Here is a 40,453-nt window from a genome sequence, read left to right on the forward strand (position 1 = left end):
CAACCCGCACAGCGTGTTCGGCCGTCAGGGCAACGACCTGACGCTGACGGCGCCGATGACGTTCTCCGAGCTCGCGCTCGGGGCGACGTTGACCGTGCCGACGCTGGACGGCAAGGTGACCTTGAAGGTGCCCGCGGGCACCGCCTCCGGGCGAGTGCTGAGGGCACGGGGCAAGGGGATCACGAAGCGGGACGGGACCGCGGGAGATCTCCTGATCACCCTGGAGGTCGCGGTGCCGAACAACCTCTCGTCCGAGGCCCGCAAGGCCCTCGAGGCGTACGCCGGCGTGACGACGGACCACGACCCGCGCGGTGATCTGAACGCACTCCTTGAAGGGCGGTGAGTTCGGTGGGTTTTCCGTTCCCTCCCGGGACTGATGAAGACACGCCGTTCTTCGTGATCTCGGTGGCGGCCCAGCTGTCGGGCCTGCACGCCCAGACCCTGCGGTCCTACGACCGGCTGGGCCTGGTCTCGCCGGGCCGCACCAACGGCGGCGGCCGCCGCTACTCCATGCGCGACATCGTGCTGCTGCGCGAGGTCCAGCGCCTGTCGCAGGACGAGGGCGTGAACCTCGCCGGCATCAAGCGCATCATCGACCTGGAAAACCAGGTGGACGCTCTGCAGTCGCGGGTTGTAGAACTCCAGCAGGAACTCGCACAGGCCTTGGCGGCGGCCGATTCCACGGCCGCCGCGGTGCACGCTTCCTACCGTCGTGATCTCGTGCCGATCCGGCAGGAGACCGCCCTCGTCGTCTGGAAACCGAAGCCCCGCAAATGATCGAGCGCCTGTACGACGTCTTCGCGATGCCGCGTCCGCGAGTGGTCGAGTTCTGCGACCACTGCGTCACCCCGCAGGACGTGGCGCCGTTCACGACCGTTCCGCTGCGCGAGCTGACGGCTGAAGACGTCGAGAGGTTCTGGCTCAAGTCGGGGACGATCGGCGACGAGAACTTCGTGCGCTACCTGCTTCCGCGCGTGATGGAGCTGATCACGTCGGGCGAGCTGGAAGCGGACTTCTACTGGCTGCGCCTGATCGACGAGACCCGCGGCAGGAGCGACCAGCGCGAGCAACGGGTGATCGACGACTGGCTGCGCGAGCAGGGCTTGCCCTGACTCACCGCTGCTCGAAGTAGAACCCGGTCTCCAGGTCCTCCAGGAGGCCGGGTTCCTTCGGCTCCCAGCCCAGCAACGCCTTCGTGCGCGCGGCGGACGTCGGAGCGTCCCGCGAGACCATGAACGCGAGCGGGCCGAAGTGCTCCTGCGCGCGCTCCGCCGGGATGCTCTCGACCGGCACGTCCAGCTTCCGCCCGATCACCTCGGCGATCTCCCGCATCGTGACGGCCTCCTCGGCGACCGCGTGCAGCACCGAACCCGCGGGCGCCTTCTCGGCAGCCAGCCGGTAGAGCCGTGCCGCGTCCAGCGTGTGCCCGGCGGACCAGCGGTTCGCGCCGTCGCCGGGGTAGCCGGAAACGCCTGTGGCACGGGCGGTCCTGACGAGGATCGGGATGAACCCGGCCGTGTCCAGTGCACTGTGGACGGTCGGCGGCAGCACCACGACCGAGCCGCGGACGTCCTGGGCGTCGAGGATCTCGTTGCGCGCGGCGCCACGCGGGCCCTCGCTCGGGATCCGCTCCTCCTCCGTGGCGGTGCGGCCGAGGCCCGAGTAGGCCAGCGTGCCCGCGGTGCCGATCAGCGCCTTGCCGGTGCCGGACAGTTCGCCCAGGAACGCGCGCACCACGGCGAGGTCGGCGTCCGACGCGCCCTGGTAGTCGCCCGCGTACATCTCCTCGTGCTTGAACGCCAGGTGGATCACGGCGTCCGCCTCGGCCGCGCCCTTGCGCAGCCCGTCCAGGTCGTCGAGGTCGCCGCGCCGGACGGCGGCCCCCTGGGCTTCGAGCTTGGCGGCGGACGCGTCGGAGCGGGCGAGCCCGACGACCTCGTGGCCCGCGCGCAGCAGTTCCGGGACCAGGGCCGAGCCGACGTGGCCGCTGGCACCCGTGACGAAGACCTTCATGGCACTTCCTTCAAGTGATGGGACTTGGTCTCATCACCGTAGCAGAGTGATGGGACCAAGTCGCATCACTTAGGATGGAGGCATGGGTCGATGGGAGCCGGACGCGCGGGAGCGGTTGGTGCGCGCCGCACTCGACCTGTTCGGCGAGCAGGGGTACGAGAACACCGCGGTCGCGCAGATCGCCGAGCGCGCCGGACTCACGAAGAGCACGTTCTTCCGGCACTTCCGGGACAAGCGCGAGGTGCTGTTCGGCGGGCAGGACGTGCTGGCCGGGCTGATGGTCGGCGCGATCGCCGCAACGCCCGCGGAGGCGGGTCCGCTGGTGGCGGTCGAGGCGGCGCTGGTGGCGACGGCGGAGACGTTCACGGACGAGCGCCGGGCGCACGGGCCGCAGCGGCTGGCGGTGATCGCGAGCAACGACGAGCTGCGCGAGCGGTCCGCGCTGAAGATGGTCGGGTTCGCCGTCGCGATGACGGACGCGCTGAAGCGGCGCGGGGTGCCGGAGCTGGAGGCCGCCGTGGCCGCGGAACTCGGCGTGCTGGCGTTCAACCACGGCTACGAGCAGTGGCTGGAGGCCGGCGGGGACTTCGGTGAGATCGCCCGCCGGACGCTCCGTGACGTGCGGGAAGCCGTCAGGTCACTCGACGGAGCCGAGTAGCTCCTCGACCTCGGCGGCGATGCGGTCCAGCGCCTCGCCGTCGTCGTGGGCGGCGATCGCGCGGTCCATCCAGCCGGCGATCAACGGCATGTGCTCCGGCTTGAGGCCGCGCGTGGTGACGCCGGGGGTGCCGAGCCGGATGCCGGACGGGTCGAACGGCTTGCGGCTGTCGAACGGGACGGCGTTGTAGTTCAGCTCGATGCCCGCCCGGTCGAGCGCCTGCGCGGCCGGCTTGCCGCCGATCAGCTTCGACGTCAGGTCGATCAGCACCAGGTGGTTGTCCGTGCCGCCGGACACCAGGTCGAACCCGCGTTCGGTCAACGCCTCCGCGAGCGCCTGCGCGTTCTTCACGATCAGGTGCGCGTACTCGCGGAACTCCGGCTGGGCCGCTTCCTTCAGCGCCACCGCGATCGCGGCGGTGGTGTGGTTGTGCGGGCCGCCCTGCAGACCGGGGAAGATCGCCCGGTCGACCGCCTTCGCGTGCTCGGCGTCGGTGAGGATCATGGCGCCGCGCGGGCCGCGCAGCGTCTTGTGCGTGGTCGTGGTGATCACCGGCGCGTGCCCGACCGGCGACGGGTGCGAGCCGCCAGCGACGAGACCCGCGATGTGCGCGATGTCGGCGACCAGGAGCGCGCCGACCTCGTTCGCGATCTCGGCGAACGCCGGGAAGTCGATGGTGCGCGGGATCGCCGTGCCGCCGCAGAAGATCACCTTCGGGCGTTGCGCCAGCGCGAGCGTGCGGACGTCGTCCATGTCGACGCGTCCGGTGTCCTTGCGGACCTCGTACTGGACGCTGCGGAACCACTTGCCGGTCGCCGAGACGCTCCAGCCGTGCGTGAGGTGCCCGCCCATCGGCAGGGACATGCCCATCACGGTGTCGCCCGGCTGCAGGAACGCCAGGTAGACGGCGAGGTTCGCCGGGGAGCCCGAGTACGGCTGGACGTTCGCGTGGTCGACGCCGAAGAGCGCCTTCGCGCGGTCCTGCGCCAGCAGTTCGACCTGGTCGATGACCTGCTGGCCCTCGTAGTACCGCTTGCCGGGGTAGCCCTCGGAGTACTTGTTCGTCAGCACCGAGCCTGTTGCCTCAAGCACGGCCGCCGACACGTCGTTCTCCGACGCGATCATGCGCAGCTTGCGGGCCTGACGACGTTCCTCGGCCTGGATCAGGGTGGCGATCTCGGGATCGACTTCGCGCAGCACGGCATCACTCCGTGCCGGGCACCCAGGCGTTCGGTGCGCTCGGCCGTCGCTTCCCGGTGGTCAGTTCCACCCTCGGCACGCCAGTCGCTTACGACGTGCCGAGTTTAGTCCAGCGTGAACGGGTCGTACTTGATCCGGTCGAGCGGAGTTCCGGCGACGAGCATGCGGGACACCGTCGACCTGATCATGGCGGGACTGCCGCAGACCAGGACGTCGCGGTCCTCCCAGGCTCCGTAGCGCGTGACCACGTCGGCGAGGCTGCCCTGCTCGACACCCCGGACGCCGGGATCGGACTCCAGCACCGGCACGACCGTGAGCCACGGGTTCGTGGTCGCGATGCGCTGCAGGTTGTCCAGGTCGTAGAGGTCCTCGCGGGTTCGGCCGCCGTAGAACAGGTGCACGCGCGGGTTCTCGCCGTACTGCGCCATCTCGTCGATCATGGCGTGCATCGGCGCGACACCCGTGCCACCGGCCACCATCAGGATGTCGGTCCCGGACGTGCGGTCGACCGAGAGACGTCCCATGGGCGGTCCGATGCGCCACGTGTCACCGGCCTGCGTGTGGCCGACCACCGAGCGCGACACCCAGCCGCCGTCCACGGACCGGATGTGAAACTCGATGACGCCGTCCTCGCGCGGGGCGTTCGCCGGCGAGTAGTACCGCCACAGGCGCTTGCGCTGCGGCGTCTCCACGCTGACGTACTGACCGGCCTTGTAGCTGACCGGGTGGTCCGGCTGCAGGCGCACGACGGCCAGGTCCCACGAGACGCGCTGGTGCTCCAGCACCGTCGCGTGCCAGTAGGCGGGCCCGTTGTCGGCGTCGGCCGCCTCCTGCATCGCCCTGGCCATGAGGGTGTAGGCCTCGGCCCACGCCATCTCGACCTTCGGCGTCCAGGCGGCACCGGAGAACTTCTTCACCGCGGACAGCAGTGCGGTCCCGACCGCCTCGTAGTGGACGTTGATGACACCGAACTTCCGGTGGTCACGACCCAGCTGACGCAGGAAGGGGATGAGGTCGTCCGGGCGGTCGACCATCTGCACCACGTGCACGAGGGCGCGCAGCAGACGGCTGCGTTGCACCTCCATGTTCGCGGGGAACATCTCGCGTGTGGCAGGCGAGAGCGAGAAGAGCATTCCGTAGAAGAACTTCGCCACTTCTTCGGAGTGCGGCTCCACCACCGCGAAGCTCTCCCGGATCATCCGCACCATCGCGGTGACGCCGGGGGGTGGCTCTCGGTGAGGCGGGGTAGGGATGGGGCTCAGCACAGCGTTCGCAGTCATGGTCCGCGCGCAGTCTCCACGTTCTCATCGGCGTTCTCAGTGGTGCCCGGCAAGGCACCGTACGTCCTCGTCAAGCATCCGTCCCCCGACAGGGTGGACAGTAACCCCTGTTCGAGCTGTTTGACCCCTTGATGCCACCTTCGAGCGAAGCATGGTCACTCTAGGTGAGTAGTTGTTACCGCAACAGTGTGAATGTGAGGGTCCGTCTGTACCGGCTTGCGCGCTTGCGTGCTTGGGTTGGCCGCGTGTCCCTGCCTGAACTGACTGAAACCACCTCACCCGACCGTGTCGAACTTCCTGGCTCACGGGGTGAGCACTTCCTCCAATGTGCCCTGGAGACGTCCGATCGCGCTACACGCTTCTACTCGGACCAGGTTCTGGATCATCTGAATCCGGCGATGGCGGAGTTCGTTGGTCGGATGGAGATGGCGTTCATCTCGACTGCTGATGCTGACGGGGAGTGCGACTCGTCGTTGCGGGCTGGGGCGGCTGGGTTCATCCGGGTGGTCGACTCGCGGACCGTTGTGTATCCGGAGTACCGGGGGAACGGGGTGATGGCGTCCCTCGGGAACATCATGGAGAACCCGCACGTCGGGATGTTGATGGTGGACTTTGCGGAGGATCTGATCGGGTTGCACGTGAACGGGCGGGCTCGGATTGCTCCGGTGGAGGAGTTCGCTGAGCTTGCCGGTGATGGGGATGAAGGGGCTGGGGAGCCTGGGGGGAAGAAGGTTGAGCGGTGGGTGGTGGTGGAGGTGCAGGAGGCCTACATCCACTGTCGGAAGCACATCCCGCGGATGGTGCCGGTGGATCGGGTTCGGCACTGGGGGACGGATGATGCGAAGAGGAAGGGTGGGGACTTCTTCGGGGTGAAGGCGGACAAGATGAGTCCGGCTGAGGGCTGACGTGGTCGTGTTCGCGTTGTCGCGGGTGGGTCGCCTTGCGGGCGGCCCGTTGCGTTGAGTGCTTCCTCTGGGGGCTCTGCCCCCAGACCCCCGGCAATCTGATCGGGGGGTAGCGCCGTGAGCAGGTTGATGGCACGCCTGTTGCGTTGGGCGGCTGCGCGTTGAGTTCGTGGTTGCGTTGGCGGTGGGGTCCCGTCACAAGCCGCACCAGGAGCTGGCCACATGCAGGTAGGGGTGTCAACTCGACAAAAAGCGCGTCGAGTTGACACCCCTACCTGCATGCAGCAAGAGCTGTGGCGCGACTCGTGACGGGACCCCACCGCCCAAGCCGTTTGCTAAGGACGGCTCGCCTTCGGCTTCGCGTGCGATCTGGGCTCTAGTGGGCGGCGTGACTCTGGTGTGACGTATCAGCCACCGATTTAGTTGGCCTAGCTAACTATCTCCAGATATAGTTGTATGACATCAACTAATTACTGGAGGTGTGCCGGTTTGAGTCGGCCCTCGTCGCATCGGGAGATCCTCGAAGCGCTGTCAGGCATCTGGGTAGCGCTGCTGGTTGCCATTCTGAGTTCCACCATCGTCTCGAACGCTCTCCCGACGATCCTGGCCGACCTGAAGGGCACGCAGACCCAGTACACGTGGGTCATCACGTCCATGTTGCTGGCGTCCACGGCCAGCACGCCCCTGTGGGGCAAGTTGGCGGACCTGTTCGACAAGAAGAAGTTGCTGCAGGCGGCGATCGTGTTGTTCGTCGTCGGGTCTGTGGCGGCCGGGTTCAGTCAGAACATGGAGCAGCTCATCGGGTTCCGGGTCGTGCAGGGGCTCGGGATGGGTGGTGTGCAGGCGCTGGGGCAGGTGGTCGTCGGTGCGCTGCTGAGTCCTCGTGAGCGTGGGCGGTACAGCGGGTACACCGGGATGGTGATCTCCGCCGGGACCGTGGGCGGGCCGTTGGTCGGTGGGTTCCTGGTGGACTGGCCGGGGTGGCGGTGGTGTTTCTTCGTCTGCGTGCCGTTGGCGCTGGTGGCGCTGGGCGTGTTGCACAAGACGTTGCACCTGCCGGTCAAGAAGCAGCACGTGAAGATCGACTACCTCGGGGCCACGTTGATCACCGGTGGTGTGAGCCTGGTGCTGATGTGGGTGTCGTTCGCGGGCAAGGACTTCGCCTGGGTCAGCGGGGAGAGCGCGCTGTTCGTCGGTGGGGCGGTGCTGGCGATCGTGGGGGCCTACTTCGTCGAGCGGCGGGCGTCCGCGCCGATCATTCCGCTGCACCTGTTCAAGAATCGGACCGTGGTGCTGGCGATGCTCGGGGGTGTTGCCGTTGGTACGGCGATGTTCGGGGCGTCGGTGTTCATGGGGCAGTACTTTCAGATCGCGCGGGGGTTCTCGCCCACCAAGGCCGGGTTGTTGACGGTGCCGTTGGTGTTGGGGCTGAGCATCTCGTCGACGGTCAGCGGGCAGTTGATCGCCAAGAGCGGCAGGTGGAAGAGCTACCTGGTGTGGGGGGCGTTCTCGCTGGTCGTGGGGTTGACGTTGCTCGGGACGATCGACCACGGGACGAACCTGGTGTTGATGGGGGCCTACCTGGCGCTGGTCGGTGTCGGGCTGGGGCTCACCATGCAGAACCTGGTGCTGGCCGTGCAGAACGGTGTGGGGATGGCCGATCTCGGAGCGGCCAGTTCCACGGCCACGTTCCTGCGGTCGCTGGGTGGGACGGCCGGCGTCTCGGTGCTCGGGGCCGTGCTGGCGGCCCAGGTGAGCACGAAGACGCTCGACCCGGGGTCCCTCTCCCCCGCGGTGCGGAACTCCTACGGGGACGCGATGGGTGAGTTGTTCCTCATCGCCGCCGGTCTCGCGGTGTTCACGGTGATCGCGGTGCTGCTGATCAAGGAGCAGCCGTTGCGGGACTCGGTGGACGACGAGGTTGTCACTCCAACGGGTTCTGGTGCACGGACGGTCGCGACTGAGCTGCACTCTCCTGTGGATACTGACCTGCGGATTGTGGACAACTCAGGGACCGTTGTGGACAAGCCGTTGGTGCTTTCGAGTGACAGTGGTCAGGAGGTCGCGGCGCGTTCGGCTGCGCTGCGTTCCACGCAGAACTCGTTGCCCTCCGGGTCGCGCAGGGTGACCCAGCCGGTGCCGTCCGGCCTGCGCTGATCGTCGAAGACCGTCGCGCCGATGCCCACCAGGCGTTCCACCTCCTCGTCGCGGGTGGCGTCGGTGGGCTGCAGGTCGAGGTGCAGGCGGTTCTTGAGGTCCTTGCCCTCGGGCACGTTGATGAACAGGTAGCGGATGCCGTTCGGCATCTCGATGAGGGACTCCGGGTCGCCGGGGTTGTCGTCGGGGTGCAACGGCAGGCCCAGGACCTTGCTCCACCACGAGGCGATCTCGTAGGAGTCGCGCGTGTCGACGGTGATGCTGTGGATGATGGACGTCATGAGCTGATCTTCGCCTAGTCGGCGTGTGATCTGGACCGATTTCAAGGTTGAGCGGAACACGCTCAACTTTTCTGACGTTGTGCTGCATGATGGTCCATGCTGGAGGCTGACCACGAGGTGGAGGAATGGACGCTTTCAACCCGACGACCAAGACGCAGCAGGCCGTTTCCGCGGCGGTGCAGGCCGCGACGCTCAACGGGAACCCGGACGTGGGTTCCGTGCACCTGCTCAGTGCGCTGCTGGCGCAGACGGACGGGTTGACCGCGCCGTTGCTCGAAGCGGTCGGCGCTGACGCGACGCAGGTGCGCAAGGAGCTCGAGCAGCTCTCCCGGTCGCTGCCGAGCGCTTCCGGTTCCACCGTGTCCGCCCCGCAGCTGTCGCGCGACGCCGTGCGGGTGATCGGCAAGGCGCAGGAGCTCGCGACCGAGATGGGCGACGAGTACGTGTCGACCGAGCACCTGCTGGTCGGGCTCGCGCAGCACGGTGGCCAGGTGGCCGACCTGCTGCGGCGCCACGGTGCCACGCCCGACGCGCTGACCGAGGCGTTCGCCAAGGTGCGCGGGTCGGCGCGGGTGACGTCGGCCGATCCCGAGGGCACCTACAAGGCGCTGGAGAAGTACGGCGTCGACCTGACCGAACGTGCGCGCAAGGGCGAGCTCGACCCCGTGATCGGCCGTGACGCCGAGATCCGGCGGGTCGTGCAGGTGCTGTCGCGGCGCACCAAGAACAACCCGGTGCTGATCGGCGAGCCCGGTGTCGGCAAGACGGCGATCGTCGAGGGCCTGGCGCAGCGCGTCGTGGCCGGTGACGTGCCGGAGTCGTTGCGCGGCAAGAAGGTCGTGTCCCTGGACCTCGGCTCGATGGTCGCGGGCGCCAAGTACCGCGGTGAGTTCGAGGAGCGGCTCAAGGCCGTTCTCAAGGAGATCACCGACTCGGCCGGGCAGGTCATCACGTTCATCGACGAGCTGCACACGATCGTCGGTGCCGGCGCGACCGGGGAGTCGGCGATGGACGCCGGCAACATGATCAAGCCGATGCTCGCCCGCGGTGAGTTGCGCATGGTCGGTGCCACGACCCTGGACGAGTACCGCGAGCACATCGAGAAGGACGCCGCCCTGGAGCGCCGCTTCCAGCAGGTGCTGGTCGGCGAGCCGTCGGTGGAGGACACGGTCGGCATCCTGCGCGGGCTCAAGGAGCGTTACGAGGTGCACCACGGTGTGCGCATCACGGACGCCGCGCTCGTCGCCGCCTCCACGCTTTCGGACCGCTACATCACCGCGCGCTTCCTGCCGGACAAGGCCATCGACCTCGTCGACGAGGCCGCGTCCCGGCTGCGCATGGAGATCGACTCCCGTCCCGTCGAGATCGACACCGTCGAACGCGCCGTGCGCCGCCTCGAGATCGAGGAGATGGCGCTCGCGAAGGAGTCCGACGCGGCGTCGGTCGAACGGCTGCACGCGCTGCGCGCCGAGCTCGCGGAGAAGCGCGAGGAACTGGCAGGCCTCACCGCCCGCTGGCAGAACGAGAAGGGCTCCATCGACCGCGTGCGCGGCCTGAAGGAGCAGCTGGAGTCGTTGCGCGGCGAGTCCGAACGCGCTGAGCGCGACGGCGACCTCGGCCGTGCCGCCGAACTGCGCTACGGCCGGATTCCCGAGCTGGAGAAGGAACTCGCGGTCGCCGCCGAGTCCACTCAGGACGCCGCGATGCTCAAGGAGGAGGTCGGCCCGGACGACGTCGCGGACGTGGTGGCGGCGTGGACCGGCATCCCCGCGGGCCGGTTGCTGGAAGGCGAGACCGCCAAGCTGCTCCGCATGGAGGACGAGCTCGGCCGCCGCGTCGTGGGCCAGGCCGAGGCCGTGCGCGTCGTGTCGGACGCGGTGCGCAGGACGCGCGCCGGAGTCGCCGACCCGGACCGCCCGACGGGCTCGTTCCTGTTCCTCGGCCCCACCGGCGTCGGCAAGACGGAGCTCGCGAAGGCGCTGGCGTCGTTCCTGTTCGACGACGAGCGGGCGATGATCCGCATCGACATGAGCGAGTACTCCGAGAAGCACTCGGTGGCCCGCCTGGTCGGTGCGCCTCCCGGCTACGTCGGCTACGACCAGGGCGGCCAGCTCACCGAGTCGGTCCGCCGCCGCCCGTACTCCGTCGTGCTGCTGGACGAGGTCGAGAAGGCGCACCCGGACGTGTTCGACGTCCTGCTGCAGGTTCTCGACGACGGCCGGCTCACGGACGGACAGGGCCGCACGGTCGACTTCCGCAACACGATCCTGGTGCTCACGTCGAACCTGGGCTCGCAGACCATCGTGAACCCGTCGCTCACCGACCGGGAGCGCCGCGACGCGGTGATGGCCGTGGTGCAGCGGCACTTCAAGCCGGAGTTCCTGAACCGGCTGGACGACGTCGTGGTGTTCCACGCGCTCGCCACCGAGGAGCTGACGTCCATCGTGGACATCCAGATCGCCAGGCTGGCGGACCGCCTCGCGGCCCGGCGCCTGACGCTGGACGTCACGGCGTCCGCCCGCGACTGGCTGGCGCTCAACGGCTTCGACCCGATCTACGGCGCCCGGCCGCTGCGGCGGCTCGTGCAGTCGGCGATCGGCGACCAGCTGGCCAAGGAGCTGCTGGCCGGTGAGGTGCGGGACGGCGACACGGTCCGGGTCGACGTGCTGGACGACAACAGCGGCCTGATCGTGGGCCGCACCGCGTGACGTCGGGATCCCCCGCGAGACCTGTAGGTTCGGGTCTCGTGGGGGATCTTCGCTATGTCAGGTACCAGGCGGTCGAGGCCAACTCCAGAGGCGGCTTCTCCGGGATCTTCGGGCTGGCCAACGGCTTGCGCCGCGGTGGCCGGCTCACCGGCGAACAAGAAGCGTTCATGCGTGCCGGCAACGCCTGGTACGACGCCGCCTACACCGACCCGTCGACGGTCGACCCGACGGTCTACGACCGCGAGGTCAACCCCGGTGCCGTCGCCTGGTTCAAGGTGGAGGCGGCGCACCTGCTGGAGCGCGTCCCCGGCTACCTGGCCCTGCTCGACGCCCACGGCGTGCGCTGGGAGCGGCTGGAGAGCGACGACCCCGGCCGGATCGTCTACGAGGACGCCGACCAGGTCGTCGTGGTGCCGCACGCGTAGTCAGCGGCTCTCGACCTTCAAATCGCCCGACATCACCGCGCGGATGTGGTCACCGGTGAGCATGTCGTGCGGGTAACCGAGCTCGATCGCGCTCACCGCGTCGAGCCGCGCCACCTGTTCGTCCGTCAGCGAGACCTCCAGCGCGCCCAGGTTCCCCTGCAGCTGCTCAGGTGTGCGAGCACCGATCACGGGCGCCGTCACGCCGGGCTGCCGGAGGTTCCACGCCAGCGCGACCTGGGCGGGCGTGCGCTCCACCTCCACGGCCACCTCCCGCACGGCGTCGGCGATCGCCAGCGTGCGCTCGGTGACCATGCCCAGCCCGGCGTTGAAGCTCCTGCGGGTGCTGCCGGTGTCCGCGGCGGGCGAGGAGTACTTGCCGGACAGCACGCCGCCGCCCAGCGGTGAGAACGGCGACACGCCCAGTCCCAGCGCCCGCGCCATCGGGATCAGGTCGCGTTCCCCGCCGCGGTTGATGAGGCTGTACTCGATCTGCAGCGCCACCAGCGATGACCAGCCGCGCAGGTCGGCGACCGCCTGCATGCGGGAGATCTCCCAGGCCGGGGTGTTGGACATGCCCACGTACAGGACCTTGCCCTGCCGGACCAGGTCGTCCAGGCCGCGCAGCACCTCGTCGAACGGCGTCGACGCGTCCCAGACGTGCACGTACAGCAGGTCCACGTGGTCCGTGCCCAGGCGGCGCAGGCTGGTCTCCACGGACGCGAACAGGTTCTTGCGGTGGGAGCCGCCGGAGTTCGGGTCGCCGGGGGTGCGCAGGGTCGAGTACTTCGTCGCCAGCACGAGGCCGGGACGACGGCCCCGCACGAGCTCGCCCAGCATCTCCTCCGAACCGCCGTAGGAGGCTGCGGTGTCGATGAAGTTGCCGCCGCGCTCCACGTAGATCTCGAACAGCCTGCGCGCGTCGTCCGGCGAGGAGCCCCAGCCCCACTCGTTGCCGAAGGTCGCCGTGCCCAGGGCCAGCGGTGAGACCCGCAGTCCGGAACGGCCCAGCAGCCGGTAGGTGTCCAGCACGGTGTTCCTCCCCTTGAAGTGGTGTGCCACCAGCCTGCGATCGCCGCACGACGGGGGTAAGGGAAGGAACTTCCTGGGAACACGGGTCCTACCCGGACTGTTGAACGGGCCATGGTCACCGACGTGGCGCAAGAGCTGGCCTCGTTCCTCAGGAGCAGGCGCGAACGGTTGGATCCGGCCCAGCTCGGCCTGCCTGTGCGCCGGCAACGACGCACTCCTGGGCTGCGCCGGGAGGAGGTCGCGGAGCTGGCGGGCGTCAGCGTCGACTACGTCGTGCGGCTCGAGCAGGCCCGCGGGCTGCGGCCGTCGGCGGACGTCGTGGAGGCGCTGGCCGGTGCGTTGCGCCTCGACAGCGACGAACGCGCCTACTTCTTCGGCCTGGCCCGGCAACGGCCTCGCGTGGAGGCGAAGGCCGCCACGGAGGCGGCGCCGTCGCTGGTCCAGCTCGTCGCGGACCTGTCACCGCGACCGGCCATGGTGATGAACCACCGCTTCGACCTCCTCGCGTGGAACGACGAGATGGTCGAGGTGCTGCTCGACTTCGACACGCTGCCGCCCTCGCACCGCAACGCCATCTGGCTGTGCCTGCTGCACCCGGAGATCCGCGAGCTCTACGTCGACCGCGAGCGCGTCGTGCGTGAAGGGGTCGCCCACCTGCGCACCGCGTGGGCCGCGCACCCGGACGACCGGGTGCTGGCGGACCTCATCGCCGAATGTGCCACCGGTGACGAGGAATTCGCCAGGTTGTGGTCCACAGGGGACGTGAGGCACAACGGTCGTGGCCACAAGGTGATGCGTCATCCACGCGCAGGTGAGATCACCCTGCGGTTCGAGACGCTCACGCCGACGCAGGACCCGGACCAGTTGCTGGTGGTCTACCGCCCGGCGGACGACGCGAGCCGGGCGGCCATGGACCTCTTGACCTGAGGAAAGGCACGGCCGGGTCACGACGCGCGGAAGTGATCTTCGTTCCACGCCCCCGACCCACTAGGCTTCAGCTGTGGGCATACCGGCGTGGGTCTGGTTCACCGTCGCCGCGGTGGCGGGTGTGGCGGGGTTCGCCCTGCTCGCGACCGACCGGGCGCAACGAACCGCACGAAATCGTGAACGGCGCCGTTGGGCTGCCCTGCGCGGCTGGCAGTTCGAGGAGACAGACCACGTGCTGCCGACCCGGTGGGAAGCCGGGGCCATCGCGTACTACGGCACGGGCCTCGCCCGTGACGTCGTCGCGGGCTCCACCTTCACCGCGGACGGCCGCAGGCAGGTCTACGTCCTCGACCACGAGACCGGCGGCAAGGTCAACTCGGTGCTGGTCGGCGTGCGCTGCCGCAGGGCGCTGTCGGTGGTGATCGAGCTGTGGCTGTCGACCGTGCCGTTCCAGCGCGACAACGACAAGATGCCGATGCCCGACCTGCTCGGGCCGGTGGGGTCGCGGTACGCGTTCGTCACGGACGTGCCGGCCGCCCGCAAGGTCATCACCCCGGACCTGATCGACGCAGCCGAGGAGATCGGCGGCGACGTCACGGTCGTCTGGATGGAGAACGACTGGGTGCTGGCCGCCGCGCCGCCCAACTCGTCGCCCGCGCGCCTCGAACGGCTGCTGCGCGACGTCGGTGAGCTCGCGGACGTCATCGACCCGTTCGACCCGGACCCCTCCGAGCGCGAGGAGGAGCCGGTGGCGGAGGAAGACGAGGGCGGCGAGGTCTACCGCCCGTCGTTCGGCCGCAAGCAGCCCTAGGGCCTGTGCCCTAGGAGCCGTATCGCTTTCCGGTTACCGTTCGGTATGCCAACCGCACTGGTGACCGGATCGACCGTCGGGATCGGAGCCGCGTTCGCGCGCAGGCTCGCGGCGGAGGGGTACGACCTCGTTCTGGTCGCGCGCACCGCGCCCGCGCTCGAGGAACTCGCGAAGAAGCTGCACGACCGCCACGGCGTGAACGTCGACGTCCTGCCGGCCGACCTGAGCGACCCGCAGGACCGCCTGAAGGTCGAGCAGCGGCTGGCGGAGTCGGCCGTGGACCTGCTGGTCAACAACGCGGGCTTCGCGAACACCGGTGAGTTCTTCGACGCGGACGTCGAGAAGCTGCAGGCCCAGCTCGACGTCAACGTCGCCACGGTGCTGCGCCTGACCAGGGCCGCGCTCCCGGCGATGATCGCGCGCGGCAAGGGCGACGTGATCAACGTGTCCAGCGTCGCCAGCTTCCTGCCCGGCCGCGGCACCAGCTACAGCGCCGACAAGGCGTGGGTGACGGCGTTCTCCGAGGGCATCGCGCTCGCGGCGGAGGGCACCGGCGTGCGGGTCATGGCGCTCGCCCCCGGTTTCGTGCGGACCGAGTTCCACAAGCGCGCGAAGATCGACATGTCGAAGACGCCGAACTGGCTCTACGTCGACGCCGACAAGCTCGTGCACGAGGGTCTGCGCGACCTGCGCCGCGGCAAGCCGCTGTCGATCCCCGGCGCGCAGTACAAGGCGATCGTGACCGTCTCGAGGCTGCTGCCGCGGGCGCTCGTGCGCAGGATGGCGTCGCGGTTCGCGGGTGGCCGTGGGCGCACCTGAGCGGCGTGTGCGAGGCTGACGACCCGTGCGAACTGAAGTGGTCTTGGACGCGAACGCTAAGTCGGAACTCGCTCGCCTCGTGAGCGAATTGGCCGTGGTGCACGGCAAGGTGACCCTGTCGAGCGGCAAGGAAGCCGACTACTACGTCGACCTGCGGCGGGCGACGCTGCACCACGCGGCGGCGCCGTTGATCGGCAAGCTGCTGCGGCAGCTCACGTCGGACTGGGACTTCGTCGCCGTCGGCGGTCTCACGCTCGGTGCGGACCCCGTCGCCTACGCGATGATGCACTCCGCCGGGGCTGACGGTGACGTGCTCGACGCGTTCGTCGTGCGCAAGGCGAACAAGGCGCACGGCATGCAGCGGCAGATCGAGGGCATCGACGTGCGCGGCCAGCGCGTGCTCGCGGTCGAGGACACCTCCACCACGGGTGGTTCGGTCCTCACGGCTGTCGCGGCGCTGCGCGAGCACGGTGCCGACGTCATCGGCGTGGCCACGGTCGTCGACCGCGGCACGGGCGCCAAGGAGGCCATCGAGGCCGAGGGTCTGCAGTACCGCTACCTGCTCGACCTGAACGACCTCGGACTCGCCTGAGGTTTTATCCAGAGCGCTTCGAGCCACCCCGTCCTAGTCTGGAGGACGGGGTGGTGCGAATGGCTGGATTCTTCGCCGAGGCGGTCGTGGCGCTGCACTTCACGGTGCTGGCGTTCCTGCTCGCGGGTGGTTTCCTCGCGTGGCGCTGGCGGTGGGTCATCTACCCGCACCTGGCGATGGGCGCGTGGGCCGTGCTGAGCATCGTCACGCCGACCGTGTGCCCGCTCACGGTGTGGGAGAACGACCTGCGGGCCATGGCCGGGATGCCGGTGCTCGAGACCGGGTTCATCGACCACTACATCGACGGCGTCTGGTACCCGGAGAGCGCGTCGATGCTGGTCCAGCTGGTGCTGGGGACGATCGTGATCGTCTCGTGGATCGGCTTCTATGCTGGTCACCGTGCTGCTCGAAGGCTTTCACGCTGTTAAGCACGCTTTGCGCTTCGGCGCCGGCGTGCACCCGCTGATCACGACGGACCTCGCCGCCGCGATCAGCCTCGCCGAGACGCACGCACCTGATCTGCGCGAGCGGTTCGAGGCCGCCACCGAGGTGGACCAGAACCACTTCAAGCTCCGGGTCGGCCGCACGCACCCGACGGGCGTGGCCGGGTTCGCGGAGCAGCCCGACCTGCCGTTCGACCGCGGCGCGCCGGTCGTCCTGCTCGACAACCCGCGCAACCTGGGCAACTTCGGTGCCGCGATCCGAGTGGCCGCCGGCCTCGACGCAGGTGGCGTGATCTCGACCGGTGACGTCGACCCGTGGCACCCCAACGTGCTGCGCGGATCTGCCGGCCTGCACTTCGCGCTGCCGGTCGCCAAGGTCACGAGCCTCGACTTCGCCGGTGAGCTCATCGCGTTCGACGCGGACGGTGACCTGCTGAAGGGCCCGATCCCCGACGACGCCGTGCTGGCGTTCGGCTCGGAGCGCCACGGGCTCTCCGACGAGGTCCGGCGCAAGGCGACCAGGATCGTCCGGCTGCCCATGCGCGAGAAGGTCAGCAGTTACAACCTGACAACTTCTGTGGCCATGGGCCTGTACCACTGGGCGATTCACCGAGCTTCTTGACCGGTCAAGCACGCACCATGATCTGGTGGCGATCGCGAAACTGCTGGCAGCGCGCGCGGGTGTCGCAGAGCGCGCCGTGTACTCCAGGCACCTCCGTCGGGTCTGGGGTGTGCCGGGCACGCTCCTGGGTGCGAGGGCGTGGCCCCCGCTGTTTAAGGACAAGATCCACACGAGCTTCAACTACTGGTGGCAGGCGCACCTGCTCGACTGCCTGGTCGACGGTTACCTGCGCTCGCCCAGCGAGCTGCGCAAGGCCGCCGTGGCCAAGGTCGTGCGGGGCATCCGGGTCCGCAACGTCCTGGGCTGGACCAACGACTTCTACGACGACGTCGCCTGGCTCGGCCTCGCCCTGCAACGCGCCCAGAACGACGTCGGCATCGCGAAGCCCAAGGCGCTGAACGCGATCGCCGAACGGCTGCGCGACGGCTGGACCGATCACGCCGGCGGTGGCATCTGGTGGAAGCGCAACGACGACTTCAAGAACGTCCCCGCGAACGGCCCGGCGGCGATCTTCCTGGCCCGCCAGGACGAACGCACCGACCTCGCCCGCGCGCGGTCCATCGTGGACTGGGTCGAGGACAACCTGATCGACCCCGGCAACGGTCTCGCGTGGGACGGTCTGCACGTCCACCCCAACGGCGAGATCCGCGAGTACGAGAAGAACATCTACACGTACTGCCAAGGCGTTCTCATCGGCGCGTGCGTCGAACTGGCGAAGCACGGCCAGGCCGAGAAGTGGCTCGACAAGGCCGCCCGCACGATCACCGCGGTGCACGACGACCTGGCGACCAACGGCGTGATCAAGGGCCAGGGCGGTGGCGACGGCGGCCTGTTCGCGGGAATCCTGACGCGCTACCTCGCCCAGGCCGCGCTGACCATCCCCGACCTCGACCCCGACCGGGCCGTGACGGCGGACCTCGCCAGGGAACTCGTGGTGCAGTCGGCGGAAGCGGCGTGGACCAACCGCGTGATGGCCGTCAGCGGGCCGTTGTTCGGTCCGGAGTGGACCGTGCCGGCCGACGAGGGCGAGGGCCGCGACCTGTCCGTCCAGCTCGGTGGCTGGATGTGCCTGGAGGCGGCCGCCCTGCTCGAACGGCACGGCCTGGACGTCGCTACTGCCTGATCCAGCCCAGCAACGCCTTGGCGTCCTCGCGGAACCGCTCCGGCGAGTCGTCGAGCACGAACTCCAGCAGCGCGTTGCGCTCGATCCCGTCGCGCGCGAGCTCCGTGAGCACCGGCTTCCACAGGTCACGGCGCTCGGCGAGGGGCAAGCGGTCCTGGAAGCCGCCGGGGCCCCACGAGAAGACGTGGGCCGTCACCGGTTCCAGCGTCCGCACCTCGTGCACGGCCGAGAACACGTCCTGGCCGCCGCTGGGCTGCCAGTACGACACCACGCCGTCGACCTCGTCGAGCAGCTGCACCGTCGAGTCGAGCGTGTCGGTCAGCGTGTTCCGGTGGTACTCCAGTGCGATCTTCGTGCCCATCGCCTCGGCGTGTTCGACGGCGTGCCGCAACGCCTCGACCACCGGCCCGCGGTCGGGGCACTCCTGCGACCCGGCCGTGCCCGCCCAGACCCGCACGAACGGCGCGTCCAGTTCGGCCGCCGTCTCGAGGATCGGCGCCAGGTCGGCCCGGTCGGACACGCCGGCGCGGTAGTACGACCCGTACGCGGCGACCTTCAGGCCGGTGTCGAGCGCCCTGCGCGCCGCCGCGAAGTCACCGGGCGGCACGTGCACGTCGCCGCCCCACTCGACGGCCTGCAGCCCGCACTCCGTCGCGAGCTCACCGATCTCCTCGACCGTGAGCTGACGGAACGTCACCGAGACGAGCCCGGGGATCAGCATCCGCAGGACTGCCTGTGCATGAGGGAGGGCGAGAGCCGGATGGTCTCCGGAGCCCTGTCCGGGTCCGCGATCCGGGAGAGCAGCAGCTTCACCGCGGTCCGCCCGATCTCCTCGACCGGCTGGGCCAGGGTGGTGAGCGGCGGTTCGATCAACGTGGCCCACTCGACCTCGTCGTAGGCGACGACCGCCAGGTCCGTGCCGAGCTTGAGACCGCGGGCGCGCAGTTCGTGCAGCATGCCGACGGTGACGAGGTGGTCCGCCGCGACGACGGCCGTCGCCGGGTCGTCCTGGTCGAGCAGCGGCGCGAGCCAGCCGCTCTGCGAGACCAGCGCCTCGTCCCACTTCAGGCCAGCGCGGCCGAGGCCGAGGCGGTAGCCGAGGATGCGCTCCTCGGTCGTCGCCACGCCCGCCTTGCCGCAGACGATGCCGATCCGCCGGTGACCGAGTTCAGCCAGGTGCCTGACCAGGCCCGACGTGGCCTGCACGTTCTCCGGCCCGACCTGGTCGATGTCCTTGGCGACGGTCAGCCGGTCGACGAGCACGGTCGGGATGTTGAGTCTCTTGAGCTCCGGCAGCACGAGGCTCCCGCCGCCGGCCGAGGGTGTGAGCAGCAACCCGTCGACTCTTCGCGAGCGCAGCATTCTGACCGCTGTCTGCTCGGACTCGGGGGTGTCCCTCGTGTCGATCAGCACGAGCGAATAGCCGCTGCGAGTCGCCTCGGACTCGATGGCGGCGATCAGCTCGGCGAAGTACGGGTGGGAGACCAGCGACACGGCGAGGCCCAGCGACTTGGTGCCGCCCATGACCAGCGAACGCGCGATGGCGTCCCCCGTGTACCCGGTCTCGTCGATCGCCTTCTGGACGCGCTCGCGCGTGTCCCCGGCGACCGGCCTCGTCTCGTTGATCACGTGTGACACCGTGGTGATGGAGACCCCCGCGAGAGCCGCGACATCCCGCATGGTGACCATGACCAGGGACCATACCCGTTTGGAGGAAGCCCTGATGGCAGCCGTGCTGTGTGTCGGGCTCACAACTCTCGACGTGACCCAGCGGGTGGACGAGTTCCCCGACGCCGGGCAGAAGATCCGTTCGCTCGGCGCGGTGCTGTCGCCCGGCGGTCCCGCCGCCAACGCGGCCCGCGCCGTCGCCGCATTGGGTGGAAGGGCCTCGTTGCTCACCGCTCTGGGTGCTGACGCACTGGGTGATTTCGTGCGCGCTTCCTTGGATCCGGTCCAAGTGACCGCCGTTGCGGGCACGACGCCCGTGAGCATGGTCGTCGTCAGAGACGCTGATGGGGAGCGCACGGTCGTGTCCCGCAACGCGTCGGTGCCGGTGATCGCGCCCGATTTGACCGAACTCCTCGCCGCCGCGGACGTGCTGCTCTTGGACGGACATCACGACGGCCTGGCATTGCCCGCCGCCCAACAGGCGAAAGCTCTCGGATTGCCTGTGGTGCTCGACGCCGGGAGCTGGAAACCTGTCCTCGATCACCTGTTGCCGCTGGTGGACGTGGCCGCCTGCTCCGCCGGGTTCGAGCGGTCCGAGGCCGAGGTGCACTCGTACGGGGTGCCGCTGGTCATTCGCACGCAGGGTGCGAAGCCGGTCACCTGGTCGCGGAACGGCTCTGCCGGAGAGCTGCCCGTGCCCGCGGTGGAGGTGAAGGACACGAACGGGGCCGGTGACGTCTGGCACGGCGCGTACGCCTACGCGCTCGCGTCGGGGGCGGACCCGGTGGACGCCATCGGCTTCGCGTCGGAGGCGGCCGCCGTTCGCGTCGGTGCGGTCGGGGACTGGGTTGAGAGGCTGGCAGGGTGGCAGGACAGCAGGTCAGGTTCGACGAGCTGCTAGAGCGGGCTCGCGTGCTCACCGATCAGGGTGAGCGCAAGATTCTCGGCATCAGCGGTGCACCCGGTTCCGGCAAGTCGACACTCGCGCGGCGGCTCGTCGAGGCGCTCGACGGCCAGGCCGTGCTGGTCGGGATGGACGGCTTCCACCTCGCGCAGAGCGAGCTCGAACGGCTGCGGCTGGTCGAGCGCAAGGGCGCGCCCGACACGTTCGACATCCCCGGTTACGTGGATCTGCTCGGCCGGATCAAGGCGTGCGGGCCGGACATGATCTACGCACCGGAGTTCCGCCGCGAGATCGAGGAACCGATCGCGTGCGCCGTGCCGGTGCACCCGGACGTCCCGCTCGTCGTCACCGAGGGCAACTACCTGCTGCTCAACTACGACAAGTGGAAGCGCGTCCGGATCATCCTGGACGAGGCGTGGTTCCTGTTCATCGACGAGGACGTGCGCGTGCAACGCCTGATCGACCGCCATCTGCGGTACGGGCGCACCCTGTCCGAGGCCGAGGAACGGGTGCTGCACGGCACCGACCACGTCAACGCGCTGATGGTGAACTCGTCGAAAGCGTCCGCCGACCTGCTCATCACCGAGGTGCTCTAGACAACCGCTTCGGCGGCGTGCGCGCGATCTCTCCTGGGGGATGAGAGTGGACTCTGCGCTGGGCTTGTTGTTGCGCCGGCACCGGATCGCCGCCGGTCTGACCCAGGAGGCGCTGGCCGAGAAGGCCGGCCTCAGCGGTCAGGCCGTCGGTGCCCTGGAACGCGGCGACCGCCGTCATCCGCACCGCGAGACGGTGCTCAGGCTCGCCGGCGCGCTCGGTCTGGGCGCGGACGACCGGGCCGAGTTCGCCGCGGCCGCCGCCCGCACGCCCCGGCCCCGCTGCGAGGCGTCCGCACCGGTCCGGCAGCTTCCCGCCGCGCCCGTGCGGTTCGCCGGACGCGAGGCCGAGGTCGCCGAGCTGACGGGCCTGCTGGAGCGGTCGGGGGTGGTGGTCGTCGCCGGCATGCCGGGAGTCGGCAAGACCTCGCTCGCGTTGCACGTCGCCCACCGGCTGGCGGAGCGCTTCCCCGACGGCCAGCTCTACCTGGACCTGCGCGGGAGCGTGTCGCCGGAGGACGCGCTGGGCCGGCTGTTGCGCGCGTTGGACCGGCCTGACCACGGCGGCACGCTCGCCGAGACCTCCGCGCGGCTGCGGTCCGCGCTGGCCGGCCGGCGGGTGCTGCTCGTGCTCGACGACGCGGCGACCGCCGCCCAGGTCGAGCCGTTGCTGCCCGGCACCGTCGGCAGCGCTGCGGTCGTGACCAGCCGCCGGGCCATGGACACCCTGCCGCAGGCCCACCACCTGCGGCTCGACGTGCTGCCCGAACGCGAGGCGCTCGACCTGCTCGCGGCCTACGCGGGACCCGAACGGACCGCCGACGCCTCCGCTGCCGAGCAGGTCGTGGAGCTGTGCGGACGGCTGCCGCTCGCCGTCCACCTCGCCGGAGCGCGGCTCGCGTCCAGGCCCGCCTGGCCGCTCGCGCACCTCGCCCGGCGCCTCGCCGTGCGCAGGCTCGACGAGCTGGACCGCGACGACGCGGGCATCCGGGCGAGCTTCGCCGTGTCCGTCGACCAGCTCGACCCGGACGACCAGACCGCCTTCACGCTGTTCGGCGTCTTCGAGGACGTCTCGCTGCCGGTCGCCGCCCGCCTGCTCGACGTGGACTCCCTCTCCGCCGAGCTGGTGCTGGAACGGCTGACCGACCTGCACCTGCTGCAGGCGACGACGCCCGGCCGGTACCGGATGCACGACCTCGTCCGGACCTACGCCCGCGAGCAGCGCGCGGACCCCGAGGCGCTCGGCAGGGTCGCCGACCTGTTCGTCGCGGTGGCGTGGCGGTCGGTGGCGCTGGCCGTGCCGCACAGCCTCCGCGGGACCTGGGCCGACCCGGCGTGGGCCGCGGGAGCACCGGACTTCACGACGGCCGCGGCGGCGTTCGCGTGGCTCGACGAGCACCGTGCGCACCTGTCCGACCTCTGCCGCACACCGGGTGTGCCGGCTCCCGTGCTGGTCAGGCTCGCCATCGGGCTGTTCCCGTACTACCTGAGCCGGGGTCACCGCGAGGACTGGGCCGAGATGTGCGGGCTGGCGTTGCTGCTGGCGAGCGACCCGCGGGCCCGGGCCATCGTCGAGATGGACCTGGGGGTCGCGCTGCGGGACGCGGGCCACCTGCGCCGCAGCCTGGCCCAGTTCCGGGCGCTGGGCGACACCGACGGCGTGGCGGTCTGCCTCACCAACCTCAGCGAGGTGCTGGAGACCGTCGAGACCGGTGAGGAGAGCCTCGCTCTCGCTCGCGAGCTGGGGCTGAGGTGCGTGGAGGCCGCGGTCCTGGAACAGCTGGGCAACGCCTACGGCAAGACGGGCGACCACGCGCGCGAGCTCCGTTGCTACGAGGACAGCCTGCGGCTCAGTTCTCTCGAGGGCGACGATCGGGCGTGTGCGGGCGTGCTGCACCGGATCGGCGCCCTGCACCGGCGGTCAGGCCGGACCGGGGACGCCGCGACGGCGTTGGGGCGGAGCCTGCACCTGTTCCGCGAGGGTGGCGACCCGGCGGGTGAGGTGGCGTGCCTGGAGGAGCTGGGACTGGTGCACCTGCTGCGCCGGGACCGGGTGGCCGCGGCCGAGACGTTGCGCCGCGGGCTCGGCATCGCCGAACGGCACGGCGACCTCGGGAGGCAGGCGAGCCTGCGGCAGCACCTCGCGAAATGTGGAGGTGCTTCGTAGAGGTTGTCGCTGTTGGGGTCCTTGCTTTCTCGCAACCATCAACGACATGAACAAGTTCACGAAGAAAGTCCTGGCCGGGGCGATCGCCGCCGTGGCCGTCCTGGTCGCCACGCCCGCCGCCTCGGCCGCGGCGCGTGACGGCGTGTGCAACACCAACGAGTTCTGCCTGTACTGGGCCCCCGAAAGCCTCGGTTCGCTGTCGGACTTCACGACGTCGATCGGGAACTACGGCACCTCGCAGCCGACGTGCTACGAGTTCAGGACGCCCGGCCTGCTCGGCTACGGGGAGTGCATCAAGAACAACGCGGCGTCGGCGTGCAACAAGCGTTCCAAGGCCGTGCGCGTCTACTTCAACAGCTACCACGAAGGCGTGTACGACACGATCCCCGCGAACGCCTGCAGGGAACTGTCCAAGACCTTGTTCGACAACGCGTCACACCTGTTCCTCTGACACGTCAGCCGGCCTGGGGGTGGCTGACGTGTTCCAGGTCCTCGCTCGACTCGTCGATCGGCTTCGCCATCTCCTGGCGGTAGCGCCAGATGCCCCAGCCGGTGCCGCCCAGGAAGAAGGCGATGCTGACGACGATCGCGGCGGTCTCGAGCCAGGGGAGCTGTTGCAGGATGCCGGCGCCGTAGTAACCGGCCAGCACCAGCGTCGGGACCCACGCGATGGCGCCGATGGTCGTGGCGAGCGTGAACCTCCGGAGGTCCATCCGGGCCGCGCCCGCGATCATCGGTGCCAGGGTCCGGATCCACGGGATCCAGCGGGCCAGCACGACCGCCCAGAACCCGCGGCGGTCGAGGAAGTCGCCGGCGCGTTTCAGGTTCTGCCTGTTCAGGACCTTGCCGCCCTTGCGGGCCAGCACGCGCGTGCCGGTGCCGCGGCCGATGAAGTACCCGACCTGGTTGCCGACCACGGCGACGATCAGAGCCGCGAGGGACAGCAGCCACGCCGACAGCTCGCTGTTGTGCGTCGCCAGCACCACGCCGGCGGCGAACAGCAGCGAGTCACCGGGCAGGAACAGCCCGAAGATGAAAGCGCACTCGACGAAGATGAAGCTCAGCACGATGAGCCAAACGGCCACCGGGCCCGCGGTCTCCAGCGAGGCGAATGCGTGCGCCACGGTGAACCACCCTACGTCGTGCCGTGCGGATGGCAGGGCGACATCGGGCCAACGGGTGGGCGAAATCTGGATTGAGCACGCCGGGTCACGGCGTGAACACCTCTACGCGGAATTCACCATCGAGTCGACCAGGCGTTTCCCGCTAGCGTGGCCAGCATGGAGACCTTGCTCGCCGAACTCCGCGCCGCAGTGGGTGACTCCGGCGTCCTGACCGACGCCGACGTCACCGCGAGCTACCAACGCGACATGATGCCGTTGGCACCGCACGGCAGTCCGTTGGCAGTGGTGTTCCCGCTGAACACCGAGCAGGTCCAGGCGGTGGTCAGAGCATGTGCGAGCCACCGCGTCCCGATCGTCCCGCGCGGAGCCGGCAGCGGCCTGTCCGGCGCCGCGAACGCGATCGAGGGCTCCGTCGTCCTGGTCACGACCAAGATGAACGCGATCGTCGAGATCGACACCGACAACCGCCTCGCCGTCGTCGAGCCCGGCGTGGTCAACCTCGACCTGCGCGGTGCCGTCGAGAAGCACGGCCTGTTCTACCCGCCGGACCCGAGCAGCTACGACTGGTGCACGATCGGCGGCAACCTCTCCACCAACGCGGGCGGCCTGTGCTGCGTGAAGTACGGCGTGACCACCGACTCGGTGCTCGGCCTGGAGGTCGTGCTGGCCGACGGCGAGGTGCTGCGGACCGGCCGTCGCACGGTCAAGGGCGTCGCGGGCTACGACCTGACCAAGCTCTTCATCGGCTCCGAGGGCACGCTGGGTGTGATCACCAAGGCCACCCTGGCGTTGCGCCCGCTGCCGCAGGCCCCGGCCACGCTGGTCGCCGCGTTCGGCACCACGGCCCTGGCGGGTGCCGCGGTCAGCCGGATCGTCCGCGAGGGCCTGGTGCCGTCGCTGATGGAGATCATGGACCGCACCTCGATCGAGGCCGTCGAGGCCTATCTGAAGACCGAGATCGGCGCCGGTCCCGGCTGCGCGGCGTTGCTGATCTGCCAGTCCGACGCCGGTGGCGAGCAGGCGCGCAACGAGCTGGCCAAGATCGAGGAGATCTGCCTGGAGGCCGACCTCGTCTACTCGACGCACGACGTCAACGAGGGCCGCGACCTGCTGACCGCGCGCCGTGCCGTGCTCACGGCGTTGGAGATCTACGGCTCGTGGCTGACCGACGACGTGTGCGTGCCCCGCACCCGCATCGCCGAGCTCATCCAGGGCTGCGAGGACATCTCGGAGGAGGTCGGCCTCAAGATCGCCGTCGTCGGCCACGCGGGCGACGGCAACATGCACCCGACGATCGTCTACGACCCCGCGGACGCCGACCAGTTCGCGCGCGCCCAGAAGGCGTTCGACGACATCCTCGCGCTGGGGCTGTCGCTCGGCGGCACGGTGACCGGCGAGCACGGCATCGGCAAGATCAAGCGCGAGTGGCTGGCCGAGGAGATCGGGCCGGTCGGCCTCCGGGTCCACCGCGAGATCAAGGGCGCGCTGGACCCGGAGAACCTGTTCAACCCCGGTTCGATGTTCAGCCTCTAACAACAGGCCCGCTGGGGCGTGGGGAACGGCTCCTGAGCCGCCTTCTCCACGTCCGCCAGCATCTTCCGCCGTTCGGCCGGCCCGAGGACCCTTCCGCGGGTCAGCACGGTGTGGATGCGTTGCGTGTTGCGGATGTCCTTGAGCGGGTTGCCTTCCAGCACGACGAGGTCCGCCTTCTCACCGGGCCGCACGGTGGCGTTGCGGGTGCCCGCGTCCAGCGCGGCCTTCGGCGACAGGCCCGCCTCGACCAGCAGCCGCAGCTCGTCGTGCACGGAGAAGCCCGAGAACGAGTACGGGTTGCCCGCGTCCGTTCCGACCAAGACCTCGACGCCGTGGCCGTGCATCTCCGCCACCTGCTCTTGGCGGTGGCGGAAGAACTCGGCCTGCTGCCGGATCTCCCGCTCGGTCACGGGGGCCCAGCTCTTCAGCTGCTCGAGCCACAGGTCGCGGTAGAACACCGGCATGTACTTCATCCGCGGGTCGTTCGCGAACCGGTCGGCCGGGCTGGAGTAGACCTGCATCGCGACCATCGTCGGGCAGAGTGCGGAGTTGTTGCGCCGCAACCGTTTCGCCAGGCGGACGGCCTTGCTCCCGCTGTGCGACAGGGCGGCTTGGCGTTCGAACTCCAGCACCTGCTTGAACCACGCGAACGAGTTCGCCGGGTCGAGTGGCAGCGTCGCGATCGCTTGGCGCAGCTGGGTTTCTCTTGTGCTCGTTGCCAGGGACAGCCCGTACATGTGCTCGAAGGTGCGCTGTCCCAGGTCGCTCGCGTCGCCCAGTGGTACGTGGTTCGAGCAGTGTCCGGCGAAGGTGATGGTTTGCTTTTCGCACTCGTCCGCGATGGCGGTGAGCGTGGGGCGGTCCAGGTAGGAGTAGACCTTCACGAAGTCGGCGCCCTGTGTTTTGGCGTCCCGCACTGCCTGTCTGCCCTCTTCTGGAGTGCTGACGATCAGTGCGCCGGGCAGGGTCGAGTGCGGGCCGTCGATGATCGTGCTGCCGACTGTCAGCCGCGGACCTGACACCTCGCCGCGGTCGATCCGGTCGCGGAGGTCGTAGATCGGTGGGAAGCCCCACATCTCGCGGATGCCCGTGATGCCGTTGGCCAGGCAGAGCGGCAGCGTGATCCGGTCCAGGAAGGCGCCGTGCACGTGCATGTCTGTTAGGCCGGGGATGATGAACTTGCCGGTGGCGTTCAGGATCGTCGAGCCGCGTGGGAGGGGCAGGTTGTGGCCCACGGCTTGGATTTTGCCGTTCGCCAGGACGATGGTCGTGTTCGGCCGTGCCCCGGACGAGTCGATCAGTGTTGCGCCTCGTACTGCGGTGATGGGTGTGGAGGCGTTGGCCTGGTTCGGGATCAGGGTGATGGCGGCTGTTGTTGCCAGTAGTCCCAGCACTTCGCGTCTGGTGGTCATGTTGGTCAACCAACACCTTGACGTTGCGTGAGACTCAAATCTTTTCTAGTGGTTCGCGTGCGTCGGAGGCCTATGGGGGGCTGGGCCTCCCGTGGTCTGGACCACTGGGAACTTAGGGTGGAGTCTGGGTGGGGGCTCATGCCGGGACTTTGGGTTTGAGGGTCGGGTTGCGTTGGTTGTTGCCGGTTCCAGCGGGGTTGGTTGCGTTCCCTGGGAGTTGGTTGCGTTGCGTTGGTGGTTGCGCGGGTCGGGACGAATCACGGGGTGGCGATTGGGGCTTGACCTTGAGCCTCTGGCGGGGTGCTTGACGGCCGGAAAAGCCGGGCTGAAAAGCGCCCGGCCGTGCCCGATGAGGGGTAGCACCCCGCCCCTCAAGGTCAAGCCCCAATCGCAGGAGCGGGGTGCACCGCTGCCCAGTCGTTAGAGTTCGGACGGCTCGCTTCGCGTCGCCCCTGCTTGGCGGTTCCGATCTGTTGGCTCGCACGGCTCGCTTCGCTTCGCGGTTGGTGGGGGCCTCGCCTTCGGCGTCGCTGTTCGCATGCGAAGGCCTCACCTTCTGGCACGGCATGCCACCAGCCCACCTGATGCCTGTGGGCGGGGCCTCGGCGTTGCTGTACGCGTGCGAAAGCCCATCCCGCCTGCGTGGGCATGGCTTTGGCGTCGCTGCGCGCATGCGAAGGCCCCTCCCACCTGTGGGAGGGGCCTTCGGTGTGCTGGTGTGGGTTCTGGTGCTGCGGTCAGCGTTCGACGCGCGGGATGATCTGCGTCGAGTCGTCCTGGATCTGCGCCTGCATGACCTGGGTGATGTCGTCCGCCTCGGCCTCCACCAGCGTCTTCTTCTCGCGGCGCGCCTTGATCACCTCGATGATGATCGGCACGATCGACAGGAAGACGATGGCGAGCAGGGTGATCTCGAGGTTGTCCCTGATGAAGGAGACCTGGCCGAGGAAGTAGCCCAGGACCGTCAGGCCTGCCGCCCACGCGACGCCGCCGATGGCGGAGTACGTGAAGTACTTCTTCGGGTCCATCCGGCCGACGCCTGCCATGGCCGTGATGAAGGTGCGGACGATCGGCACGAACCTGGCCATGACGATGGCGCGGGCGCCGTACTTGTCGAAGAACTCCTGCGTCTTGTCGACGTACTCCTTCTTGAAGATCTTCGACTCCGGCTTGCTGAACAGCGCCGGGCCGGCCTTCTTGCCGATGTAGTAGCCGACGACGTTGCCGACGAAGGCGCACACGGTGAGGAGTACGCAGACGAGCCAGAGCGGGGTGTCGATCGTGCCCGCCGCGACGAAGAGACCTGCTGTGAACAGCAGGGAGTCGCCCGGCAGGAAGAAGCCGACGAGGAGCCCGCACTCCGCGAAGATGATGAGGCACAACCCGATGAGCATGTACGGGCCGAGCCCGTTCAGCAGAACGGTGGGGTCCAGCCAGTCAGGGCCCAATGCAATCGTCACGGCGACAACGGTACAGGTCAGCTCAGGGTGATCACTGCCGCCACCGTGCCCGCTGCCAGGCCCAACAGCAGGGCGAGGCCCAGCACCCACCACGTGGACATGGGTGCCGGGGGTTCCTCGGTGATTGGGACAGGTGCGACAAATCCGGCATTCGTGCTGGTCGCCTGCGCTCGCAGCGCGTCGGTCACCAGTCGCTCCGGATCGTCTGCCATCCACCTAGTCCTTGACCCACTCGCCCCTGACCATCACGTCCCTCGGCTTCAATTCTGCATCGAGGACGACGATGTCCGCAGCGAGCCCGGCTTCGAGCTTGCCCGTGTCGAGGCCGAGGAGTTCGGCGCCGCGGGTCGAGGCGGCGTGGGTGGCCTCCACGAGTGACAGTCCGCACGAGTTGACGGCGTTGCGGAACGCCATGTCCATCGTGAGGGTGCTGCCGGCCAGGGAAGCGCCTCCTGCCAACGTTGGCACCCCGTCGACGACGCGCACTTCCAGGCCGCCGATGTCGTACACGCCGTCGCCCACGCTCGCCGCCGCGATGGCGTCGGTGATGAGGACGGTGCGCTGCAGGCCCGCGTGGCGCGCGGCGAGGCGGACGGCGGTCGGGTGCAGGTGCACGAGGTCGCAGATGAGTTCGACGGTGACGCGTTCGTCGTCCAGCAGGGCGCCGATCGGGCCCGGCTCGCGGTGGTGCAGCGGGCGCATGCCGTTGAACAGGTGGGTTGCCACGGATGCGCCGGCGTCGACGGCGGGGCGGACCTGTGCCTCGGTGGCGTCGGTGTGGCCGATGGCGGCGAGGACGTTGTTGTCCACGAGCTGGCGCACGGCGTGCACGGCGCCTTCTAGTTCGGGCGCGATGGTGATCATGCGGACGGTGCCCTTGCCGGCGTCGAGCAGCTTCGTCACCGAGGTCTGCTCCGGCGGGCACAGGATCGCCGGGTCGTGCGCGCCGCAGCGGGCGGCGGACAGGAACGGGCCCTCGAGGTGGATGCCCGCGACGACGCCCTCCTGGACCATTTCGGCCAGTGCGGAGACCTGGTCGGCCAGTTCCGGCACCGGGCGCGTCACCAGCGACGCCAGCAGCGTGGTGGTGCCGTGCTTGCGGTGTGCGGCCGCGGCCTTGCGGACCTTCTCGGGGTCGCTGCTGGTGAACGCGGCCCCGCCACCGCCGTGGCAGTGGATGTCGACGAAGCCGGGCACGATCGTGCCGCCGGCGACGTCGGTCGTCGGGCCGTCGGGCGCGGCGCCCTCACCGACCGCGGCGATCCGCCCGTCGCGGACGCTCACCCACCCGTTCTCGAGCACCCCTCCCGGCGTGACGACCCGACCACCGGTCAGGGTCACGTCGACTGGTCCACCCCACGTGCTCATCACGCCTCCAGCGTGTCGATGGCCAGCAGCGCCGCGCCGAGGAAGCCCGCCTCGTCGCCGAGCGCCGCGAGCCGAAGCTCCGGTCGGCGCTGGAAGGCGATCAGGCCGTCCAGCCTTTCCCTCAGGGGCTCCACCAGCAGATCTCCTGCGAGTGCGAGCCCACCGCCGAGCACCACGGCCTCCGGTCCGAGCAGCGTCGCCAGCACCAGGATCCCCCTGGCGAGCGCGTCCACGGCCTCGTGCCACACGGCGACGGCGTCCGGCTCCCCGTCGGCGACCCTGCGTGCGACTTCAGCGGCGCCGTTGACGGGGGTGCCGGTACGTGCGGTGTACCGGCGGGCGATCGCCGCGGAGGACGCCACTGTCTCCACGCAGCCGATCTGGCCACAAGCGCAGGGCACGCCGTGGCCGACGTTCACATGTCCGATCTCACCCGCGTAGCCCTCGCCGCTGTAGATCTTCCCGTCCAGCAGCAGTGCGCCGGCGATCCCGGTGCCGATGGGCATGATCACCGCGTTGCGCAGGTCCCTGGCGGCACCCATGCGGCATTCGGCCAGGCCCGCGGCGCGCACGTCGTGACCGAACGCGACCGGGATGCCCAGCCGTTCGGTCATGACGGTGCTGAACGGGAACTGGCTCCACGGCAGGTTGGTCGTGTACACGCCGACGCCGTTCGCCTCGTCCACGATGCCCGGCGCCACGATCCCCACGGCGTCGACCTCGTGCTCGGAGGCGGTGCGGAGCTCGTCGACGAGCTCCGAGATGACGGCGAGGAGGGGCTCCAGCTCACCGGGCGTCGCCCGGCGCGCGTGCTTCTCCGCCGCCACGAACTCCGGAGTGCCGGAGACCAGCGCCGCCTTGGTTTCGGTGCCACCGATGTCAACGGCGACCACGTGTCTGCGTGCCACGGGGACTGATCCTGCGGCATGGGAGGCCTATTGGTCTATACCAAGTACCGATTTGGGCGCGTGGTCTTACGAGCTGAAACCGCCCGGATCGGTCAAAACGGCGTCAGCTGGGGAAACGGGAAAGTTTACTTACTTCTGAAACGGCCGCGTGGCTGTGCGCACGTGCCGGTGCCTCTCGGCGGGGAGCAGGAGGTCCAGGACGTACCCGCACTTGACCGCCACCCGGCACGACGAGTCGTTGCCGGCCGCGTGCAACAGGTCCAGCCGGGTCACGGCGTGGACGTCGAACGCCCACTGCGACACGGCGTTCACGGCACTGACGGCGATGCCCCGGCCGCGGGCGTGAGCGGCGGTCCAGTAGCCGACCTCGGACGTGCCGTCCGGCCCCACCTTGACTACCACGTGGCCCGCCGGGGCGTCGTCGGCGATCACGGCGAAGCTGAACCGGGTCGCGGCAGCCCAGCCGTCGGCCTGCGCGTCGAGCCACCGTCCGGCGTCGGCCTCGTCGGTCAGCGAGGTGGCCAGCCAGCGGCGCAGCAGCGGATCGCGGTGCGCGGCGAGCAGCGCCGCGAGGTCGTCGGAACGCCACGGGCGCAGCAGCAGAGCCGGTGCCGCCCCGGCGGGCGGCACGGACAGGATGACCGTCACGGAGCCGGGCTAGCCCGCCATGATCTTCTGCAGGGCGTCCAGCGCACGGGAGGCCGTCGACTTCACGGTGCCCTTCGAGATGCCGGTGGCCTCGGCGATCTCCGCTTCCGACAGGTCGCCGTAGTAGCGCAGCACGAGCACCTCGCGCTGCCGCGGCGGCAGCTGCTGCAACGCCTTGACCACGGCCTGGTGCTCCGCGGTCAGCATCGCGAGCGACTCGGCCGAGCGCGCGTTCGCCACGTGCGGAGGCGTGTAGTCGCGGGCCGTCTTGCGGCGGCGCAACACACTGCGGGATCCGTTTACGACGGCCGTGCGGAGGTAACCCACGGCTGCCTGGGAGTCGCGCAGGCCCTTCCAGTTGCGGTGCAGGCCGGTGAACGCCTCCTGGACGACGTCCTCGGCGGTCGACGGCTCGTCCACGAGCAGCAGCGCGAGCCTCACGAGGCGCATGCGGTGCTGCTTGTACAGGTCTTCGAGCGTGAGGGGCCCTGCGGGAGGTCCTGCGACGCCGTCCTTGATCCGCAGGTTGGTCAGGGTGTCCTGCACGGTGCGCGGGGTGTCTTCGCCAACCACAAGGTAGGACGGTACCGGTCAGCTTCACTACGGTGGAGGCATGGCCCGCTTTGCAGTCGAATTGGTGTTCGGTCCCGACAGCGAGAAGCGTCTCGCGGTGCGCCCCGAACACCGCGAGTACCTCGCCTCCCTCGTCGAGAAGGGCGTGGTCGTCGCCTCAGGTCCGTACGCGGACGACACCGGCGCGTTGATCATCTACGAGGCCGCGGACGAAGCGGCGGTGAAGGCGATCATCGCCGCCGACCCCTACACGCCCGCGGGTGTCGCGGAGTGGACCGTCCGCGAGTGGAACGTCCTGATGGGGGCCTGGGTCACCGGGTAGCGGCCTGCCCGCCGGGCCCCACCAGGCCCGACGTGTCCGACTTCGCCATCTCGAGGTCGGCTGCCTTGATCTCCTCGACCGCCTGGCGGTCCACGACCACCGGCGTGAACGCGCGGAAGTACTTCAGGACGCCGACCCAGCCGGGGACGTGGACCGCCCTCGCCCGCTTCTCGATGCCCCTGACCACGGCCCTGCCGACGTTGCGGACGGGGTACTTCTTGCCGGCGACGCCCGGCATGCCCTTGCGCAGCTTGCCGAAGACCGGGTGCTCGTCGGCGCTGTTGACCATGTCCGTGGAGATCCACGAGAAGTACGCGGTGCCGACGTCCACGCCCAGGTGCCTGACCTCGGCCCGCAGGCTGTCCGCGAACGCCTCGCAGCCCGCCTTCGCCGCCGAGTAGGCCGCGTTGCCGGGGATGTGGACGATCGCCGCGAGCGACGACACGACCAGGCAGTAGCCGCGGCTGCGGATCAGGTGCGGCAGCGCCGTGCGGACCGTGCGCCACACACCGAGCAGGTTCACCTCGATGACCCGTTCGAACGCCTTGGGGTCCATCGAGCGTACGAACCCGGTGGCCGCGATGCCCGCGTTCGCCACCACGACGTCGATGCCGCCGAAGTGCTCCGCGACCTCGTTCACGACCCGGTCGAGCGCGTCCCAGTCGGTGACGTCGGCTTCCCACGCCTTGCCACCGGTCTGCCGCGCGACCTCTTCGAGCTGGGCCTTCTCGAGCCCGACGAGCGCGAGACGTGCCCCGCGCGCGGCCAGTTGCCTCGCCACCTCGGCGCCGATGCCCCTGGCCGCGCCGGTGATCAGTACCACCTTGCCCGTGACGTCCATGCCGTCACGGTAACGCAACCTACTCCCAGTAAGCTACTGGCAAGTTAAATTGCGCTCAGGCGGTCCACCTCGTCCTGCGTCAGTTCGAGCGTGAGCACCGGGACCAGGTCGCTGAGCTGCTCCAACGTGCGGGCGGACGCGATCGGCGCGGCCACCGTCGGCTGCTGGGCGAGCCACGCGAGGGCGACCGCGGAGACCGTGGTCGCGTGCGTCTCGGCCAGCTCGTCGAGCACTTCGAGGACCTGCAGACCGTGCTCGTCCAGGAACTTCGAGGCCGCACCCGCCCGAGCGCTCTGCACCTCGACGCCCGGCCGGTACTTGCCGCTCAGGAAGCCCTTGGCGAGCGAGGAGTAGGTCAGCGTGGCGAGGCCGAGCCGCGCGACGGTGTCCTGGAGCTCGCCCTCGAACTTGTCGCGGCTGACCAGGCTGTACTCGGGCTGCAGGGCCACGAACTTCGCGAAGCCCTCGCGTTCCTGGATCTCCAGCGCCCGCGCGAGCCGGTCGGCGGAGAAGTTGGACGCGGCGATGTGGCGCACCTTGCCGTCGCGGACGAGCTGGTCGTAGGCGGCCAGCGTCTCCTCGAGCGGCGTGTTCAGGTCGTCGAGGTGGTTGTAGTAGAGGTCGATGTGGTCGACGCCCAGGCGCTTCAACGAGCGTTCGGCAGCGCTCAGCACCGTGTCGCGCTTCTGGTTGTTGAACCCGGCGAGCATGCCGACCTTCGACGCCACCACGACCTGGTCGCGGTCACCGCGCTTCGCGAGCCACCTGCCGAGGATCGTCTCCGACTCGCCGCCGGAGTTGCCGTCGGCCCAGGCCGAGTACACGTCGGCGGTGTCGACGAAGTTCCCGCCCGCCTCCACGTAGGCGTCGAGCACGGCGAACGACTGGTCCTCGTCGGCGGTCCAGCCGAACACGTTGCCGCCCAGGCAGAGGCGGGACACGTCCAGGTCTGTGGTGCTCAAGATCGGCATACTGCGAAAGGTAGTCCGCCACGAGGATCGGGGTTCGCATGCTGGGAACGTTCGGGGTCTGGGGCTCGCACCACGAGTGGGCGGGGAGGTACGACGAGATCGAGGCGCTCGGCTACGGGACGTTCTGGATCGGCGGCTCGCCCGAGCTCACCGCGGTCGAGCAGGCGCTGGGCACCACGGAGTCGATCACGATCGCGACCGGCATCGTCAACGTGTGGCAGTCGGAGCCGGAGGCGGTCTCCGCCGAGTTCCACCGCCTCGCGAGCGACAGGTTCCTGCTCGGCGTCGGCGTGGGCCACCGCCAGATCGACCAGGCCTACGAGAAGCCCTACGACAAGCTCGTGTCCTACCTCGACCGGCTCGACGTGCCCGCCGACAGGCTGGTGCTCGCCGCGCTCGGGCCGAAGGTGCTGAAGCTCGCCGCCGACCGGACCGCGGGCGCCCACCCGTACCTCGTGCCGGTCGAGCACACGGCGGAGGCGCGCAAGGCCCTCGGCGACAAGCTCCTCGCTCCCGAGGTGACCGTCGTCGTCGACGAGGACCCGGAAGCGGCACGTGCCCTCGCGCGCGAAAAGCTCTCGTTCTACTTCTCGCTCACCAACTACACGAACAACTGGCAGCGGTACGGGTTCACCGAGGAGGACATCAAGGGCTCCGACCGGCTGATCGACGCGTTGGTCGCGCACGGCAGCCCGGACCAGGTGGCCGAGAAGCTGCGCGCGCACGTCGACGCGGGTGCCGACCACGTGGCCGTCCAGTCGCTGAACGGCCACTACGCGGAACTGGCCGGCGCCCTGGGGCTCAAGCGCTGATCTCGACGCCCTTCCAGAACGCCACATGGCCCTTGATTTGCTTCGCCGCTTCCTTAGGCTCGGCGTAGTACCAGGCCGCGTTGGTGTTCTCGGCGCCGTCCACCTGCAGCGAGTAGTAGTTCGCGTCGCCCTTCCACGGGCAGTGCGTGGTGTAGTCGGTCGGCGTCAGCACGGCCGGGTCGACGGACTCCAACGGGAAATAGTGGTTGCCTTCGACCACGACGGTGTCGTCGCTCGAAGCGATGATCTTGCCGTTCCACTGAGCAGTTGCCATGTCATCCACTATCCCCCTACCGGCGAGTAGTGCAGACCGGCTGGTCAGCTGGTACTTGATCGATCCCTCTGTGAGGGCGGCCACTGTTACGGCCCCGTGACACCGACTCGTAGGATGCGGGCTGACACCCGTTCAGGGCGCCTGAGGAGGACCACCGATGCCCATCGCAACTCCCGAGGTCTACGCGGAGATGCTGGACCGGGCCAAGGCGAACGAGTTCGCCTACCCCGCCATCAACGTCACGTCGTCGGAGACGCTCAACGCGGCTCTGCGCGGCTTCGCCGAGGCTGAGAGCGACGGCATCATCCAGGTCTCGACCGGTGGAGCCGAGTTCGCCTCGGGCACCAAGGTCAAGGACATGGTGACCGGCGCGGTCGCGCTCGCCGAGTACGCGCACGTCGTCGCCGCGAAGTACCCGGTGAACATCGCGCTGCACACCGACCACTGCCCGAAGGACAAGCTCGACGGGTACGTGCGTCCGCTGATCGCCATCAGCCAGGAGCGCGTCGACAAGGGCGGCAACCCGCTCTTCCAGTCGCACATGTGGGACGGCTCGGCCGTCGCGCTGGACGAGAACCTGCAGATCGCGTCCGAGCTGCTCGACCTCTCGGCCAAGGCGAAGCTCGTCCTCGAGATCGAGGTCGGCGTCGTCGGTGGCGAGGAGGACGGCGTCGACAACGAGATCAACGACAAGCTCTACACGACGGCGGACGACTACCTGAAGACCGTCGAGGCCCTCGGCGCCGGTGAGAAGGGTCGCTACCTGCTCGCCGCGACCTTCGGCAACGTGCACGGCGTCTACAAGCCGGGCAACGTGAAGCTGCGCCCGGAGATCCTCAAGCAGGGCCAGGACGTCGTGGCGGAGAAGCTCGGCCTCCCGGCCGGCTCGAAGCCGTTCGACCTGGTCTTCCACGGCGGCTCCGGCTCGCTGCTCGAGGAGATCCACGAGGCCGTGACGTACGGCGTCATCAAGATGAACATCGACACGGACACGCAGTACGCGTTCACCCGTCCGATCGCCGCGCACATGTTCGCGAACTACGACGGCGTGCTGAAGATCGACGGCGAGGTCGGCAACAAGAAGGCCTACGACCCGCGCAGCTACCTCAAGGCCGCCGAGACGGCCATGGGCGCGCGCATCGCGCAGGCGTGCGAGCACCTCAAGTCGTCGGGCCGCATGATCGCGGGCTGACACGCTGTGTGAGGAGGGCCCCGGCTGTGAGCCGGGGCCCTTTTGCTTGTCAGCGGAAGGCTTCCACGTTGCGCGCGACCCAGTCGGCGAACGTGCGCGGGGCGCGGCCGAGGACCTTCTCGACGTCCGGGCTCACCGCCACCTCGTCCGGGGTGGGCGACCCCAGGATGTCCAGGGTGTCGTCGGCGAGCTCGCCCGGCATCAGCTGTTCCAGGCCCGCCTTGGCCTCCGCGCGGGTGAGCTCGTGGAACCGCACGGGTTCGCCCAGCGCGGCCGCGATGACCTCCGCCTGCTGCCGCGGCGTGATCACCTCCGGGCCGGTGAGCTCCAGGACGCCGTTCCGGTCGCTGAGCAGCGCGGTCGCCGCGACCTCGGCGATGTCGGCCGGGTCGATGATCGGCAGGGCGGTGTCGGCGAACGGCGCCGCGACGGTTCGCTGTGCGCGCACGGCCTCGGCCCACCACAGCGCGTTGGACGCGAAGCCGCCCGGCCGCAGGACCGCCCAGTCGAGACCGGAGTTCCGGAGGGTGTCCTCGAGTCCGCGCAGCTCGATCCGAGTCGTGCCGAACGGCCTGGTCCGCACGCCCAGCGACGACAGCAGCACCACCCGGCGCACACCCTGTGCGGCGGCCCGTTCGACGATCTCGGCGGGGCTGGCGCCGACGGCGTGCAGGTCGCCGGACAGCAGCAGGAACAACGCCTTCGCGCCCTTCAGGTCGAGGCTCGCCGGATCGGAGAGGTCCGCCACCTGGTGCCGCACGCCGTCCGGCACCTCCGCCGCGTGCCGCGACACGGCCACCACCTGCTCGCCCGCGTCGGCGAGCGCCTTCGTGAGAGGTCGCCCGATGTTCCCGGTCGCCCCGGTCACCACGATCATGTCCAGCTCCTTCGTCGTTGTGCGGGCGACGCTAGGAACCGGGCTTACATTTCGTAAGGACGTACCTCCGGGTAAGCTCCCGACATGGCGGTCGGAGCTCAGTTCACGCGCCCTGAGAACAACGGGCGCTATGACGTGTTTCACACCAACTGCCCCGCGCGCGAGATGGTCGACCACGTCACCAGCCGCTGGGGCATCTGGGTGCTGATCTCGTTGCAGACCAACGACCTGAGGTTCTTCGAGCTGCGCGACGGCATCCAGGGCATCAGCGAGAAGATGCTGTCCCAGACGCTGCGCGGACTCGTCGAGGACGGCCTGATCTGGCGCAGGGTGGAGCCGACGACCCCGCCCCAGGTCACCTACGGGTTGACCGAGTTCGGGCGGGACGTCGGCGAGCCGCTGACCGACCTGTTCGGCCGGATCACCAGCAGGTTGTCAGCCCAGCTTGAGGCGTGAGGCGAGCATCTGCGCCTGAGGCCGGTGGATGACCGCGTCCCCGACCGTCCACAAGACCGCCAGCAGCACGGCCGTGACCGCCGCCGACGAGAACGAGATCGGCGGCCCCCACAGGAACTCCTGCTGGAACCAGATCCCCACGTACCCGACCGTCGTGACGGCCGCCGACCCGAGCACCGCTTTCGCGGGTGTCGGCATGTCGACGGCGTGCGCCGCGTCGATCGCGAGCGCCACCAGCACCAGGAACAGCGGCACGGCGGACTTCGGGAAGTCGATCCCCGCGAGCAACGGCCAGATCAGGCACCGGTAGGCGACGTACCCGGCGGCAACCGCCGTGGCCGCCCAACGCCTGTTGATGGTGCGCCGCGCGATGACCAGCACCAGCGCCGCCGCGACCAGCCCCCACACCGGGTAGACCCAGTCCGCGATGGGCAGCGCGAAGTGCACGACCGCCTCCCGCCCGACCGGCACGCCCAGCTGGTCCGCCGCGAACTGCAGCAGGATCGGCTCCGCCTCGGCCTGGCCGTTGTCCCACGCCTGCAACGCGCGCACGCCGTACTCCTGGTGCTGGTTGGGGAACCAGACGTTCTCCAGGAAGAAGAACCACAGCGCCGCGAGCCCGAGCGTCCTCGCCGTGCCCTCGGGGTACGTCTTCATCCACCCGCGGATCGCGCCGGCCAGCATCACCGCCGTACCGAGGTAGAGCAGGGCGTGCGACCCGCTCCAGCTCGTGATGTCGAGCCCGTTGACCCGGTGGTTGATGACGTCGATCGGCAGGGCGATCAGGAAGATCCCACTTCCGACCTGCATCAACCGGATCGTCAGCTTGTCGCCGCCATAGCCGGTGAACGTGTGGAACAACGTCAGCCCGACCACGATCACCGTGCCGACCGTGTTGATCAGATGCGGCGGCGCCAGGTCGTCCCTGAGCCACTTGAAGTGCCACGAGACGTCCCACGACGACCCGATCAGCTTGAGCAGAAGACCGACGAGCCACCACCGGTAGAGCTGCTTCGTGAGCACCGCCGGCGTCTCCCTGCCCGGCGCGCCCCGCTCCCAGTACCGCTCCCGGAACTGCCTTGCCCCCTGAATCATCCGAACATCATGAGCGCCGCTCGGGTGCCCATGTGGCCGGAACGCCCCTGGTTTTACCCTGATGTTTCCAATTCGTGCGCACGATGGAGTGAACGACGTTGAAGTTGTCGTGTCGGTCACGGCAAGGTGCACGCCCATGAGCTCCGAGCCCGACAGCTACAAGGCCACCACGAAGCAGCGGATCATCGCCGGCGTCCTCGTCACCGTGCTCCTCCTGGCCGTCGTGGCCGCGGTCATGAGGATGTTCGTCTAGCTCCGGTCAATTCGTCCAGCTCCGGTCAAGAGGATGTTCGTCCAGCTCGGTGTCCGGCCCCGTGCCGTGGATGCGGCACGATGGGTCCCATGGTTGAGAACCTCCTCGGGCCCGAGCCGACCCGTCTTCCCGAACGTCCCGAGGCGCAGGCCGCCGCTGACGGCGGAACTGATCCCGGGAAGATCGTTCGGGCTTATCCGGACTTTTCTGAGGCTTGGGCCCTGTTGGCCGAGCGGGCTTTGCAGGGTGGGGATCCTGTGGCGGCCTACGCCTATGCGCGTACCGGGTACCACCGCGGGTTGGACCAGTTGCGGCGGTCCGGGTGGAAGGGGTTCGGGCCTGTGCCGTGGGATCACCGGCCTAACCAGGGGTTCTTGCGGGCGTTGGGGGCTTTGGCTTTGGCTGCTCGGGAGATCGGGGAGGATGAGGAGTGGGTTCGGTGTTCCCAGTTCCTCGCTGATTCGGATCCCAAGGCGCCTTCGGCGCTTGGGTTGGTCTGAGTTCGTAGCGTTCCCGGCTTGTGTGCGGCCTGTTGCGGTTGAGTGCTTCCCCCTGGGGGCTCTGCCCCCAGACCCCCGGCAATCTGATCGGGGGGTGGCGCCGCCCGTGGGTTGATGGCACGCCTGTTTGTGCTGGGCGGCTGCCTGTTGCGTTGTTGGTTGCGTTGGCGGTGGGGTCCCGTCACAAGTCGCACCAGGAGCTGGCCACACCTGAGGGGTGAGGTCAAGTCGACGAAAAGCGTGTCGACTTGACCTCACCCCTCAGGTGCAGCAAGAGCTGTGGCGCGACTCGTGACGGGACCCCACCGCCCAGGCCTCCGGCTAAGGACCAAGGACGGCTCGCCTTCGGCATCGCGTGTGATCAGGCGTCTTCGCGCTGCCGTGCCCCGCCTCGCCCCGCCCCGCCCCGCCTCGCCCTGCCCCACCCGGCCCTGCCCCACCCGGCCCTGCCCCACCCGGCCCTGCCCCACCCGGCCCTGCCCCACCCGGCCCTGCCCCACCCGGCCCTG

General features: G+C 69.3%; 45 protein-coding genes and 1 riboswitch (1 of these 46 cut by a window edge). Of the genes, 25 read left to right on the forward strand and 20 right to left on the reverse strand.

Annotation, left to right across the window (positions count from 1 at the left end; all coding sequences use genetic code 11):
- The 3 genes in view from dnaJ to IE307_RS11145 are tightly spaced (at most 5 nt apart) and all read left to right on the forward strand, a layout consistent with a single transcriptional unit that may run on beyond the window.
- Positions 1 to 343 carry the 3' portion of a molecular chaperone DnaJ gene (gene dnaJ, locus IE307_RS11135; RefSeq protein WP_191297828.1) on the forward strand. 821 nt of this gene lie to the left of the window's left edge, so the window shows 343 of its 1,164 coding nt (coding positions 822–1,164); the start codon falls outside the window, past its left edge; the stop codon is at positions 341 to 343.
- Between the two features lie 5 nt (positions 344 to 348).
- Entirely contained in the window at positions 349 to 777 is a 429-nt protein-coding gene (locus tag IE307_RS11140) for a heat shock protein transcriptional repressor HspR (RefSeq protein ID WP_191297829.1), read from the forward strand.
- A complete protein-coding gene (locus IE307_RS11145) occupies positions 774 to 1,112 on the forward strand; it encodes a hypothetical protein (RefSeq protein ID WP_191297830.1) in 339 nt (112 codons plus the stop codon). Before IE307_RS11140 ends, IE307_RS11145 begins: the two co-directional genes overlap by 4 nt.
- Position 1,113: 1 nt before the next feature.
- Here IE307_RS11145 and IE307_RS11150 read toward each other — a convergent pair whose 3' ends face one another.
- Positions 1,114 to 2,013 carry an SDR family oxidoreductase gene (locus tag IE307_RS11150; RefSeq protein ID WP_191297831.1) on the reverse strand — a complete coding sequence of 300 codons (900 nt, stop codon included), beginning with the start codon at positions 2,011 to 2,013 and terminating at the stop codon, positions 1,114 to 1,116.
- An 82-nt stretch (positions 2,014 to 2,095) separates the two neighbouring features.
- Between IE307_RS11150 and IE307_RS11155 the strand changes: the two genes are divergently transcribed.
- Positions 2,096 to 2,671: a TetR/AcrR family transcriptional regulator gene (locus IE307_RS11155; RefSeq protein WP_191297832.1), complete on the forward strand. Its 576-nt coding sequence runs from the start codon at positions 2,096 to 2,098 to the stop codon at positions 2,669 to 2,671.
- Here IE307_RS11155 and glyA read toward each other — a convergent pair.
- Positions 2,651 to 3,871, reverse strand: coding sequence for a serine hydroxymethyltransferase (gene glyA / locus IE307_RS11160; protein ID WP_191297833.1), 1,221 nt, complete (start codon positions 3,869 to 3,871; stop codon positions 2,651 to 2,653). The genes IE307_RS11155 and glyA overlap by 21 nt on opposite strands.
- Before the next feature lie 13 nt (positions 3,872 to 3,884).
- Positions 3,885 to 3,969, reverse strand: a riboswitch (ZMP/ZTP riboswitch).
- 6 nt (positions 3,970 to 3,975) lie between these two features.
- Positions 3,976 to 5,079: an FAD-binding oxidoreductase gene (locus IE307_RS11165; RefSeq protein WP_229904693.1), complete on the reverse strand. Its 1,104-nt coding sequence runs from the start codon at positions 5,077 to 5,079 to the stop codon at positions 3,976 to 3,978.
- Between the two features lie 470 nt (positions 5,080 to 5,549).
- Here IE307_RS11165 and IE307_RS11170 point away from each other — a divergent pair, with 470 nt between their 5' ends.
- Positions 5,550 to 6,056, forward strand: coding sequence for a pyridoxamine 5'-phosphate oxidase family protein (locus IE307_RS11170; RefSeq protein ID WP_191297835.1), 507 nt, complete (start codon positions 5,550 to 5,552; stop codon positions 6,054 to 6,056).
- A gap of 489 nt (positions 6,057 to 6,545) precedes the next feature.
- Positions 6,546 to 8,213, forward strand: coding sequence for an MDR family MFS transporter (locus tag IE307_RS11175; protein ID WP_229904618.1), 1,668 nt, complete (start codon positions 6,546 to 6,548; stop codon positions 8,211 to 8,213).
- On the opposite strand, the gene IE307_RS11180 is transcribed toward IE307_RS11175, so the two are convergent.
- Positions 8,111 to 8,494 (reverse strand): VOC family protein, encoded by a 384-nt coding sequence (locus IE307_RS11180; RefSeq protein WP_191297837.1) that lies wholly within the window; start codon positions 8,492 to 8,494, stop codon positions 8,111 to 8,113. The genes IE307_RS11175 and IE307_RS11180 overlap by 103 nt on opposite strands.
- Positions 8,495 to 8,619: 125 nt before the next feature.
- On the opposite strand from IE307_RS11180, the gene clpB reads away from it, so the two are divergent.
- Positions 8,620 to 11,202: an ATP-dependent chaperone ClpB gene (gene clpB, locus IE307_RS11185; protein ID WP_191297838.1), complete on the forward strand. Its 2,583-nt coding sequence runs from the start codon at positions 8,620 to 8,622 to the stop codon at positions 11,200 to 11,202.
- 38 nt (positions 11,203 to 11,240) lie between these two features.
- Positions 11,241 to 11,627: a hypothetical protein gene (locus IE307_RS11190; protein ID WP_191297839.1), complete on the forward strand. Its 387-nt coding sequence runs from the start codon at positions 11,241 to 11,243 to the stop codon at positions 11,625 to 11,627.
- On the opposite strand, the gene IE307_RS11195 is transcribed toward IE307_RS11190, so the two are convergent.
- Positions 11,628 to 12,656 carry an aldo/keto reductase gene (locus IE307_RS11195; RefSeq protein ID WP_191297840.1) on the reverse strand — a complete coding sequence of 343 codons (1,029 nt, stop codon included), beginning with the start codon at positions 12,654 to 12,656 and terminating at the stop codon, positions 11,628 to 11,630.
- Positions 12,657 to 12,767: 111 nt separating this feature from the next.
- Here IE307_RS11195 and IE307_RS11200 point away from each other — a divergent pair, with 111 nt between their 5' ends.
- The 7 genes from IE307_RS11200 to IE307_RS11230 all read left to right on the forward strand — a co-directional run bounded on the left by IE307_RS11200 (position 12,768) and on the right by IE307_RS11230 (position 17,993).
- Positions 12,768 to 13,583: a helix-turn-helix transcriptional regulator gene (locus IE307_RS11200; protein WP_191297841.1), complete on the forward strand. Its 816-nt coding sequence runs from the start codon at positions 12,768 to 12,770 to the stop codon at positions 13,581 to 13,583.
- Positions 13,584 to 13,656: 73 nt separating this feature from the next.
- The gene (locus tag IE307_RS11205; RefSeq protein ID WP_191297842.1) at positions 13,657 to 14,394 is read left to right on the forward strand and encodes a TtfA family protein; all 738 of its coding nucleotides are present in this window, start codon (positions 13,657 to 13,659) and stop codon (positions 14,392 to 14,394) included.
- A gap of 45 nt (positions 14,395 to 14,439) precedes the next feature.
- Complete coding sequence (locus IE307_RS11210) at positions 14,440 to 15,213, forward strand: SDR family NAD(P)-dependent oxidoreductase (protein WP_191297843.1); 774 nt, start codon at positions 14,440 to 14,442, stop codon at positions 15,211 to 15,213.
- A 37-nt stretch (positions 15,214 to 15,250) separates the two neighbouring features.
- A complete protein-coding gene (gene pyrE, locus IE307_RS11215; protein WP_191298346.1) occupies positions 15,251 to 15,805 on the forward strand; it encodes an orotate phosphoribosyltransferase in 555 nt (184 codons plus the stop codon).
- 59 nt (positions 15,806 to 15,864) lie between these two features.
- Positions 15,865 to 16,233 (forward strand): DUF2784 domain-containing protein, encoded by a 369-nt coding sequence (locus IE307_RS11220; RefSeq protein ID WP_191297844.1) that lies wholly within the window; start codon positions 15,865 to 15,867, stop codon positions 16,231 to 16,233.
- Entirely contained in the window at positions 16,193 to 16,870 is a 678-nt protein-coding gene (locus IE307_RS11225; RefSeq protein WP_191297845.1) for a TrmH family RNA methyltransferase, read from the forward strand. The genes IE307_RS11220 and IE307_RS11225 overlap by 41 nt, the downstream gene beginning before the upstream one ends.
- Before the next feature lie 25 nt (positions 16,871 to 16,895).
- Positions 16,896 to 17,993, forward strand: coding sequence for a glycoside hydrolase family 76 protein (locus IE307_RS11230; RefSeq protein ID WP_191297846.1), 1,098 nt, complete (start codon positions 16,896 to 16,898; stop codon positions 17,991 to 17,993).
- Here the strand turns inward: IE307_RS11230 and IE307_RS11235 are convergent.
- Complete coding sequence (locus tag IE307_RS11235; protein ID WP_191297847.1) at positions 17,983 to 18,714, reverse strand: sugar phosphate isomerase/epimerase family protein; 732 nt, start codon at positions 18,712 to 18,714, stop codon at positions 17,983 to 17,985. The genes IE307_RS11230 and IE307_RS11235 overlap by 11 nt on opposite strands.
- Entirely contained in the window at positions 18,708 to 19,682 is a 975-nt protein-coding gene (locus IE307_RS11240; RefSeq protein ID WP_191297848.1) for a LacI family DNA-binding transcriptional regulator, read from the reverse strand. The genes IE307_RS11235 and IE307_RS11240 overlap by 7 nt, the downstream gene beginning before the upstream one ends.
- 34 nt (positions 19,683 to 19,716) lie before the next feature.
- Between IE307_RS11240 and IE307_RS11245 the strand changes: the two genes are divergently transcribed.
- The 4 genes from IE307_RS11245 to IE307_RS11260 are packed head-to-tail and all read left to right on the forward strand — an operon-like array spanning position 19,717 to position 23,776.
- The gene (locus tag IE307_RS11245) at positions 19,717 to 20,562 is read left to right on the forward strand and encodes a PfkB family carbohydrate kinase (protein ID WP_191297849.1); all 846 of its coding nucleotides are present in this window, start codon (positions 19,717 to 19,719) and stop codon (positions 20,560 to 20,562) included.
- Positions 20,563 to 20,573: 11 nt separating this feature from the next.
- A complete protein-coding gene (locus tag IE307_RS11250) occupies positions 20,574 to 21,161 on the forward strand; it encodes a nucleoside/nucleotide kinase family protein (protein WP_229904619.1) in 588 nt (195 codons plus the stop codon).
- Positions 21,162 to 21,207: 46 nt separating this feature from the next.
- Positions 21,208 to 23,325 carry an ATP-binding protein gene (locus IE307_RS11255; RefSeq protein WP_191297851.1) on the forward strand — a complete coding sequence of 706 codons (2,118 nt, stop codon included), beginning with the start codon at positions 21,208 to 21,210 and terminating at the stop codon, positions 23,323 to 23,325.
- Between the two features lie 46 nt (positions 23,326 to 23,371).
- The gene (locus IE307_RS11260; protein WP_191297852.1) at positions 23,372 to 23,776 is read left to right on the forward strand and encodes a peptidase inhibitor family I36 protein; all 405 of its coding nucleotides are present in this window, start codon (positions 23,372 to 23,374) and stop codon (positions 23,774 to 23,776) included.
- 4 nt (positions 23,777 to 23,780) lie between these two features.
- Here the strand turns inward: IE307_RS11260 and IE307_RS11265 are convergent, their stop codons facing one another.
- Positions 23,781 to 24,449, reverse strand: coding sequence for a DedA family protein (locus IE307_RS11265; RefSeq protein ID WP_191297853.1), 669 nt, complete (start codon positions 24,447 to 24,449; stop codon positions 23,781 to 23,783).
- A gap of 156 nt (positions 24,450 to 24,605) precedes the next feature.
- Between IE307_RS11265 and IE307_RS11270 the strand changes: the two genes are divergently transcribed.
- Complete coding sequence (locus IE307_RS11270; protein WP_191297854.1) at positions 24,606 to 25,982, forward strand: FAD-binding oxidoreductase; 1,377 nt, start codon at positions 24,606 to 24,608, stop codon at positions 25,980 to 25,982.
- Here the strand turns inward: IE307_RS11270 and IE307_RS11275 are convergent.
- The 7 genes from IE307_RS11275 to IE307_RS11305 all read right to left on the reverse strand — a co-directional run bounded on the left by IE307_RS11275 (position 25,979) and on the right by IE307_RS11305 (position 32,351).
- Complete coding sequence (locus IE307_RS11275) at positions 25,979 to 27,394, reverse strand: amidohydrolase family protein (protein ID WP_191297855.1); 1,416 nt, start codon at positions 27,392 to 27,394, stop codon at positions 25,979 to 25,981. The two genes, IE307_RS11270 and IE307_RS11275, sit on opposite strands and share 4 nt — an antisense overlap.
- 737 nt (positions 27,395 to 28,131) lie before the next feature.
- Positions 28,132 to 28,848 carry a DedA family protein gene (locus tag IE307_RS11280; protein WP_191298347.1) on the reverse strand — a complete coding sequence of 239 codons (717 nt, stop codon included), beginning with the start codon at positions 28,846 to 28,848 and terminating at the stop codon, positions 28,132 to 28,134.
- A 23-nt stretch (positions 28,849 to 28,871) separates the two neighbouring features.
- Complete coding sequence (locus IE307_RS11285) at positions 28,872 to 29,066, reverse strand: hypothetical protein (protein WP_191297856.1); 195 nt, start codon at positions 29,064 to 29,066, stop codon at positions 28,872 to 28,874.
- A gap of 4 nt (positions 29,067 to 29,070) precedes the next feature.
- The gene (nagA, locus tag IE307_RS11290; protein ID WP_191297857.1) at positions 29,071 to 30,222 is read right to left on the reverse strand and encodes an N-acetylglucosamine-6-phosphate deacetylase; all 1,152 of its coding nucleotides are present in this window, start codon (positions 30,220 to 30,222) and stop codon (positions 29,071 to 29,073) included.
- Complete coding sequence (locus IE307_RS11295; protein WP_229904620.1) at positions 30,222 to 31,130, reverse strand: ROK family protein; 909 nt, start codon at positions 31,128 to 31,130, stop codon at positions 30,222 to 30,224. The genes nagA and IE307_RS11295 overlap by 1 nt, the downstream gene beginning before the upstream one ends.
- A gap of 129 nt (positions 31,131 to 31,259) precedes the next feature.
- Entirely contained in the window at positions 31,260 to 31,778 is a 519-nt protein-coding gene (locus IE307_RS11300) for a GNAT family N-acetyltransferase (RefSeq protein ID WP_191297858.1), read from the reverse strand.
- Between the two features lie 9 nt (positions 31,779 to 31,787).
- Complete coding sequence (locus tag IE307_RS11305; protein ID WP_191297859.1) at positions 31,788 to 32,351, reverse strand: SigE family RNA polymerase sigma factor; 564 nt, start codon at positions 32,349 to 32,351, stop codon at positions 31,788 to 31,790.
- A 40-nt stretch (positions 32,352 to 32,391) separates the two neighbouring features.
- Here IE307_RS11305 and IE307_RS11310 point away from each other — a divergent pair, with 40 nt between their 5' ends.
- Positions 32,392 to 32,673, forward strand: a complete 282-nt coding sequence (locus IE307_RS11310) for a YciI family protein (protein ID WP_191297860.1) — start codon at positions 32,392 to 32,394, stop codon at positions 32,671 to 32,673.
- Here IE307_RS11310 and IE307_RS11315 read toward each other — a convergent pair.
- Entirely contained in the window at positions 32,663 to 33,514 is an 852-nt protein-coding gene (locus tag IE307_RS11315; protein ID WP_191297861.1) for an SDR family oxidoreductase, read from the reverse strand. The two genes, IE307_RS11310 and IE307_RS11315, sit on opposite strands and share 11 nt — an antisense overlap.
- Before the next feature lie 44 nt (positions 33,515 to 33,558).
- Positions 33,559 to 34,485 carry an aldo/keto reductase gene (locus IE307_RS11320; RefSeq protein ID WP_191297862.1) on the reverse strand — a complete coding sequence of 309 codons (927 nt, stop codon included), beginning with the start codon at positions 34,483 to 34,485 and terminating at the stop codon, positions 33,559 to 33,561.
- 38 nt (positions 34,486 to 34,523) lie between these two features.
- On the opposite strand from IE307_RS11320, the gene IE307_RS11325 reads away from it, so the two are divergent.
- On the forward strand, positions 34,524 to 35,297 hold the full coding sequence (locus tag IE307_RS11325; protein WP_191297863.1) for an LLM class F420-dependent oxidoreductase: 774 nt from the start codon (positions 34,524 to 34,526) through the stop codon (positions 35,295 to 35,297).
- Here the strand turns inward: IE307_RS11325 and IE307_RS11330 are convergent.
- A complete protein-coding gene (locus tag IE307_RS11330) occupies positions 35,287 to 35,571 on the reverse strand; it encodes a DUF427 domain-containing protein (protein ID WP_191297864.1) in 285 nt (94 codons plus the stop codon). The genes IE307_RS11325 and IE307_RS11330 overlap by 11 nt on opposite strands.
- 157 nt (positions 35,572 to 35,728) lie before the next feature.
- Here IE307_RS11330 and fbaA point away from each other — a divergent pair, with 157 nt between their 5' ends.
- Positions 35,729 to 36,763, forward strand: a complete 1,035-nt coding sequence (gene fbaA, locus IE307_RS11335; RefSeq protein ID WP_191297865.1) for a class II fructose-bisphosphate aldolase — start codon at positions 35,729 to 35,731, stop codon at positions 36,761 to 36,763.
- Positions 36,764 to 36,812: 49 nt separating this feature from the next.
- Here the strand turns inward: fbaA and IE307_RS11340 are convergent, their stop codons facing one another.
- The gene (locus IE307_RS11340) at positions 36,813 to 37,640 is read right to left on the reverse strand and encodes an SDR family oxidoreductase (protein ID WP_191297866.1); all 828 of its coding nucleotides are present in this window, start codon (positions 37,638 to 37,640) and stop codon (positions 36,813 to 36,815) included.
- Positions 37,641 to 37,724: 84 nt separating this feature from the next.
- On the opposite strand from IE307_RS11340, the gene IE307_RS11345 reads away from it, so the two are divergent.
- Positions 37,725 to 38,096 (forward strand): winged helix-turn-helix transcriptional regulator, encoded by a 372-nt coding sequence (locus IE307_RS11345; RefSeq protein WP_191297867.1) that lies wholly within the window; start codon positions 37,725 to 37,727, stop codon positions 38,094 to 38,096.
- Here IE307_RS11345 and IE307_RS11350 read toward each other — a convergent pair.
- A complete protein-coding gene (locus IE307_RS11350) occupies positions 38,076 to 39,191 on the reverse strand; it encodes a hypothetical protein (protein ID WP_191297868.1) in 1,116 nt (371 codons plus the stop codon). The genes IE307_RS11345 and IE307_RS11350 overlap by 21 nt on opposite strands.
- Positions 39,192 to 39,533: 342 nt before the next feature.
- Between IE307_RS11350 and IE307_RS11355 the strand changes: the two genes are divergently transcribed.
- Positions 39,534 to 39,944, forward strand: a complete 411-nt coding sequence (locus IE307_RS11355; protein WP_191297869.1) for a DUF3151 domain-containing protein — start codon at positions 39,534 to 39,536, stop codon at positions 39,942 to 39,944.
- Positions 39,945 to 40,453: the final 509 nt, after the last annotated feature.

The sequence above is a fragment of the Lentzea cavernae genome, from assembly GCF_014653695.1.
GTDB lineage: Bacteria > Actinomycetota > Actinomycetes > Mycobacteriales > Pseudonocardiaceae > Lentzea > Lentzea cavernae.

Coding starts and splice junctions, on each gene's coding strand:
- IE307_RS11270 (WP_191297854.1), top strand. CDS start 24,606: ATGGAGACCTTGCTCGCCGAACTCCGCGCCGCAGTGGGTGACTCCGGC.
- IE307_RS11235 (WP_191297847.1), bottom strand. CDS start 18,714: ATGCTGATCCCCGGGCTCGTCTCGGTGACGTTCCGTCAGCTCACGGTC.
- IE307_RS11355 (WP_191297869.1), top strand. CDS start 39,534: ATGGTTGAGAACCTCCTCGGGCCCGAGCCGACCCGTCTTCCCGAACGT.
- IE307_RS11240 (WP_191297848.1), bottom strand. CDS start 19,682: ATGGTCACCATGCGGGATGTCGCGGCTCTCGCGGGGGTCTCCATCACC.
- IE307_RS11180 (WP_191297837.1), bottom strand. CDS start 8,494: ATGACGTCCATCATCCACAGCATCACCGTCGACACGCGCGACTCCTAC.
- IE307_RS11245 (WP_191297849.1), top strand. CDS start 19,717: ATGGCAGCCGTGCTGTGTGTCGGGCTCACAACTCTCGACGTGACCCAG.
- IE307_RS11320 (WP_191297862.1), bottom strand. CDS start 34,485: ATGCCGATCTTGAGCACCACAGACCTGGACGTGTCCCGCCTCTGCCTG.
- IE307_RS11345 (WP_191297867.1), top strand. CDS start 37,725: ATGGCGGTCGGAGCTCAGTTCACGCGCCCTGAGAACAACGGGCGCTAT.
- IE307_RS11225 (WP_191297845.1), top strand. CDS start 16,193: ATGCTGGTCACCGTGCTGCTCGAAGGCTTTCACGCTGTTAAGCACGCT.
- IE307_RS11330 (WP_191297864.1), bottom strand. CDS start 35,571: ATGGCAACTGCTCAGTGGAACGGCAAGATCATCGCTTCGAGCGACGAC.
- IE307_RS11145 (WP_191297830.1), top strand. CDS start 774: ATGATCGAGCGCCTGTACGACGTCTTCGCGATGCCGCGTCCGCGAGTG.
- IE307_RS11260 (WP_191297852.1), top strand. CDS start 23,372: ATGAACAAGTTCACGAAGAAAGTCCTGGCCGGGGCGATCGCCGCCGTG.
- IE307_RS11310 (WP_191297860.1), top strand. CDS start 32,392: ATGGCCCGCTTTGCAGTCGAATTGGTGTTCGGTCCCGACAGCGAGAAG.
- nagA (WP_191297857.1), bottom strand. CDS start 30,222: ATGAGCACGTGGGGTGGACCAGTCGACGTGACCCTGACCGGTGGTCGG.
- clpB (WP_191297838.1), top strand. CDS start 8,620: ATGGACGCTTTCAACCCGACGACCAAGACGCAGCAGGCCGTTTCCGCG.
- IE307_RS11315 (WP_191297861.1), bottom strand. CDS start 33,514: ATGGACGTCACGGGCAAGGTGGTACTGATCACCGGCGCGGCCAGGGGC.
- IE307_RS11170 (WP_191297835.1), top strand. CDS start 5,550: ATGGCGGAGTTCGTTGGTCGGATGGAGATGGCGTTCATCTCGACTGCT.
- IE307_RS11285 (WP_191297856.1), bottom strand. CDS start 29,066: ATGGCAGACGATCCGGAGCGACTGGTGACCGACGCGCTGCGAGCGCAG.
- IE307_RS11150 (WP_191297831.1), bottom strand. CDS start 2,013: ATGAAGGTCTTCGTCACGGGTGCCAGCGGCCACGTCGGCTCGGCCCTG.
- IE307_RS11325 (WP_191297863.1), top strand. CDS start 34,524: ATGCTGGGAACGTTCGGGGTCTGGGGCTCGCACCACGAGTGGGCGGGG.
- IE307_RS11155 (WP_191297832.1), top strand. CDS start 2,096: ATGGGTCGATGGGAGCCGGACGCGCGGGAGCGGTTGGTGCGCGCCGCA.
- IE307_RS11340 (WP_191297866.1), bottom strand. CDS start 37,640: ATGATCGTGGTGACCGGGGCGACCGGGAACATCGGGCGACCTCTCACG.
- fbaA (WP_191297865.1), top strand. CDS start 35,729: ATGCCCATCGCAACTCCCGAGGTCTACGCGGAGATGCTGGACCGGGCC.
- IE307_RS11220 (WP_191297844.1), top strand. CDS start 15,865: ATGGCTGGATTCTTCGCCGAGGCGGTCGTGGCGCTGCACTTCACGGTG.
- IE307_RS11165 (WP_229904693.1), bottom strand. CDS start 5,079: ATGGTGCGGATGATCCGGGAGAGCTTCGCGGTGGTGGAGCCGCACTCC.
- IE307_RS11200 (WP_191297841.1), top strand. CDS start 12,768: ATGGTCACCGACGTGGCGCAAGAGCTGGCCTCGTTCCTCAGGAGCAGG.
- IE307_RS11210 (WP_191297843.1), top strand. CDS start 14,440: ATGCCAACCGCACTGGTGACCGGATCGACCGTCGGGATCGGAGCCGCG.
- IE307_RS11275 (WP_191297855.1), bottom strand. CDS start 27,394: ATGACCACCAGACGCGAAGTGCTGGGACTACTGGCAACAACAGCCGCC.
- IE307_RS11350 (WP_191297868.1), bottom strand. CDS start 39,191: ATGATTCAGGGGGCAAGGCAGTTCCGGGAGCGGTACTGGGAGCGGGGC.